This is a genomic window from Clostridium sp., assembly GCF_050717515.1.
Lineage (GTDB): Bacteria > Bacillota > Clostridia > Clostridiales > Clostridiaceae > Clostridium_AD.
In genome coordinates, this window is sequence record NZ_JBOITL010000036.1 from 288,221 (window position 1) to 342,604 (window position 54,384).

Genomic DNA, 54,384 nt, shown 5'->3' on the forward strand with positions numbered 1-54,384 from the left:
TGCTTAGCGTATCTAGGGTTTGCATCTGTTACTACAAACTGAAATTGTGCAACATTTTCCCCATTTATTTTAGTTGTTACTAAATTCTTATTCTCTACACTATCTCTATGTATATCTATAATTAAATCAAAATCTTCATATTCCTTTAAATACTTATTTAAAGTAACTCTAGATTTTTTGTAGGCATTATTATAATCTCCTTTATCATGCACAGTCTTATCATGTATAATTGCAATCCCATATTTTTTTTCGAGTTCTTCAGATATTATATCTCCTACAGCACATACACTTCTTGTTGGATCCAAACTATTGGTAGTTTTAAATGTTTCCTTGTCTGAGGTGCGGTATGCTTCACAGGTATGAGTATGATATATAAGCACTCGTGGTTTGGCTTTATTTAGAGTTTGTTTCAACTTAGGATTATAGAGGTCTGCAATCACATTAGGCGCTTCAACTTTATCTTCAGATTTGCTTACCTGCTTATCATCTAAATTAAAGGGTTTAAGAATAAATGCTTTTATTTTGTCTACACCATTGCTCTCATCAGCTACACTTATATCAGTACTACCTTCATTGTTATCCAAATATGCAATTTCTTTTGTTATTATTGATATAGGATTCGAAATGTCTATTCCTAAAAATGATAAAACTGTTATTTTCATGATATTTTCATCCTTGGTTGATTGATTTTCTTTGTTTGAGCACCTAATTACGGATAATACATTCTTAATAACATTAACATAAAAATGATTTTTATATTTTCCTTCATTGTTTGCCTTAACACTTTTAGGTAAAATCATGCCTAATAAAAAAATAATGAGTAATGTGAAGATACTTAAACCCATTCTCGCTTTACTATCTTTTTTAACAGCGTGTTTTGAAAAAGTCATTTTTATATTTGGTATATTATCCTTATCTTTAAGCTTTATGCCTTTATAACTCATCTTTCTCCCCCCGTTTATAAAATATATATGAGGAAAGATACGAAGTTATTACTAGTAATAGATAACAATATTATTATTGAAATGATATGCACAAGTAAATAATAGATAGGACCAATTTTCAGGTAAATCAATTACTTATACTTGAAATTAATGTTATAATCAGTATATAAATATACTATAATATAGCTCTAAGTTGTAAAATATTTCAAAATTAAGAGTAAGAACATGAAGAAAAATAATAGTTTGAGCTAGCTTGTGATGGAATTGGCGTGTGATTAAGGGGGAGTTATTGTGATTAGAAAAATTAATACAATGTATTTTAGTGCTACAGATACAACTAAAAAAGTGGTATGTAGTATAGGAAAGAAGATTCTCCAAAATATTAATAAAGAAATATCTATAAATAATATTGATTTTACATTACCTGAAGCTCGAAAAAAAATAGTATCATTTACGAAGCAGGATGTCCTTATTATAGGAATCCCTGTCTATGCAGGAAGAGTTCCTAATATATTATTAAAATATTTAAACTCTATTACCGGTAATGGTGCATTAGCAATTCCCGTAGTTGTATATGGAAACAGAAATTATGATGATGCATTAATAGAACTGAAAGATATACTTGAACTAAATGGTTTTAAAGTTATTGGCGGGGGTGCATTTATAGGAGAACATGCATTTTCTAAAACTCTTGCTAAAAACAGACCTGATGAAGAAGATATGGATATTGCATGCGACTTTGCAAATCAATTATATACAAAAATAATAACTCAAGATAAATTTCAAACTGTAGGTATAAATGGAAACAAGCATTATAGAAAACACTATGTTCCTACAAACAAAGATGGTATTGCTGTTGATATTAGAAAGGTTACTCCAAAAACAAATAGCAATTGTAATGATTGTAAACTTTGTGTAACTATATGTCCTATGGGTTCCATTGATTTTCAAGATGTATCTAAATTAAATGGAATTTGTATTAAATGTGGAGCTTGTATTAAAAAATGCCCAATGAATGCAAAGTATTATGATGATGAAGATTATTTGAGACATAAGCATGAATTAGAAGTTAATTTTACTTATCGAAAAGAACCAGAATTATTTCTATAGAAAAGTATGCATGAACTACCACTACCCTAAATGGATAGTTGAGCTCATGTCCAAGTTTATAAATATCATTAAAAAATTTTCATACACTTATTGATTGAATTTATAGTATAAAGTACATCTTCCTTACTATTGCTGTGACTAAAACTAAATCTTACTGTTCCACTGGGGAATGTTCCCAAAGTCTTATGAGCAGAAGGTGCACAGTGAAGACCACATCTTGTCATAATACCGTAATCTTTACTTAAATGATGAGACATAATTCCATTATCTAAATCGCTGTGAGTTAAATCCAATGAAACTACAGCAGTCCTTTCTTTAATTGTAGGTATACCTATTAATTTAACTTTAGGTATGTTTTTTAATTCTTTTATAAATAACTCTGTAAGGTACAGTTCTTTTTCTCTTATAGTATCTATGCCTGTATCTAGTAAATATTTTAGTGAAGCATTTAATCCAAAAATTCCTGGTATATTAGGTGTGCCTGCTTCAAACTTATCAGGCATATATATAGGCTGAATTTCTTCTTCTGAAAGACTTCCTGTACCCCCTTCTATTAAAGGTTCAATTAAAGTTGCTAATTTATCAGTTGTTATAAATCCACCTACTCCTTGAGGTCCAAGTAATCCTTTATGACCAGTAAAAGCAATTATATCTGCACACAATAAATTAAAGTTAAGATCCATAAATCCAGCTCCTTGAGCACTGTCTATTATGAAATACAGATTATGTTTTTTACATATTTGTCCTACTTTATATAATGGAAGCACCGTACCACATACATTAGAAGCTGCAGTCATAATAATTGCTTTAGTGGTAGGTTTTATACTCTCAGCAATATCTAAAACATCAAGTTCTCCTAAATTATTGCATTGAACTCTTGAGAATTCTACACCATTTTTTAAAATAGAATTTAAAGGTCTCATAACTGCATTATGTTCCATGGAAGAAACAATAACATGATCCCCTGTTTTAAATAATCCTTTTATTATTGTATTAAGGCTCTCTGTAATATTTTTGTTAAAAATAACATTTTCTGGTTTATCAAAGCTAAATAACTTACAAATAAGCTCACGTGTTTCAAAAACGATTTTCTCTGCAGAATAAGAACTGCTATATGCCCCCCTATTTACATTGCATCCTATATTTGTTATGTAATCACATATGCTTTCAGCCACACCAGGTGCTTTCGGAAAAGCAGTGGCAGCATTATCCAGATAAATTTGTTTCATAAAGTATCCACCTTCCCAACTTTATATATTAAAATGTATTAGTTTTATATTGTTTCATTATATCAAATTTTATTGCAAACATATGCCTTATAGAAAAAATCTATAGATACTAAGATATATATAGCAAATGCCAATTTAACATTAGCAGTGTAATTTGCTATTATAATAGTTGATGTGAAAAATTTATCTAAGGGGGAAATTAAATGAAAGAAAAACGCGGTATTATTTTTACAGGAGCGATAGTGGGAATTTTGTCAGTATTGCTTGTTTATTTTGGAAATCCCATGAATATGGGATTATGTATTGCTTGTTTTATAAGAGACACAGCAGGTGGGCTGGGACTGCACAGAGCAGGAGTAGTTCAGTATATTAGACCTGAGATAATAGGAATAGTTTTTGGTGCTTTCATAATGGCATTAATTAGTAAAGAATTTAATACAAGGGGAGGTTCTTCACCTTTTATTAGATTCATACTTGGATTTATAGTTATGATAGGTGCGTTAATGTTCCTAGGCTGTCCTTTAAGAATGATTTTAAGATTAGGTGGCGGAGACTTAAATGCAGTAGTAGGACTAGCAGGCTTTGCTGCAGGAATTGGAGCTGGAATATTATTCTTAAATAAAGGCTTTAGTTTAAAAAGAAACTATAAATTGAATAAGGTTGAAGGTTATTTATTCCCAGCAATAAATGTGGCACTACTCGCTTTAGTGATTGCTGCACCCGCTTTTATATTTTTTAGTAAGCAAGGTCCAGGAAAAGCTCATGCTGCCATATGGATTTCTTTATTAGTAGGGCTTGTTGTTGGTATACTTTCACAAAAAACAAGACTTTGTATGGTAGGTGGAATAAGAGACTTAATATTATTCAAAGATAGCTATTTGATCTCAGGATTTATTGCAATTTTTGTATTTGCTACAATTGGTAATTTGATTTTTGGATTTTATAATTTTGGCTTTGCAAATCAGCCTGTGGCTTATGTAGATGGTTTGTGGAATTTCCTTGGAATGGCACTCGTTGGATGGGCTTCTATACTCTTGGGAGGATGTCCATTAAGACAATTAATATTATCATCAGAGGGAAATATAGATTCCGTTATGGCTGTAATAGGAATGCTTGTAGGCGCAGCTTTTGTGCACAATTTCGGATTAGCATCAAGTGCAAAAGGCCCTACTTACAATGGTAAAGTTGCAGTATTAATAGGATTTGCACTAGTTTTTCTAATATCTTATGTAAACATTGAAAAAAGTTTAAAAGTGAAAATGAAGGGAGATGTAAAGATTGGTACAAATTAATGCAATAGGAATGTCTTGTCCTCAACCAGTATTAATGGCTAAAAAAGCACTAGAACAAAATCCGCAAGGAATAGAAGTTTTAGTGGATAATAATACAGCTAAACAGAACGTATCAAGATTTGGAAAAAACAAGGGATATAAAATAGAAGTTAAAGAAAGTGGAGAGAATTTTCTAGTAACCATTAAAAAATAAGGATGTGTTTAATATGGAATATACAGCAGTATTTTTTACACATTCAGGTGCAATAAAATATGATAAATATTTAAAAAGCATAAGTGTGTGTTCAGAGCTTATGCCTATTCCAAGAAAATTATCTTCTAATTGTGGTGTAGGAATAAAATTTAATTATATCCGGAATATTAATGAAATTATATCTGAAGACATTGAAAAGCTTTTTTCTTTAGAAAATAAAGAATATAAGCTTATATACACTTGTGAATAAATAAGCACACTCGATTTTTCAGTTAACTTATAAAGAAGGAAACCTTATAATACTGGTTTCCTTCTTTATTTGTATATAACTCATACTCAGCAAATTAGTTATGAAACTAAATACTTTTCCTTCTAAATAACTTAGTACCCATAAAAAACATAATATAAGTACCCACCGCTACAATTATTATAGATGCTCCAGAGGCAATATGAATCTTATAGGATATAAAAAGTCCTAATAGTGAAAATGACACACCAAATAAAATAGAAAGTCCCATAATTTTCTTTAAGTTATATGTAAATATTTTAGAAATAGCAGGTGGAACTGTTAAAAGTGCAATTATAAGTATTATACCCACTACCCTTATAAGCACAACAACACTAAATGCTATAAGTAAGAATACTATATACTCCATTAATTTAACATTAATACCAACTACCTTAGAAAATTCTTCGTCAAACAGATAGGCTTTTATATTATTAAAAAATGCTATTACTATAAAAATAACAACAGAATCCAAACCAGCCATTATATAAAGATCTACTTTAGATACTGTAAGTATATCTCCAAATAAATATGATGAAATATCTGGAGGATATCCAGGAGTAAGAGAAATAAATATAATGCCAAGTGCCATGCCTAATGACCAAAACATGCCTATAATAGTATCCGTATTTACTTTTGATCTTCTCTTTATCTCAACTATTCCAAAAGAAGATACTACAGAAAATATTAGAGCACCTATTATAGGTTCTATCTTCAAAAAATACCCCATACCAACTCCACCAAATGCGGCATGTGCAATACCACCACTCATCATTACAAGCTTTTTTTCAACTATTATTGTTCCAATAATGCCACATATTATACTTGCAAGTACTGCTCCAATAATGGCATGTTGCAAAAATGTATACTTTAAAATAGCATCTATCATTTAATTTTCCTCCTGATGGTTTCTAAAGACTCTATGAGGTATATCACCATGGGATATAACATCTACCGGACATCCATAAACCCTATCCATTATATCTTTATTAAGCTCAGGTTCTCCATGATAAAATAGCTTTTGATTTAAACAAGCTATTTTATCTATATAGGAAAAAACAAAACCAGTATCATGAGTTACTACTAATATAGTCATATTTTTATTAAGATCCTTAAGCAATGAGTAAATACTAGTTTTTGATTGTACATCAAGACTTGCAGTTGGTTCATCTAAAAGTAAAAGTTTAGGTTCCGTACAAAGCGCCCTTGCAATTAATACCCTTTGCATCTGCCCACCAGAAAGCTGTCCTATCTGCCTATTCTTAAGTTCATATATTTCTAACATATTCATTATATTTTCAGCAAATTCCATATCTTCTTTAGAATACTTATGAAAAAAATTCATGCCATATTTTAACCTTCCCATAAGCACCACATCAATTACATCTATAGGAAAATTTTTTTCGAATTTTGTAAATTGAGGTACGTATCCTATGGAATTTTTTTTATTCTGTGGATCTCTACCATACACTTTTATCTCTCCTAAGGTTGGTTTAATTAACCCTAAAATTGCTTTTAATAGCGTTGATTTACCTCCTCCATTTGGACCTAAAATTGCAATAAATTCTTTATCTTTAATAGTAATATTTATATCTTTTAGTGCATTTAAATTTTCATAATCTATACTTAAATTCTTTATCTCAACTGCATTCATTCTAATCCCTCTCTATTGCTTCTTTAAAAGTTTTAGCCATTTTTTCTAGGTTGTTTATATAATCTGAAGATAGTGGTTCTACCATTTCAGCCTTTCCATCAATTTCTAAAGCAAAAGTTTTAGATTGTTTACTATCTATTTCTGCTTGATAAAATATAGCTTTTATCCCTTCTTTTTTTGCAAAATCTATAGTTTTTTGCAAGTCCTCTATAGTTGCTTCTTTTCCTTCCTGTTCAAGCGATACCATCTCAAGTCCATACTCATCTGCAAAATATCCAAAAGCTGGATGGTAGCATATAAATGCCTTTTTCTTAAGTGACAGCAACGAATCTTTTGTATCAATATCAAGTTTATCAAGTTTATTTATATAATCCTTGCCATTTGTTTCATAAAAATTTTTATTAGAAGAATCTTTTAATGAAAGCTCTTTTACTATTTCTTCCACCATAACTTTTGCTCTTTTAGGTGAAAGCCATATATGAGGGTCTCTCTCTCCAGACGCAAATTTTCTATCGGGATAAACTTTTGAAACTACATCTGCCATATTTACTATTTTTATATCTTTATTAAAATCTTTTATTTTAGGCAGTATACTTGCTTTTTCAGTAGGAACACCTATAGTAAAATATACAGAAGCACTACTAAGTTTTTCCATTATGTCTGGATTAGGCGCAAAATTTTCCGGACTTTTTCCTGGTGGTATCATTGTAACAATATCAACCTTATCCCCACCCACTGCTTTTACAAAAGTTTCCTGTGGTACTATAGATACAGCAACACTAATTTTCTGTTTTGTATTTGTATCACTGGTTTCTTTAGAAGCTCCACATGCAGAAAAAAATAAAGCAGAAAAAATAAAAGAAAATAATAACATTTTTTTACTTGTCTTCAACATTTAAATAACCTCCCACGTCTTGTAAATGCAAATTGTTTGCATTTACATTTACATTTACCTTAATTATACTCCTTCATTAAAATTAATCAATAGCCAAAGTATATTTTTCTATTTGCTATAACTCTTATATTATTTCAATAATATTTCCAGTATTGTTATATAGAAATTCATTCCGAAATTCATGTTTAATTTTTTCTATAGCATATTTCCCAGTACAATGAGACATTCCTAGAATATGAATATTTTTCTCTTTAAAATAATTCATTGTAGTCTTTAATCTTTGCTCATTTGCTTCAACTAAATGAGTTCCGCCAACGACACCATATATTTGTAGACCTGTCCGCTCTATAATAGTTTCTAAAATGTTAACTATCCCTACATGAGAACATCCCACCATAACCATCAGCCCTTTTTCATGCTTCACTACTAATGCTATTTCATCCGAAAAATTATCTACTGCATAGTCTTCATCTTGTTTTATTCTAAATATTTTATTTAGCTGTTCAAAATCATTATTTCTTTTAAAATCAGAAAACATCATTACATTTTCAGTAATATAAAATATATCTTCTTTAATATATTTTACAACCATATTATTTTGATGAATATATTCTTTATCAAAAGAATTACCAATATATTTATAATTATCTTTTTCCACAAATTTATATTTACTGTTAAAAAAACTTTTCCCTACTATTAACTTGTATGAGTTATAATTTTTATCAACAAATTTTCTAAATCCTCCAGTATGGTCATAATGTCCATGACTTAACACAACATAATCCAATTTACTTAAATCAATCTTTAATTTTTCAGCATTTTCAATAAAATTCCCACTTTGACCAGTATCAAACAATATTTTCATTCCATCAGTTTCAATATAAAGAGACAACCCATGTTCACTAAGCAAAATATTATTATCATCAGGATTATTTTCAATAAGAGTTGTTATTTTTAAATTCATCTTAATCACCAGCTATCCTTTCTATTTTTGTTGTCCCACCACATGTTCCATTATCTATAAAATGAAATCCATGTTTAACCTCCAAATTTCATATTTCTACCATGTCTATGTCTATGACAAACACAAACATCACATTTTTCTTCATCTCCAAAATCACTACAAAGCTTGTAGTCACCACCTTCTATTACCAATACCTTACCATTTACCAAACTATCTGCAAATTTTCTACGAGCATCATCATAAATTCTTTGCACCGTTGAACGTGCAACTCCCATGGCCTCTGCAGTTTCTGCTTGATTTAATCCACTCAAATCCATAAGTCTTATAGTTTCATATTCCTCTACTGTCATTATTATTTGTTCACATTCATTTTCCGATATACCTATGGGTCCAAATTTATTAACTCCTGGCAAATTACAAACTCTTCTCCATTTTCTTGGTCTTGCCATTACTTATCTCACCTTCCTCTCTTATAATTTATATGATTTATAATACTATCGCCATAATTCTCCTTTATATATATTTGAAAAATCAACAAGCCCATTATAACACTTCATAAAATTTAAGTTGATTAATAATATCAAAAACCTTAAAAAATTCTATACGCTTGTTTGATAATTTATTTATTCTTCCAAGTTGACAATATATACATAAATAATTACATGTTTTAAATTTAATTTTTTTTTTACATATTATCTATTAATTAAAGATTTTTTTAACATACTTATTAGCATACACTGTTTTTACTATATTTTACTCTTATATATAACAAATAAAGGGTAAACTACCACCCCTTATTTGAGTTGTAATATGCCCCTTTCTTATCATCCTGAGAAGTATTCAATTGATTATTTATTATTTATTAAATTGAGTCTATTTTCAAGATTAACTTTTTCTTGTGCAAGTAACTCTTTTGGATTCCTGGGATTAATTGAATTATTAAAACCATTCATTCCTAAACCCATTCCACAACCACCTTTACGACCTAATCCTCTAGTTGCACTTTTACTATTAGTTACATTACAAACTCCCATTCCTCTTCCTGTATTTGATCCCATTCCCATTGGACCCGTACCATCTCTTCTAGCCATGAAAACATCTCCTTTTTTTTGTTTTGGGCATTTGCCCCTTACAATTATTATTATACTCTATTTTGGGCATATGTCAATAACTAGTTTTCACTAAATTTATTTTCTGTTTTACATTCCACAACATCATATTCATGAAATGCAACCTCCATTTCAGGATATTCTTCAACTATATCTAATAATATGTTTTTTTGTGTAATCATTGGTTCACCTCCATTTACACTAAGTAAATAAGGAATAATAACTTCAGCACAATGTCATTCATATTCATTTTATGTTTACTATAACTCCTAATATAGATATAAAAGGGACACTCTGAAGGAGATAACAATTCTCAATTGTTATCTCCTCACTAAAGTTTTCTTTTTATTGTAGTATGTGACCCTCACTTATAAAAGTAGGGGACTCTCTTCTCAAATACCATTATTTACCATAATAACTGGTATACTTGATATACCAAATCGCTTTAAATCTATAGGATTTTTATCTACATTTACTTTAGCAAATTTTATTTTTCCAAAATACTACTTATCTAATTTATATTTTTTTGTTATAAAACTATCTTTGCTCTTCTACAAATTGTATTGCTCCCATAGGACAATAGCTTATACATTTACCACATTTAATACACTTATCTTCTATAATAGTCGGCGCACCAAATCCCACTTGCTTTATAGCCTCTACTGGACATACTCCTATTGATGGACATGGATGATTTTGTGGACATCTATTTTTAATTATTTTAATTTTCATAACCCTCACCTCTTTTTGTTATATACCCCCTTAGGGTATATAGCTTATGTTAACATATTAAAAACTTATCTGTCAATATTTTTTTATATTCATATATCAAAATAAAGGGTTTAAAAACAACAAACTAATATATGTTTCAATAAAAAAACACTTTTCTAAATAATAGTATTTTTAGCAGTCTTAGAAACAACCTTTTGAATTACACACATCTGTAGAAGCGCGATTCCATCCATTACAATAAACCACATGGACTAACTTCTTAGGCTTTTCCAGAGGGTTTCCCTCTTCATCGTAGAAAGTTACCTCTCTACTCTAAGAGCTTAAATTCCGCCAATTCCTGACGTACAGGTACATTAGTATTTATCTATATTTAAAGTAATGTTACTTATTATGCGCTAATTGTTTCCTTATATATTCTTAAGCCTTCGACTAATATGTTAACCGCAGCGTTTTTATCTCTATCATGAACTGTTTTGCATTTAGGACATATCCATTTGCGTATATTAACATCTTTTATACTTAGTTCTTGATGGTGGCACACATTACATAACTGACTACTTGGAAAGAATGTGTCAACCGCTATAACATTTTTATCATTAAATATACTTTTATAAGTAAGTATTGTTCTAAACTTCGACCAACACACATCTGCTATAGACTTTGAAAATTTATGATTTTTAATCATATCACTAACATTTAAGTTTTCTATACAAATGATGTCATATTTATTTACTAGCTTAGTAGTTAATTTGTGTATGAAATCTTCTCTACAATTAGCTATCTTTCTATGAATTTTAGCTACTTTAACTCTCTGTTTAAGAAATTTCTGACTTCGTGTTTTATTAGTATTTATATCTTGCATAAATTTTTTCTTACTTAACCTTCGTTGTTCTTTAAGAAGTTTTTTTTCATACTTGCTATAATATTTAGGATTATCTGTTTTATTACCATCAGATGTAGTCAGAAAATGTTTTATGCCTACATCTAGTCCTACAAATTCATTAGTCTTAATTGCCATTTCAATTTCAACCTCTGTGCAACATAAACTTAAGTAGTATTTATCATCTACATTATTACTTACCGTAGCACTCAATATTCTACCTTGAAATTGCCTACTGTAAGCTATTTTAACATTACTAAGTTTTGGTAGTTGTATTTTACAGTTCTGTTTTTTATACTTATTGCTAGATGTAAATTCAATTTCCTTTTCTTTTACACGAATATTGCCCCCCGCAGTAGTTATTGTAAAATTCATTTCACATGATTTATAATTATCTTTCCATGATTTAAATTTAGGATGTTTATCATGGTCATAAAATGTTAATATTTTACCTGTTCGAGCTGCATGTTCTATAGTTTTCTTAGACCACTTAAAATTAGATTCTAAGTACCTTAAGTAAGCCGTACTCAAATCTTTTAATGTATTTTGAAGAATTGACTTTTCAGCATCTTTAAGCCATATATTCTCATTTTTTAATTTAGTAAGAAGTGCTGACATTTTGTTATAGTTTAAAATACCTTCTTTAGCTTCAAGTCTATCCATATTAAGTTTCAAGAAATAATTCCAAACAAATCGTTTTGCAGTAAAATTAATTTGTAATTGTTCAATTTGAATTTTACTTGGATAAATTCTATACTTATAAGCTTTGATAATCATTGCAGCACCTCCTTTTATTAAATAATCTGTATATCTATTATAACCAACTATTCATAAAAACATTATTTAAAACAAAATAATATTATCTTTTAGTTGCCACTAAAAAGAACCGCTAACTCACGACTGAAGGTCACGAGTGTGCGCGGTCCAATTATCAATAAATAAAATACCATTTAGATGATCAATTTCATGACAAAATGCTCGTGCAAGTAATCCTGTAGCTTGAATTTCTACATTTTTACCAATTTCATTTATAGCCTTAACCTTTACCTTATATGGGCGCTTAACCTCTCCAATTATTCCCGGAATACTCAAGCACCCTTCTGTATCTTGTTGTTCCCCTTCTATTGCTATTATTTCTGGGTTTACAAGTTTGATAAGTCCCTCACCTATATCAACAACAATTATTCTTTTAAGTATTTCTACCTGTGGTGCAGCAAGTCCTACACCCCTTTCTTTATACATTGTTTCAGCCATATCATCCATCAACTGTAATATCCTTTTATCTATCTTATCAACATACTTTGATTTTTTTCTTAACACATTATCTTTTTTATAATTAGTAATATATCTTAAAGCAATAACACATTCCCATTCTCTCATGCTTTATCTCCTCTGGAATTTGATCAGTCATTTCATTTGCTGGTGTACCCTTTCGTTTAGAATAAATATAAGTAAATGCAGAATCAAATTGTACTTCCTTAACTAAACTTATAGTTTCCAGTAAATCTTCTTCACTCTCTCCAGGAAAGCCAATTATAATGTCTGTAGTAATAGCAACATTTGGTATTTTAATTCTTATTTCATTTATTAGATCAGTATATTGTTTTCTATCATATTTACGATTCATTTTTTTTAAAAGTCTGTTAGATCCAGATTGAACAGCAAGATGTACATGCTCACAAACATTTTCACATCCTGCAATAGCATCAATCACTTTACTTGAAAGGTCCTTAGGATGAGATGTCAAAAATCGAATCCTCTCAATATTTGGAATAATATTTACCTTTTGTAAAAGATCAGCAAAATCGACTTTAGGCTCTAAATCTTTCCCATAAGAATTTACATTTTGACCAAGCAAAATTATTTCCTTATATCCCTTTTTCACTAAATCTTTAATTTCATTTTCAATATCAATTGGTTTTCTACTTCTTTCTCTGCCTCTTACATAGGGGACAATACAATACGTACAAAAATTATTGCAGCCATACATTATTGTGACATAAGCTTTAATACTATTATTTCTATCAACTGGAATACCTTCAATTATATCTTCTTCTTTACTTGCAATTTCAATAATTGATTTATCTTCCAGGCGAGCCCTATGTAAATATTCAATAAATTTGTGAGAATTATGAGTTCCAAAAATTATATCAACAAACGGATATTTTCTAAGTATTGTTTCTGCCATACCTTCTTGTTGCATCATACATCCACAAACTGAAATAATTAAAGAAGGATTGATTTTTTTAAGTCGTTTCAATTCTCCCAAATTTCCGTAGACTTTAAACTCTGCATTTTCTCGTACACAGCAAGTGTTAAATATAATAACATCAGCTGATTCTTTTATGCTTGTTTTAATATACCCAAGCTGCATTAACATACCTGATAGTTTTTCAGAGTCTTCTTCATTCATTTGGCAACCCCAAGTTTCTATATAATACTCTAATATATTATTAATCATAGTTGCATATTCTCCTTTATGTAGATTTACTCGAAATCTATTCCACATACTCTCTTAAAGCATTATAGGTATACTCTATTATTTCATTACAAGACACACCTTTTTTCTTTAACTCTAAACATTCGAATGTTCCATATTTTTCTTTTACCTTATTCATTATTCCCTTTGTATATTTTCTTGATTCATTCTTAATTGTTGCTTCTTCTCTTCCTTTTAATGCTCCTAGTGCTATAAGCGCCCCTGTAATTGCTCCACAAGTACTTCCTACCATCATACCAGATCCAAAAGGACTAGCAATAAAAATCGGAATATCAAAACCATTTTCTTCATTAAATGCCTTTACTACAGATTCTGCACAATTATATCCTTGCTTATGATATTCTAAAACATCCGTCATTAACATCTACCTCTTATTCTTTATTTTTCCCTAAATATTTATATGTTTTTATCAATTTTTTGTAAAACTTTTTATATTGCCCCTCCAAATTTTTTATTATAGTTGCATATTGGCATTTGCCATTTTTATATTACTTCTTTTTTTGATTATTGTCAAATGCCAACTATAGTTATAAAAAAAAATAGGTAACATCCTCCCTTTTTAATACTGCAAGGAGCTACCCATTATTTTATATACCCTCATTAACAAGTTTTTTAGTATAAGCTTCAACAGGATTAGAAAAAATTTGTGATGTTAACCCTTTTTCTATAATTTTTCCTTTATGCATCACATACGTTTGATCTGCAATCTTTAAGGCTATATTAAGATCATGAGTTATATATATCATTGCAAAGCCTCTTTCATTCTGAAATCCTTTTAAAAGCCTTAATATATTTGCTTGTGTTGAAGGATCTAACATTGAATTTATTTCATCAGCAATTAAAAGTTTTGGCTCCATTATAAGACTCCTAGCTAATGCCAATCTCTGTCTTTGGCCCCCACTTAGCATATAACATTTGTATTTTAAAAAGTTCTCATCATAGGGTAATTTCACTTCTTTTAATACTTCAATTACTTTTCTCTTTCTTTCTTCTTTATCATCTTCTTTTAGTATATCTAAAGGTTCTTTTACTATATCTTCTACTGTAAACTGTTCATTTGTAGCTGAAAAAGGATCTTGAAATACTATTTGTATTCCATGTTTATGACAAGTTGCACTATTTCCTAAAACCTTTTTTTCCTGAAAAATGATTTCGCCAAAATCCGGACTAATTATACCTGATAAAATTTCAGCAAAAGTACTTTTACCAGAGCCCGACTCTCCAACTAATGCAATAACTTCACCATGACGAATTTTAATTTCACAATTATCACAGGCAGTAACCCTTCTTCCATTAGAACTATAAACTTTATTAATGTTGCTTCCATGCAAAAGAGTTACAATACCTCCCCTATTGCATGCTACCTTTCTATTTAACGCTACCCATTCTAATTTAGGAACTTTAGTCTTACATATTTCTATACTTTGATTACACCTTCCATAAAAACTACACCCATCATTAATATTATTATTTTTTTCACCTGCTATTCCCCACATGTCCTTATATATATTTATACTTGGAGAAGAATTAATAAGTCCTCTTGTATAACTATTCATTGGGTTATTTATTACTTCTTTAGTTAATCCCTCTTCAACTATATATCCTGAATACATAACTGCTACTCTCGAAGTAAGTTTTAAAATTGTTTCTATTTCATGAGATATAATGATTAATGTAAATCTTTTTAATTTTTGCATTTTTTTTATAAGATTTATAATTTCATTTTTAGAAACTGCATCTAAAGCAGTGGTAGGTTCATCAGCAATTAAAACCTCTGGATCGCAGGATAGTGCCATTGCTATAAGTACTCTTTGTCTCATTCCTCCAGATAATTGATGTGGATAACACTTTCCGATTTCTTCATCTAGTCCTACCATTTTTAAAAGTTCCATTACTTTTTTATTACTTTCTTGTTTGCTTATTTTAATATGCTTTTCTATACACTCAAAAATTTGTTCATGAATATTTAAAACGGGATTTAAAACCTCTAAACAATTCTGAAATACAATTGCTATTTTACTCCATCTGATTTTATTTAACTCTTTCTTGTTTACTAATTGTAAGTCTATATCTTTATAATAAATTTCTCCATCCACTTTTGTAGGTTTCTTTAAAAGGCCCATTATTGCCATGGCTAAAGATGTTTTTCCACTTCCAGACTCTCCGATTATTCCTAAACTATCACCTTTATTCAAAGTTAAATTTATATCCTTAGCTGCTACAAAATCAGTATTTTGTGCTTTATAAGTAATTTTAACATCTTTAAGTTCTAAGCTTTTTTCTTGCATACTCCACCTCTATAATTTCATATCTATTATTTTCTCTAAGTCTCTACTAATAAATGCAATTGAAACAATAAGCATGATAATAGCAGTAAGAGGACTCATTATCCACCATTTCCAGTAATTTGTATAATAAATCCCCTTAAATCCAATTGCATGATTTAAAATTAATCCCCAGCTTTTTGTAACAGGATCTCCTAGCCCTAAAAAGGCCATACTTGCTTCCGCTACAATTGCCTTACTTACAAGTTTTATAACGCTTACCATCATAATTGGCATAATAGATGGTAAAAAATGTTTCCATGTTAAATGTATAAAATTTGCTCCATAACTTTTAGCTATTAATATGTATTTTTCTTGTTTTATAGAAAGTACTTTTGACCTTACAACTCTTGCTGGAGTAGTCCATGAAAACAATACTAATATCAAAACAATATTCTTAATACTTGGGCCCCAAAACGCTCCTAAAACAATCATCATAGGCAAATTGGGTATTACGATAATCATGTCAATTATCCTCATAATTATTTTATCTACTAACCCTCCAAAATAACCAGAAAATATTCCTATTATACTTCCTCCAACGCCAGCTAAAAATGCGGATGCAAAACCTATGGTAATGCTAATTTTAGACCCATAGCATATCTGTGCCCATATATCTATGCCTATATCATCCGTGCCTAACCAATGGGCTTTATTAGGTGGTTCAAAAGCTTTTCCCGAAGGTATATTATGTGGCCTAATACTTATAATATTTGAGAACATGCCCATAAGTATCATTATGATAATTATCACTATAGATATTTTTCCTATTATACTAAACTTATTAATTTTTTTCATAAGCTTATTCATATTGCTTCACCCTAGGATCCATTTTTTTATATACTATATCAGCAAAAAAGTTCATAGTAAGCACGCTTACTGCAATAAATAAAAATATGCCTTGAATTAAAGGATAATCTCTTACCATTATAGCTTCTCTCATTAAAAATCCTATACCTGGATAATGGAATACATTTTCAACTAATACAGCACCTCCAAACATAGTGCCCAAACTTAGAAAAAATCTTGTGACAATAGGTAATATTGCATTTTTCAGCGCATGCCTAAATAATATCCAAGCCTCACTTAATCCTTTTGCTTTTGCTGTCCTTATATAATCCTTATATAATCCTTAGACAATACTGAAATCATACTATTTCTAGATAATAAATAAAACCCTCCAACCGTTGAAAGTACAAGAGTTAACACCGGTAAAAAAGCATGATATACTATATCTTTAATTTGTGAAAAATAACTATCGTAAGTTGCAAAAACAGTGACTGCTCCAGAAAGGGGAAATAAATTTAATTTTGCAGCTAAAATAAATAAACACAATACTCCAATTAAAAAAGCTGGTATCTCTGAAAACACTATCATAATAAAATATAATACTTTATCAATATATCCATTATTGTACCATGCAGATAGTCCTCCTAAAAAAACACCTATTAAGCAGCTAAAAATAATAGATATAAGCACAATTGGAATAGTCCACACTGCCCGACTTATAATTAATTTCAATACATCTTCATTAAAATATATACTATATCCAATATTTCCATTAAGCATACTCACTATATAATCTTTATATTGCTCTGGCATTGAATTATTTAAACCGTAATATTCTTTATATTTTTCTATTTGTTCCTCGCTATAATTCACAGTTACATTCCCTTCTTCTGAAGATAAAAACGTAAATGGATCCCCAGGCATTAACCTAGGGATAATAAAATTAAGTGTAATTATGCAACAAAAAGTAATTAAATACTCTATAAACTTTTTACAAACTTTCTTTTTCATCTTACTTAACTTCTAGATAAGATAATTTATTATGAGTTAATTCATGATGATTAAACATATATCTCCATCCATCATACTTTTCTGGTTTATACACAGTGTACTCAGTGGTATTATAAATTGGTATCTGAGGTACTTCTTCTGCAATTTCCTTTTGCATCTGGAATATTATATCTTTTCTATTAGCTTCATTCATTTCAACAAGTTGTTTTTGACTTAATTCATTTATCTTTTCATTATTATATCCAGGTAGGGATGAAGAATTTTTAGCTTTTTTATCACTTGAATAGATTGTTCTAAGAATATCCGCATCATTTCCCCACCCACCATGACCATTAAGTACCATCTCATAATCTTTGCTTTTTACTGATGCATCTCTGGTTTTCATATCTACACTTTTAACGATTAAATTTATTCCTACTTTTTCAAGGTTAATTTTAATAAGCTCTGCAATTCTTAGCTCAGGTTTTGAATTTGATACTAATAAAGTAAAATTGTGTTTTTTATTATTTAATAATTTTTTTGCTTTATCTAAATTAAAATCATAGTGCTTTACATCATTGTTATACCATAAATGATCTTCTGGCAAATATCCTGCACTAGCTGCTTTAGCTGCGCCCCTAGCAACTTTTTCTATAAGTTCTTGTTTATCAATAGCATAACAAATGGCTTGTCTTAATTCTTTTGTTTTAAATTCCGGTTTTTTCTCCATATTAAATATAAGTCTATAACCCCAAAAAGCTGGATTTTGTTTTACTACAAATTTCTTATTATTTTCATATTTAGGCAAAATATCTGGAGTAATATTTGTAATATCTATTTCACCCTTATCAAAAGCCAATACTGCATCGCTTACTGGTATAAACTGTAATACATCCACTTTTGGTTTTGGTCCCCAATAGTCTTTAAATGCACTAAACTTATACGCTCCTTGCTCTTTTATATATTGATCTAATTTATATGGACCACATCCTATTAAAGCTTCAGGTTTATTAAATTTTTTGGGATCTTCAACTTTTTCCCAAATATGCTTTGGAATAATTCTTATGTCCGCCATTCTATCTAATGTTGTAGCATTTGGTTTTTCCATAGTTATCTTTATTTTATTTTTATCTAATACTTCAGCTTTTTTCACAAAACTTTTTCCTTTAACATTTAAACTATCAGAAACCGGAGAATGTTTTGCAAAATACTCCAAAGAAAACTTTACATCTTCCGCAGTTAATTCTTTACCATCATGCCATTTCACATTATTTTTTAGCATAAAAGTATATTCTTTACCATCAGGTGACACTTCCCATTTTTCTGCTATCCAAGGAATAAGTCCCTTATCTCCTCTTTCTAAAAGGCTATCAAATATTAATCTCATTTTATATGCTCCAGGCCCTCTAGAATAGTGACTGTAAGGAGTAAGATTTCCCCAATCTCCACCCTCAAGTTTTAATACAGTTGTCTTTGTTTCTTTTGATTTTTCTTCGCTTTTTACTTCATTAACTTTTTCAGTTCCACATCCTTGTAATATTAAAGTACATATTAAAAATAAACTTAAAAGCAAGTTTTTACTTTTTTTCATTTCTTACTCCTTTCTATTTCTTCCAATATATCCATGCAATTTTTGCTTCCATAATATCTTTTATCATTCCATCTTCTGCTATGTTAGTTAAATATTTTTTAGTTTTACCTAATACATCATTAAATTCTTCTTTATTCGTTTGAATTTGATGAGTGTAAAGCTCTATGGCTTTTTCTAAAGTGTAAACTTTTTCTATTTTTACATCTTGATAACAAATTTCCGGATAATAACCTAAACTCCAAAGTATATTAAAAGCATAATATATATTCTTTCCCCATCTAGAAGAAGACTTTTCATTGTAAATTTCTTCGGATAAACTATCCATTATTTTATCTTTCCTTTTAGCAAAACTACTCATAAAACAATATCCTTTGCTAGCTTCTATCATTTTCATAAGAGCATCCTTACTATTTATCCCTGGACACATTGATGCAAATACCAAATCAAATTTTTTACTCCAACCCTTCTCTTGGATATTAGCCATTTCCCAAGGGCACAATTGGAAATCTATATTTTTAATATTTTGTTGTTCCGCATTGCCTTTAGCATACCTAATCATCTCAGGTGAAATATCAAGGGCTGTAACTTTTTCCACTAGTTTTGAGAATTGCACACTATATTTTCCTGGTCCACATCCTATATCTAAAATTTCTGAATCTTTATTAAAGTCAATTTTAGATATTAAAAAATTCATTGCATTATTAGTATTTTTTATGTTTTCTTTTTTAAAAACTCCCTTATTAAACTCCTCAGCTCGTGAGTCCCAGAAAATTTGCTGACTATGTAAATCTTTTAATTCTAAAGCTTGCCACTGTTTTTCATAATATTCCATATTCATAATTTAAATATTCTCCTTTTAAAGTATTTCAACATAAAGATGTCCCTTTATTAACTTTAGACATCAGTTAATAAAGAGACTTATTTTTTCTACAAATAATAATCACCTCCTTTATATTCCGTAAAGTTAAGTGTAATAATAACATAGGCAGGTCTTCTGACTTCAGCATCATAATTTTATTAACCTTCCAGATAAAATCCGTGGTAATATAATAAAACTCCTCTGTTACAGCGGCGGTACCGTGTAGGATTTTCACCTACTTCCCTTTTCACTAATTTTTAAATTAGCACCTATACTAAAACATTCATTTTTATTGGCTTATGCTACAAATCATATACGCAATACTATATTTTGTCAATATATTTTGTATTTTTTACTATTTTTTTCCCAACTCCTCCCTTCTCAATAATAATACGATTAATTGCAATAAACGTAATAAGTGCGAAGAAATTTGACATTAATATTATAATATATTATAATATTGGCATACGCTAATATTATAATAAAATTTAAAAATGATAGTATATCTGAAATTATTTTCTAATTTTTGAGTACACCTCCACAATTGTAACCTATGTCTCAAAAAATATTAAGAATAATAACAAGTGAATATATAAAACAGATTATTATACCTGTTACTTTAAAATTAACTAATGGAGGAAATAAAATATGAAAACAATATTAACTTTAGTAAGGCATGGCGAAACAGAATGGAATGCTTTAGGAAAATTTCAAGGTTGTAAAGATATCAATCTATCAAAGGAAGGCATCCTACAAGCTAATTATCTAAAAAAAAGATTTAAAAATAAATTTGGTTATATCTATACAAGTCCTCTAAAAAGAGCAATGCAAACAGCAGCAATCATATCTGAAAGCAGTAAAATCAAACCTATAACCCAATTAGAATTAAGAGAAATAAACTTTGGGGATTGGGAAGGCCTTACCATAAAAGAAATTGAAACTAATTTTCCGGAAAAATTTATTGAATGGAGAAATGATGAACTTAATGCACCTATGTGCGGTGGCGATTTAAGTCTTAAACTAGCAAGTATCCGCGCTAAAGAAGCTATCTTAGAAATTGTAAAAAAACATCAAGGAGAGGATATTGTCATAGTAGCTCATGGTGGAATTATTAAAGCTGGTCTAATAGGTATTTTTGATTGGAAAATGACCATGTATCATAAAATGATTTTAGGGAATACGGCTATTAGTAAAATAGCATTTAATCATAGCTTTAATCCTACATTACTTACATTAAATGATACAAGTCATCTTCCTACCAATTATGATATAAAATCTTATGTTTAGAATAGCATGTAGAAACCTTAATTATAATTAAAAATGGGAACTCAATATAGAGTTTCCCATTTTTAATATCATATTATTTATTGGTGATGATGTTCACCATGATGATTGCAAACTACATCTTTATCTTCTAAGGTTCCATTAATATATTCCTCAATAACTTTTTTATATTCCCCTGATGCGCCTTTTATTACTTTAAGGCCATTCTGTTGTAAGCCGCTGATTGCACCTCCACCAATTCCTCCAGTAATAACTACTGTAGCTCCCTTGGCTGAAAGTAAGTCTGCGAGACCTTTATGCTGATGTGCAAATTCCACTGAAGATATCTCTTCAATACTTACAATTTTTTTGTCTTCTACAGTTGCAATTACAAAACTTTCACTCATTCCAAAATGTTGATTTACCATATTGCCCTTATTAGGTAGTGCTATTTTCATGTTTTTTTCCTCCATTTTTATATTTGATATGTATATTTTTTATTTCTTTATATTATTAATAATTTTACTTATAATATTTTCAACTATTTCTGTTAATTCTGCATTTAGTTTGTATTCACCTTTGTTAGAAATATTAACAATTTCTCTACACATTGGAATTTCACCAAGTAAATCTAATTGATTTTTATTTAAAAATTCCTCTATATTAGCTGATTCAAAGATTCGTATTTTATCATTGCATTCTGGACAAATAATATAACTCATGTTCTCTATTAAACCTATTATGTCTATATTAAGCTTGCGAGCCATATTTACTGCTTTTCCAACGATCATTGACACTAAATCCTGTGGCGTAGAAACCATTACTATGCCTGTAATCGGTATTGATTGCATTACAGTTAATGCAACATCTCCTGTGCCAGGAGGCATATCTATAATTAAATAATCAAGCTCTCCCCATATAACGTCAGTCCAAAATTGCTTAACAACTCCAGAAACTGCCGGTCCTCTCCAAATAACTGGATCCTCTTCATTTTCCACAAGAAAATTCATTGAAATAACATCAATACCCTCTGTAGTTCTAACGGGTACAATGCCAGATTCTTTCATTACAGGTTTCACATCTTTAATACCTAAGAGCCTCGGTATACTTGGACCTGTAATATCTGAATCCATAAGACCCACCTTATAGCCTTTTTTATTAAGTTCATGTGCAATAAGGGCAGATATTGTTGATTTACCTACTCCACCTTTACCACTCATGACTCCGATAATATTTTTAACTTTATTTAATGGGTTATTTTCTATGTTACAGGTGTCTTTATTATCACACCCACCATTTGATGGACAACTTTCGCAATCAGCCATAACTATCACCTCATATTTTTATTTGTCCTATGCCCTTTATATTTTATTTTTAGCATAGGCTATTAAAATATTACCCCTTATTAAGATATATGTCAAACATTGTTTTTTACATTGTAATATCTTTAATCAAAAAAAACCTGAGAATTTATTCTTAGGGTTTTAGATTCTTAAGTGCAATTTATTCATTACACCATTTTTTGCAAAACTTAGCTTTTTTGCCGCAAACAACATTGTCCGAACCACAATCAGGGCAAATATGTTTGTCCTGTTCAACATTTATTTCATATGTGTTGGCGCAATTAGAACATTTGAATTTACAAAATGTTGTTCTGTAGTTACCGCCACTTATTCTTATAGCCTTTCCTTCTGTTAGCGCAATAGCTATTTTTTTTCTTGCACTATCTATAATATTTTGAAAAGTTTGTCTTGATACTTGCATTCTTTCTCCACACTCTTCTTGATTTAGCTCTTCAATATCTTTAAGCCTCATTGCCTCAAGTTCTTCTACTTTTAAAACTATTTCCTCGATCTCACATTTAGGCTTACCCCAAGGAACAAAATATGTGTCATCCGGGAAAAACTCTACTCTTCTAAATTTTATTGGTCTTGGCATTTTAATTCCTCCTGCATTTACTACATATTCCTATAAACATATTACCATATATTTTTTAATATTTTTATATAACTAGATTTTTTTGATTTATATAGTCATAATTTAAATTTAAAACATATATATCAATTATACTATCACATTTATCACATTTAAACTTAATATGCGGAGACTTTCCACAAAATTTTATTGTTACTCGTTTTACATATTATTTAATTATTCACTAAATTTAGTGCCATTTCAAAAGCAGCTTACAATACCTACCATAATCATTGATGGATGATAATACACCCATAGTTGATAAAACTGATATACTTACAGTTGTTGAAGCTCTTTTAAGTTAGACAAATCATGTATTGTTGCAACTCTTTTTATTGTTCTATACATATATATTGCTCTATTTTAATCTATAAGTAATAAATCCCTTATAATCAATATGACTTATATTAATATCTTGATTTAGCCTTTCAATAATATTATCAATTTCTTCACATTTCCTTGAATTTAAAAAACTTTTAATTTCAAACTGATTCATTGGATGTCTTTTGATAATGCTTAAAATAGCTCCATAATCATCTTTGATTCCACTAGAAAATCCAACTGAGACTAAATTTTCTATAGATATACCACCCAACATTTCTATAGCCATATTCATGTTTTCACTGCTAACCGTTTTAACATATTCTTCAGCCGGTGGTCTTGCAGGGGTATTAATATATAATCTATGGTATTTTACTTCTTTAATCAATAATTTTAATTTTCTAAGTGAATCACTAGCATCATTAATTCCATCTATAAGCATTATTTCAAGCCATAATTGTCCCTTATAAATCTTTGAAAATTCAATAAGTCCATTATAGCATTCCATAAAGTTTAGTTTAGGATAAGGTCTATTTATTCTTTTAAAAGTATCTTCATCATAAGCATCTAAGGATGGAAGTACAATATCAGCTCCACCTAATTCATCCCGAACTCTTTTATCATATAATAATGCTCCATTTGTAATAACAGCTACAGGTTTAGACGTAAGTTCCTTGATTTTACCTATTAATTCACCAATTTTGGAATAGAGCGTTGGTTCTTCTCCCTCTCCCACTATTGTAACTACATAAAATTCAGATCCACTCTTTAAATAAGTTTTAAATTCTTCAATAATGTCAGAAATCGAAAAAAATTCTAAACGTTTGTTTGACAATTTATTTGTTCTTCCAAGTTGACAATATATACATGAATAATTACATGTTTTCTTTGGAATAGGACTGATCCCTAAAGATTCTCCCATTCTTCTTGAAGGTACTGGGCCATATACAAACTTTGAATCATTCATAATCTTTCCTCCATTTACCTGATTTAAATTACTTTAGTAGCTTCTAATATTTTTTCAGCCTTTTTGTTATTTCTATAGTATTGAAGTACTATGGCATATTCAACTCTTTTGCTATGTATATTTCCCATTAAATTAATTCCTTCTTTCATTAACTTTTTAATTTAACAATAAATAAGAGGTAGACTACTACCCCTTATTTACTTTTTCTTTGCACATATGACCTTTATAATTATTATTATACTTCGTTTTGGGTATATGAGCATTTTAAAATACAATGCTCATATAGAATTTTCTATCCCTATTGTATATATTCCTGACAAATAGAACCTGTTGATTTTAATTCGCCACTTAGATATTTTTGTACTGCATCATCACTTAATCCCTGTGCACCAACTACTACCTCAATACCATTTTCATTAAATAAGTTTTGTGCTGTTTCTCCCATGCCACCTGCAATAATAATATTTACATTTAACTCCTTCAAAAATACTGGAAGATACCCAGGTTTATGTCCTGGATTTGAAGTAAAACTCTTACTTGTTGAATTACCTTCCTCTACTTCATATATTGTAAATCCATCACAATACCCAAAATGTCCACTTACATTATTTTCTTCACTTGCAACTGCAATTCTCATTTATAATTCCTCCTCATATTTTAAATTAATCAATTTCATACAATCTTTTAAAGTTTAAATGAGTCTTTTATAATACTCCACATATCTTCAATGGCTTTTTCAGCTATACTCTCTTTATAACATGTAATAGGTTTTAACTCATTTATTGATTTCATAACAACATCATCATATGGAATTTTACCTACTACTTTTAAACCTTTATCATGAGAAAAATCTTCTATTTCTTTAGCTACTTTTTCATTTATATCATATTTATTTATACAAACCATCGTATTAACACCAAAATGTTCACATAATTCTACTACTCTCTTTAAATCTCCAAGACCTGATTTTGTAGGTTCTGTAACAGCAAGTACCGCATCACTTCCTGTTACCGATGCTATAACAGGACACCCAATACCTGGTGAACCATCTAATATAGTTAATTTATTGTTATCACTAAATCTTTTACCATTTTTCCTAAGAAGCGTTACTAGAAGTCCTGAACCATCACTACCTATATCCATTTCTGCTCTTGAAATTATACCTTTATCTAATTTAGTAATAAATGTTTCTGCTGTTTTTTCTGCTTTTAATTTTATAGCATTGTGTGGACATACTAATGTACAAGTACCACATCCTTCGCAAGCAAATAGGTTTATTTTACAATTTTTTATAGCTTCGAATTTACACACAGTCTCACATTTACCACAATTAGTACAAAGAGACTCATCTATTACAGCTTTTTTCCCACCTATAAAATCATTTTTTTCAATATCATGTCCTTTATAAAACATATAAAGATTAGGTGCATCTACATCACAATCAATTCTTGTTACATCTTTAGCAAGTTCAGCTAGTGCTGTTGCAATTGTAGTTTTACCCGTTCCACCTTTACCACTTAAAATAACTAGTTCCAAGATAACACATCCTTTACTTGCTTTGAAAGTTCATTAAATAGTGCTTTATGATGTGGATCATCATATAATATTTCTCCCTTAGAATAAATTACTGCTGTATTTTTACTATAAGGGATAGTTCCTAATAACTTTATTTTTTCTTCTCTGCAATATCTTTTTATTATATTATCTTTTTCGTCATCTTTATTTATAACTATACCAAAAGGTATATTATACATTTTTACAACTCCTACAGCCATTTTCAAATCATGAAGCCCAAATTCTGAAGGTTCTGTAACAAGTATTGCTGCATTAGCAAATCTTAGTGCATTTACTACACTACAAGATGTACCTGGAGGACAATCAATTAAATTAACTCCCCCTGATATATTTTTAAGTAATTGTCTAATAACAGGGACTGCCATAGGTTCTTTTACATTTAAAATCCCTCTACTACAATTTATGTTTCTTACTTTTCCACTTTCGATTTTACCTGTTTGTCTTTTTTCGTAAGTTATAGCATTATGTTTACATGCAATTTTACAAGCACCACATCCATGACATAACTTTTCAAAAAGTAAAATTTCATCTTTCACTTTTGCAAGAGCGTTAAATTGGCATACCTCCACACAACCTCCGCAAGAAACACAATTAGCTTTATTTATAATTGGGTATTCTACCATAACTTTTTCCATTTTATCTATTTCAGGTTTTAAAAACAAAAATCCATTTGGCTCTTCAACATCACAATCTATATAATTCGCCTCTAATGCAAGAGCCAGATTAGTAGAAACAGTGGTTTTACCTGTTCCTCCTTTTCCACTAAGAACTGCTATATTCATTTCCATTTTATTTACCTCCACCATGATGTGCAGGACCAGAGATTTGTATTTCTTCTAGTTCGCCTTTATTATATTTCTCAAGTACTGAGCTTATAACAATACTTTCACACTTATATGATTTAATTTCTGCTTTTTCAATAAGTTCGAAAGCATTGGGACCAAGATTACCTGTAATAACAACATCTATATTTTCGTCAATTATTTGATTTGATGCAAGAATTCCTGCTCCACCACCAGCATTTTGTCCCTTATTTTCTATAACCTTAACTTCTCCACTTTCAGTATCATGAATTTGAAAATATTCACATCTTCCAAATCTAGTATTTAATAAATCTTCAGTAGTTTTCCCTGTTGCTGAAATCACTATTCTCATTATTTTACCTCCAATGTTTTTATTATGTTCTTTTTATACAATTTATAAATCAATTTCTTATTCTTTAAACATCCATCAATACATATACATGTATTGTATTTTTCCATAAAATCCGCATGTGTATATTGGCATTTGCCACTTTCATCTTTTATAATACTCTTAAAATTAGTTATTGTCAAATGCCAATATAATTTTACTATATTATATTTAGCATAACCTTATTTTTTATAACCTTTATTGCCTTAAAAAATATAACATAAGTACATTGCTCAAATAAAACAACAGACTGTACACTTATTTACATAAAATAAGTGTACAGTCTGTTGAATAATAAAACATATGAAATTATAATTATTTATACAATTTCTTTTTAAAAACCTTTCTTTTATAAAATATTAATCATAATTTTTCATTGTTTTTTCTGTGTCTTCGAATAATTCTGGAGCAATGTCACTCATATTCATTTCCTTCCAGAAAGACATTTTTTCATGATCAGAAAAGTATTTCATAGGAATTGGATGTGTTCCAACTACAACTGATACCTTATAATGAGTTTCAATAAACTCTTTGAATTTTAAAATATATGGACATGGCGGATATCCAACTACAAGTCCTGTAGCTAAATGAATTACTTCAGCTCCATTTTTAATCATTTCGTCTGGAACATATTCTATATTCCCACCTGGGCATCCACCGCAATATGAATATCCAACTACTTCAACTTGTTCCTCTGCAGGATATATGGAAAATCCTCCTATCCGTTCTCTTAAAGCTCTAAAACATTTTCCCCCACCACAGTTTTGGTAACGACCACAAATAATGATTCCTATTTTTTTCATAATGGTACCCCCATAAATTGTACTCTTATATAAAAACTCTAATAACCAATATAATTTTAAATTTTGTTTAATTCTACATATAAGCACTCATGAAAAACCATATTAAGCTCATTATTTTTACCCTTATTTAAAACTTGTGGATCATAAGAACCTGGTTGAAACCATACATTTTCTATTTTACATTCAAGAATATCGTCTAAAGCCTTTAAAGATAATGTGGGATTCACTATAACATTTACCGCATCTACCTTCTCTGGTAATTCCTTTAATGAATGATAAATTTTAACTCCATTTATTTCGTCATATTTAGGATTTATACCGTATACTGTATAGCCTTTTTCTTTAAGTTGCATTAATATTTTATATCCAAACTTACTTTCATTTGGTGATGCTCCAATTAACGCCCATTTCTTCATTTTAACCATTTCATCTCTTAATATTTTTATATCTTTCATATATAATCCCTCCTATATTTTATGCTTTAAACCCAAGGTTCTAGGGTTCATAAAATGCTCCATCACCTTATCACTATACATATAGTAGCCACCATAATATAAAAATTACATATACCATTAGTTCATTTTTGTATCTATATTAACACTTGACAATTTTATATTACTACCATACACAGTTATTGTCAAATGCTAATTTAACCAGTATCTACATTTTCATATTCTTTTTTCAATAAAACTATACTATAGTATTATTCAATTTTTCTATTATTTCATTAACGTTAAGTTTATATTTTTCTACTACACATTCTATTGATTCAAATAAGTTATTACACAGTAAGCATTCTCCTGCAACAACATCATATTCATGAAAGACAACCTCCGTTTCAGGATATTTTTCAACTATATCTAATAGTATGGTTTTTGGTGTAATCATTTGTTTTCCTCCATTTAAAATTCTAATACACTTTTAAATTTCTTTCATTAAATATTTTGTTAGTCAATTTTACATACTATGCAGCTGAAAGATTCCTCATAACTGTTTCATAAATTTTTCTTCGAACTTATACAATCTATATAACTATTTTATTTTTATTAAAGCATCTAGTGCTGCAGCATTTATTGGATATGCAATAGGTGAAGCTGTAAGTAGTGGATGAGTTGCAACTTGAAAAGTGTTAAGTTCATTTGCTGTTAAGCTTTTCTGTATTGCTAAACTTAATATATTAATCATTTCACCAACACTCTCTCCTCCAGATATTTGTGCTCCTATAAGTACTCCAGAAGTTTTTACAAATATTAATGCTAAATCTATTTTACTTGTTCCCGGAAGTGAACCTGGGTGCTTGTCCATAGTTGCAAACTTTCCTACAGTTACTTCAAACCCTTCGTCTTTTGCTCTTCTTTCTGTAAGTCCAGCAGCCGCAAAAGATTTACTAAATATTTTTGTTGAAAACGCACTAATTGTTCCTTTATTTTCTCTAACATATCTTAATCCATATAGATTAGAAGCTGCAACTTTTGCTTCCATAGCAGCAGTTGATGCTAGAAGTATTGGGACACTTTTATTAGTAAAGAAACATCTCTTTTCAGCACAATCTCCTACTGCAAACACATCTTTTTCGCTTGTCCTCATATATTCATCTACTAATACTGCACCTTTTTCATTTACTTTAATACCTGCTTCTTTTGCAATATTTGAATTAGGAACTACACCCATACCTAAAATAACTGCATCTGCTTTTATTTTTTCTCCATTTTCAAGTTCAACTTCTTCAACTTTTTCAGTTCCTAATATGCTTTTTACTTTAATTCCTGTTTTTAAATTAATACCATTTTCTTTCATTTCTTCTTCAGCAATTCCACAAATTTTATTATCAAAAGCCTGCCATAAACATTTTTCAGCTATTTCAATAATAGTTACATTTTTACCATCTTTTTTTAATTGCTCAGCAAATTCTACTCCAATAAATCCTCCACCTATTACTACTATATCCTGCATTTTCTCTAATTTAGTTAAAAAATCATTTAAATACTCTTCATCTTTTAAAGCTGTAAACACATTATCCAAATCATACCCCTTAATAAATTTAGGTACAATTGGGAATGAACCTGTTGCAATTACGAGTTTATCATAAACTATCTGTTCATTGTTTGCTAAAGTTGCCATTTTATGTTCCTTATCAATTTTTATAACTTCTTCTATTATAAGTTCCACACCTGCATTTATAAGCATTGCATCTGGTATTCTATTTTTGCTTGCATCTTTTAATGTCCCAAATATGTAAGGTATTCCACAAGGAACCATAACTGTTTTACTCTTTCTTACAAGTACCACTTTTTTATTTTCATATACCTTTTTTGCTGTTGTAGCAGTAAGTATTCCACCTGCACTGCCTCCAATTACTAATAAATCTGTTTTAATCATTTTTATTCCTCCAGTTTTTTTATTGTATTTTTTTCTATCTAACAAATAATTACTTTAAGACGCTCATTTATGCTTTAAGATCCAAGCTTAATTAGATATGTTGTTTCAAATAAAAACATATACCTATACCGCCTTTAGGTATATTATAGCATATGCTAATAACATGTCAATAGGAAATTCTATAGTCCTCTTCGTCATAACTATAGAAACGAAGAGTTTTTACAGACATACATAACTGATTGGAATAAACTAAAAAGAGCACTGAGACTCATATAGTCTCAGTGCTTTCATAATGTTATTGGCACTTATAAAAAATGTTAAGTTGCCTACCTAATTGCCAAACTAGCTATTATATCTTTAACTTATTTAATATGATTAATCGTTACAATGTCCTTCATGTTCATGTTCCGTGCAAACACTCCCTGTTGATTTTAACTCACCACTTATATATTTTTGTACTATGTCATCACTAAATCCTTGTGCACCAACTACTACCTCAATACCCTTTTCATTAAATAAGTTTTGTGCTGTTTCTCCCATACCACCTGCTATAATAAGGTTTACATTTAATTCCTTTAAAAATACTGGAAGGTATCCAGGTTTATGTCCTGGATTTGGAGTAAAATTCTTATTCAATGATTTACCTTCTTCTACCTCATAAATTGTAAAACCCTCACAATGTCCAAAATGTCCACTTACTTGCTTTCCATCACTTGCTACTGCTATTTTCATTTATAATTCCTCCTTATATTTTAATTTAATAAATTTGTATACCCTTAATGACGTTCCGGACCAGACATTTTAAGCTGTTCTAGTTCACCATTATCATATTTTAAAAGAACTGAACTTATAACTATATTTCCACACTTATATGCTTTAATTCCCGATTTTTCGATAATTTCAAAAGCATTAGGTCCAAGGTCTCCTGTGATTATAACATCTACATTTTCATCAACTAACTGATTAGATGCAGCAATCCCCGCTCCACCACTAGAAGTTTTGCCTTTGTTTTCTACAATTTTAATATCTCCACTAATCGTATCATGAATTTGAAAATATTCACACCTTCCAAAAAATGACTCTAGTAAATCTTCAGTAGTTTTTCCTGTTGATGATATTGCTATTTTCATTACTTTCCCTCCAAATCTTTTATTATATTTTTTACTATAGGATTAAAGATCAATTCAAGACTTTCATTTATACTTACATTTACATTTTCAGCTAAATTGCTTATGCTATTTAACATAGGAATATCTGCTAAAAGTTTCAAGTCCATTTCCTTTAAAAATTTATCCGTACCTTCACCATTAAAAAGTTTTATTTTCTTATCACAATCAGGACATGTTATATAACTCATATTTTCAATAACACCTAAAACATTAATATTCATCTTTCTGGCCATATTTACAGCCTTTGAAACTATCATAGAAACAAGATCTTGTGGTATAGATACCATGACTATACCATTTATTGGAATGGTTTGCATTACTGTTAATGCAATATCACTTGTTCCTGGAGGCATATCAATTACTAAGTAATCAAGATCTTCCCAAAGAACATCTGTCCAAAACTGCTTAACAATATTTGAGAGCATAGGGCCTCTCCAAATTACAGGATCATCTTCTTTTTCTGTTAAAAAATTTAATGACATAACTTTTATACCATCGCAAGTTTCAATAGGTAGCATTACTTGTTCATTGTTACTAACTCTTTTACCATTTAAACCAAGAAGTCTCGGAACACTTGGTCCTGTTATATCAGCATCTAATACTCCCACACTATAGCCAAGTTGTTTTAAATGTTTTGCGATAAGAACAGAAATTGAAGATTTACCAACTCCACCTTTACCGCTCATAACTCCAATAATTTTTTTCACATTGTTTAAAGGATTATTTTCAATCATACAAGTTTCCTTATCCTTTGAACATCCATCATTTGATGGACAGGTATTACACTCTGACATAAAATCATCTCCTATGTATATTAAGCATTTGCCACTTACAAATATTATATTACTCCTATTATTTGTTATTGTCAAACGCCAAAAACTATATTTGTTATATTTTAATTTAACAAGCACTTAATACTATCTAATATTTTCCTAGTATTTTATTTATTTCTATAATACTGCAACGCAATTGCATATTCCATTCTTTTTCTTTGCATATTACAACCAATTTCATAAGGTATTAATGTATCTCCGGTAAAATTATAATTATTAGCTTGACATCCTCCACTACAATAAAATCTTGCCCAGCATTTTTTACATTCTGGTTTATTATATAGATTAGATCTTCTAAAATTAGTTGGTATCTCTTTATTTTTAATACCCTCATACACATTTCCCATGTAGAAAACTTTATTACCTACAAATTGATGACAAGGATATATATCGCCTTCTGGAGTTACAGCAATATATTCAAACCCAGCTCCACAGCCGGATATCCTTTTATAAATACATGCTCCTCCATTAATATCAATATTAAAATGATAAAAAATAACATCATCATGCTTTAATAATTCATTGAAAATTTTATGATATTGGTCATATATTTGTTCTAAATACTCTTTTTTTATAGCCAGAGGATTATCTGCCGGTAACACTACTGGTTCAATTGAGATTTCTTTAAATCCAAGATCTATAAAGTGCTTTATATCTTTATAAAAATCTAAGTTCTGCGATGTAAATGTTCCTCTTATGTAATATTGTTTTTTAGATTTAGCTCTTTTTTCAACCATGCTCTTTATTTTAGGAAGAATATCATCATAAGTTCCTCCACCATTAATTTTTATTCTTATATTGTCTTCTACCTCTTTTCTACCATCAATACTCAAAACAACATTTACCATGTTTTCTTCCAAGTAATCCATAATATCAGGGGTTAATAGTGTGGCATTTGTAGTAATTGTAAATCTGAAGTTTTTATTGTATTGTTTTTCCAAACTTCTTGCATAGTCAACTGTTTTTTTAACAACATCCATATTTAAAAGAGGTTCCCCTCCAAAAAAATCCACTTCAATATTCACTCTTGAACCTGAATTTTCAATTAAAAAATCAATACTTTTTTTAGCAACATCAAAACTCATTAATATTTTTTGCTTATCATAGCCTTCTCCATCAGCAAAACAATATTTACATCTTAAATTACAATCATGTGCAATATTAAGACATACAGCTTTTATTAAATTAGGTTCTTTTTGAAATTTCTTAGCAATAGGCTCATATACATCCTGAGAATATAATTGTTCTTTTTTTATAAGTTCTTCTATGTCGTCATAACATTCATTTAAAATATTTTCATCATATTTTCCTCTGTATTTATTTAGAACAGTGCTTCTATTTTCAATGCCGTTTTCATCAACTATGTCATAAATAATATTATCTACCACATGAATAGCTCCAGAACTTACATCTAAAATAAAATAATCATCGTTACATTTAAATTTATGTATATCATTCATTAAATTATTGTCCTTTCTTATTGCTTTTTAACCTTCAAAATATTCAATTGATTTTTAAATAAGATCAATTTTAGAATAGTCAATGTGCCCTTTAACGTCAACTATTTCTCTATCAGTGTGCACATATTCAATTTTACCTACAAACATTTCATGTGAGCCAGTAACTATAGAATCCACTACCTTACATTCTATATTTATAGGACAATCTGCTAATAACGGAGCATTTACCTTTATTCCTTCTTCAACTGCAATATTAAGTTTTGAAAATTTATCCTCATCCCTACCACTATGACTACCTAAATAGTCAAACATTTCTTTTTGTTCTTTTGTGACAAGATTCACAACAAAACACCCAGTTTCCTTCACAATGTTATAAGAATATCTTGAAGGTACAATACCTACCATAATCATTGGTGGATCATAACTACAATTACAACAGTAAGCTACTACTAACGCATTATTTTTGCCATCAGTGCCCCTGCAAGATACTATCACTTTAGCCATTGGTTGAAGACATGATTTCATATTTCCTTGAACTTTACTCATAATAATTCCTCCCTACATTTACTACATACTCCTATGAACATAATATTTGAATCATATATTTCCAAATTATTTTCTATTTCGATTTTTTTATTTAATTTTAGATAATCAACATTTAAATTTTGACTATCAACATCAATTATACTATTACATTTATAGCATTTAAAATGAATATGCAGAGGCTTTCCACTAAATATTTTCATTTCATAATAGCTTATACGATTAATACTTATTTCTTTTACTATCCCTAGCTCATTAAATGCCCTTAAAGCTCTATAAATCGTAGCAAGACCTATATTCTTTTCTTTTATTTTTTCATATATTTCTTTTGCATTTAAATGAGTTTTATTATTCAAAATAGTTCTTAATATTAATTGCTTTTGCGTTGTAAATTCATAACCATTTCTTTTTAAAATCTTTTTAAAAGGTATTAAATCATCATTCATAAAATCATCCTTTACAATTGTTAATTACAATCCCCTTCATGATCATGTTCTGAGCAAGTATTTTTTGAAGACTTTAGTTCTCCTTTAAGATATTCTTGTATTGCATCATCATATAAACCATGAGCTCCAACAATAACATCTATTCCATTTTCTTCAAATAACTGTTGAGCAGCATCACCCATTCCACCTGCTATAATAAGATCTACATTTAATTCTTTTAAAAACACAGGTAAATATCCAGGCTTATGACCTGGGTTTTCAACTAATTCTTTTTTTAATACCTTAGCTTCATTTACATCATAAATTATAAATCCTTCACAATGTCCAAAATGTCCACTTACATTCTTACCTTGACTTGCAATTGCTATTTTCATATTAGTTTCCTCCTTAAAATTTACCACTAATAACACATATTACTTTTTAATATTTACATTTTTAATTCCATAAATTTTTTCATATTAATCCACATATCTTCAATAGCTTTTTCAGCTATACTCTCTTTATAATAAGTTATAGGTTTTAATTCATTTATGGATTTCATAACAATATCATCATATGGAATTTTACCTACTAATTTTATACCTTTATCATTAACAAAGTCTTCTATTTCTGCAGCTACTTCTTCATTTATATCATATTTATTTATGCAAACCATGGTAAATACAGAAAAATGTTCGCATAATGTTACTACTCTCATTAAATCTCCCAGACCTGATTTTGTAGGTTCTGTAACAACTAATACAGCATTACTACCTGTTATTGAAGCTATAACAGGACATCCAATACCAGGTGAACCATCTATTATAGTTATCTTATCATTATCATTGAATTTTTCACTATTTTTTCTTAATTGCATTACTAATTTTCCAGAGCCATCACTTCCTATTTCCATTTCTGCCCTTGAAATTATGCCTTTATCCAATTCAGTAATGAATGTATCTGCTGTTTTTTCATTTGTTAGCTTTATTGCATTTTGTGGACATACTAAGCTACAAGCACCACAACCTTCACAATCAAATGGATTTATCTTAAAATTCTTTATAGCATTAAATCTACATACATTCACACATTTACCACATTTAATACAAAGAGACTTCTCTATAACAGCTTTTTTACCACCAATAAATCCATTCTTTTCTATATCTTTTCCTTTATAAAACATATAAAGATTTGGTGCATCTACATCACAATCTACTCTTATTACATCTTTAGCAAGTTCAGCTAGTGCTGTTGCAATGGTAGTTTTACCAGTTCCACCTTTCCCACTTAAAACCACTAATTCCAAAGTAACACCTCCTTTGAAATTTTATCAAATATTGTTTTATGGTGTAAATCATCGTATAGTATTTCCCCCTTAGAATAAAGAATTGCAGTCTCTTTACTATAAGGTATAATGCCTATTATTTTTATTTCTTCTTTTCTGCAATATTTTTTTACTATATTATCTTTTTCATCATCTTTATTTATAATTATTCCAAAGGGTATCTTATACATTTTCACAAGTTCTACAGCCATTTTCAAATCATGAAGTCCAAACTCTGAAGGTTCTGTAACAAGTATTGCTGCATTAGCATATTTTAGTGCATTTACTACATTACAAGAGGTTCCAGGTGGGCAATCAATTAAATTAATATAGCCTGATAAATTTTTGAGAAGTTTTCTAATAACAGGTACTGCCATAGGTTCACCTACATTTAAAATTCCTCTACTACAATCTATGTTTCTTATTTTACCACTTTCAATTTTTCCAGTTTCTCTTTTCTTATAAGTTATAGCATCATATTTACATGCAATTTCACAAGTTCTACATCCATGACATAATTTTTCAAACAACATAATATCATTCTTTACTTTTGCAAGAGCATTAAATTGACATGCATTTACACAAGCTCCACAAGCAGTACATTTGTTATCATTTATAAATGGATATTCCACCATAACTTTTTCTATTTTATCTATTTCAGGCTTTAAAAATAAGAAACCATTTGGTTCTTCTACATCGCAATCTATATAATTTGACTTTAGTGCAAGGGCAAGATTAGTCGAAACAGTAGTTTTACCTGTTCCTCCTTTTCCACTAAGTACTGCTATATTCGTCATATACTCATCTCCACTCTAACTCTACTAATTCGCTCCATGATATGCAGGACCAGACATTTTTATTTCTTCAAGTTCATCTTTATTATATTTTTCAAGCACTAAACTTATGGCTATTGTTCCACACTTATATGCTTTAATTCCTGCTTTTTCAACAAGTTCAAATGCATTAGGTCCAAGATTTCCTGTGATAATTACATCTACTTTTTCTTCAATTAATTGATTAGATGCCACAATACCTGCTCCACCGCTACAACTTTGTCCTTTATTTTCTAAAATTAAAACTTCTCCATTTTCGGTATCATAAATTTGGAAATAATTACATCTTCCAAATCTCATATCCAGTAAACTTTCATTAGTTTTTCCTGTTGCTGAAATTACTATTTTCACTATTATCCCTCCAAATTTTTTTAGTTGATTTGATGCTTTAAAATTAAAATTTAATTTATTACTCTCATTTACACTTTCTTGCATATATAGATATTGGCATTTGCTAATTTCATACTACTCTTATTTTTCGTTATTGTCAAACGCCAATAATAAAAAAATTACCAGCCCCTCGAATATTCATCTAAGCAATCTAAACAAAGTTTTTTACCATTGCTTATTCTAATTTTATGTTCTGGAACACCTTCTCTGCAATTTTCACAAATAATCGTAGCAAATAACCTTGCAGACTTAGGCACTTCAAAATGTGGTTTTTCTATACTAAAAACTTCATTAGCCGGTGCTTCTAAGATGTATTTTTGCCTTTCTTCCCTACTCATTTCAAGTTCAGATTTCTTTAAAATCAACCTTATACAATTTCCACTCTTCCTGTCAAAAAAAGAAAATGCCATTTTACCCGTACCTCTATATATAAGGTTACCCTTGCCTAATGTACACCCAGTAATAACTTGTACTGCATCTACTCCACAAGCATCATTTTCTGTTACACATACTAATTCTTCATCTGATGAAAATTTCAATTTCATTTCACTCGTTGCTATTTCACAGGCTCTAAATCCTATAGCAAGCCCTGGACATTGATGTCCATGGAATTCCACACATTTATTCCACAATTCTCTATTCATTATTTGTTCCTCCTTTTCATAATACAAAATAGACTAACATACTGATTTATTATTTATTTCACTGTGCCTTAAATAAAGTACTGCACCTAATACTCCGCCCGCTATATTTCTTGCTTTATCAGAAATAGTATAACAATTCATTTTTTCTGACAACCTTGGGTCAATATCTGCAATTTTAAATCCTTTAGTTACAGTGCTTCCATCTCGCAAAATACCTCTTAATAATCCTGGTATTGTTGCTTTAATTGGAACATCACCTACATATGCAATAACTTCATCCTTTTTAACTATAGCCCCAATATCAACAATATTCTTCATTATTCCAGCGCAAGTCGAATGGATTACTCTTTCTTTAGAATATCCTGATATAACCCCTGGAATCCCTGTGTTTCTAATAGCTTGTCCTTTAAAAATCAACCTGCCTAAACTATGTCCTCTTTTAGTTTCTATTACAATATCTACATCTTTACCTGCTATAAAACCAGGTCCAAGTGCTATGGTAATATCCGCCATATCCTTTGTTGTCCCCATATTTTTTTTTGCAATAATTGCATCAACTACAATTTTTGGTTTTATACTTTTAATATATTTACCTTCTGTATCTATAATTACAGGTATTTTATTATTACTCCACGCATTTTCTATTTCATTTAAAGAACATACATGAACACTGGTAAGTCCTTCTATTTCTATTTCTCCATCATATACTGCTTCACTAAAAGATACACTTCGTCTTATAGAAGTAGGTTTTGGAATTTCTAAAACTAATACCCTAAATCCACTTCTATGTAATTTATGAATTGTACCAGTGGCTAGATCTCCACCTCCACGTACAATAACGATTTCATTAAACATAATCATTACCCTCTTCTAATTTTATAATATATTCATAATTTTCATTAGTATTAATATCAAATAATACCCATTGCACATTCAAAAAATAACTAGTCAGTATACTAGTTATTTTTTTAACATTTCTAATTTAAATAATGTCACCGTTAACTTATTTATTTTAGTTAACAATGCCATTATCATCTACTAGACTATCCATCCAAGGTTCCAATCCCTGCTTAACCCTATAATTATTGATTGCTGCATGTATGACTTCTTCTGCTAAAACTGAACAATGCATTTTAATTGTTGGAAGTCCATCTAATGAATCTGCAACGGTTTTATTAGTAATTTTCCAAGCTTCTTCAAGCGTTTTTCCCTTAACAATCTCAGTTGCCATGCTACTCGATGCTACAGCCGATCCACATCCAAAAATCAAAAATTTAGCATCTACTATTATATTATTTTCTACCTTAATAAATATTTTCATTATATCTCCACACTGCGCATTTCCAACTTCACCTATTCCATCAGCGTCTTTAATTTCCCCCACATTTCTTGGGTTCATAAAATGTTCCATTACCTTATCGCTATACATATAATATCCCCAATCCCGTAAATTTTTTATATAATACAAGTTCATTTCCTGTATCTATATTGGCATTTGACAATTTTATACTACTACCATTTATAATTATTGTCAAATGCTAATTATGTAATATATAAATATGTAACATATAAACATATAATATGTATGCTATGCACTTTGTATAAACTTGTTAAAATACTTCCTCCAAAGGACATAGGATACCGCACCAACAATAAGTTTGTTTTTTACCATTAAAAGATAAAATGTAGAAACATTATGTTTATCCTTTTTAAACCCTAATTATTGGTTACGGTTGAATAGATAAAGTTGACTATGAAATGAAGTTTGATTAAAATGAAACAGGAAGGAATGATTTAAATGAGCAAAGGAATTATATATTCAATATCGCTTAGTCTAGAGCGAGGACAGCTAAAAAAAGAAGTACCCGAAGCTAATATCATAGAAAACTACGGTATAGAAAATGATGGGCACGCAGGTGATTGGGTTCGCCAAATAACTTGTCTTAATTGGTCTAGTATTCAAAAAGTTAATACAGAACATAACTTAAATATTGGACCCGGAGATTTTGCAGAAAATATTCTAATTGATGGGCTAGATTTATCTAGTTTAATAGTTGGAAGCAAAATTAGATTAGCAACAGATGTTATTTTAGAGATAACCCAGCTAGGTAAAGAGGATCATCCTAGCATAGTTAGCAGAACCTTTGGTATAAGTCTTTTACCTAGCAAAGGTTTGTTTTGTAAAGTAATTAAAGGTGGCAAAATAAAAAAGGGAGATTCTGTAAAAATAATATAATTCTAAAAATAAAGACAGTAAATTTTTTAATCTAAATTTACTGTCTTTATTTTACACTACATTCAATAATATGTACTAATTTATATTATTGAACACTATACATTCCTTTGCTTTCCATATACTTAAATATAGCTTCTCCGTGCTTTTGCTCTTCCTTTTGTATGTGATTTAATACATCCCTGACTCCAGTATCCCTAAATTCAAAAATAGTAGTATCGTATGCTCCTGAAACAAATTTTTCTGTCATTAATAAATCTGTACACATGTCCTTATCAGATAAACTAGTTCCAACTGATTGTATACTATTCACATCTTGAGTTGAATTTTGATTTTGCTGCTGATTCATTTGAGGAATGCTACCACTTAATAATTGATTAATGCTATCTAAATGACTTCTTTCCATTTGTTCGTTAGCCTTGCATATTTGTTTTAATTGAGTGTCTTTAGCTTGACTACCATAATTCATATATTTCTCAATACAAATCTGCTCATGATTTTTTTGATCCTCAAGTAACATTCTTTCCTTTTGTGATAAAGTTATATCCATAATATACACCTCCTATCTTATTGTGTGTAACCTTTGCTTTTTTATACTAAAAAAATAACCCATATTCATTAGCCAAACAAGAGTTATCATCAGAAACTCACTAAGATATTATGTATAATTTAAAATTCATTTTGAAAATATCATTTTAAGAGATATTAAAAGCATTAATATACCAAAGCTTTTTTTCAAGACCTCGGTAGGAAGATTTTGAGCTAGCTTAGATCCAAACACCGACCCAATTACTAGAAAAATCACTATTAAAACACCAGCTTTAACATTAACCTGACCTTTTTTGTAATATTCAATAAAAGCAAATATACCAACTGGTGGTAATAATATTGCAAGGGAAGTTCCCTGTGCTTTTAGCTGGCTAAAACCACATAAAAACACTAATGCAGGGACAATTATAACTCCTCCACCTATACCAAACATTCCACTTAATATTCCTGCAATGATTCCTATTATAATAAACAATATAGTATTTGTCATTGACTTTCCTCCCACATGTTAAAGCTCTATTTTTCTATACTTAGATAAAATTAAAAATACCACCCAGATTACAATTCCGAATAAACTTACTAGCTGCGCAATTCTTAAAGGCCCAAACATTAAACTATCAGTTCTCAGACCCTCTATAAAAAATCTACCAATTGAATATAGCCCAACATAAGTAAAGAATACAATTCCAACTTTTTTAGTTCTTGTTAAAATAATCATTAGTATTATAAACACAGTGAAATTCCATAGTGATTCATATAAAAAAGTAGGATGATAATAAATTCCATCTATATGCATACCTTTTTGTATAAAGTATGGAAAATTCTTTATAAAATCATAAGATACAGGACCACCATGGGCTTCTGAATTAAAAAAGTTTCCCCATCTTCCAATAGCTTGAGCTATAATAATTGCGGGTGCCACAACATCTGTCATTTTAAAAAAACTCATCTTCTTACGCTTTGCAATTATAAATGCAGTTACTAGGGCAAACAGAATCCCCCCATGAATTGCAAGTCCGCCTCCTCTAATATTAAATATATCTATTAAATTATCTTTATAATCTTTGAACTCAAAAGCTACATAATACAGCCTTGCGCCTATAATACCAATTGGTAGAGAAATAAGCACTACATCTAGAAGAGAGTCATAATTAACATCTCTACACTTGCAGGTATATTTTGCTAATATTATAGCTAATGCCAATCCCATTCCTATAAATATCCCATACCACATTACACCAAATCCAAATACATAAAACGCTACTGGGTTCATACCATCACTCCTAACCTTATTATCACTTAAATACTTTTCAAATAAACTTCCATTGCCATAGATGCAGCCCCTAGGGCAATAACATCTTCTTGAAACTTGCCTCCTTTGCTGAATATAACTCTATTATCCATAAGATTTATGCTGCGAAAGATTTCAATAGATTTTTCATAGTAATGTTCAAAATTCATTATCAATGGTCCACTTAGAATCACAAGTTCAGGATCTAGTAATCTCACAAGATTTGAAAGACCAATACCTAAAATCTCAGCACCTTGATTTACTACTTCTATTGCAATGTCATTGTTCTGCAATTCTACTTTCAACTTTTCACTGTAATTAATTTCACTTATTAACCTGTTATTATCTTTTGTTTTTGTATTTATTTTTTTAAGGATTGAATCTATGGAGGAATAGCTTTCAATACAGCCAGAATTACCACAACTACATACTTCCCCATTATGCTCTACAATCATATGTCCAAAAGCATCTTCTCTATCGTTCATTGATCTAATAATAATGCCATCTCTTATTATTGCTGACCTAATTCCAATGCCGCAGTGAATATATGCAACACTTTTTAAGTCTTTTCCCTTACCATACAAATATTCACCTAAAACAGCAGTATTAGCCCCATTATCTATAAAACAAGGAATTTCAAGTCTTTCTTCAATCATTGCTTTTATAGGTACATTAACCCAGTTGCTATTAAAAAAGCCTTTAGGATTTAATATAATTCCTTTTTCTCTGTCTATCGGTCCCACAGTACCTATACCAGTTCCCAGAATTTCATTCTTTTTAATGTTTAAATCAGATACCATTTGTTCTATTATAAGAATGATTTTTTCAAGCGTTTTTTCAGGAGAATAGCTTTCATCCATAAGAAATTCTTCTTTTTTTAAAATACACAACTTCATATTAGTTAATATTAATTTTACATAAGTTCTTGATAAGTCTATCCCTATAAAATAAAATCCTGTTTGGGATACATCATACTCTACTGCTTTTCTTCCTCCAGTAGATTCTGACTCTCCATATTCCACTATTATCTTTTTATGTTCAAGAGTTTTCATAACTCTATTTAGTGTGGTTAATTTTATATTTGCAACAATTTGTAAGTGTTTTTTTGTTATGGGTCCCCTTTTTTGAATTATATTTAGGATTTCTAAATCTCGACAAGATAATTCCTCTAGAATTTTAATCATATACAACTCCACTTCCCTAATTAGATTCTCAAGTAAAGTATATATACTTTTAACCATTTTGGCAATAAGTAATCTAAAATAAATATATTTAAAAATAGGAAGCCCAATACTGAGTTTCCCGTTTATAATTTCCTAGGTGAGTATGACTCTATTTGTCCATTACCTGTCTTTTTGATGTATCACCTGTATCAACTTTATTTGGAAGGGTCTACCCGTCCAGTACGAAATAGCCACATATAGGATTTTGTTATTGTGGCTCTGCCTGATTCATTAAGTACCTGAAAGGTTGTCTCATCAGCATGAAGTATATCCTGCTTTAACAAGTGTTCATGCATTCTATGATATAAAATTTGCAATCAGTAACGAAACCGTTCCTCATACCATTTAAGCTTTGTAGCGAGTTCATCATTGATGCCGCTAACATAGCACACTTATTTTCAAGATTTTATATTTTATATTCATTTGTATTATCTATTATATTGTTGTTTTTATTATTATTTATCATAGTATAATTATAGCATATATTGCTAAGAAACCGCATTATTGTTGCTTTTTCTTAGATGATTATTCGCTCTTTTACTGGTTTATGTGCTTTACCTATTTTTAATAGGCATATTACTTACATTCTTTATGATGAACTTAGGAAAAGGTATACAATATTCATATTTAATATAAATAAAATTAAAAGTTATGCAAAAGTTAATACTGTGGTGTTGATAAACTAAAAGTATTTTCTAATTTAACCAAAATTAGTATATACAAATATAAAACTATGTTATAATTCTGATAACAGTGAGTGGTATTTATAAAATGAAAATTGTATAAACTTTAAATTTTTCTGTTTATTAGTGTTTTCTATAATATTAGGATTTTTTATGTCCAAGAATTCTTGGAAAACTTATAAAAAGAAGTATGATAATTTATCCAATAATAAAGGTTAATGCTTGTTGTAGTCAAAATGTAGTTAAGTTCCACGTATCAAATAGGCTAGCATACGTAAAAAGGATATTTCGTACGTTGTATTGTCTCATTAAAAATTTACCTAACAATTTATATTCAATTTTCTAAATATTTGAAATAACTATTAATTTTTTTGTATAATAGTATATTATGAGCCATATTTCATTAATTAAATAGGAGGCAATAGAAGTATGTTAAGGTGTCCTAACTGTAATAATAAAATACCATTTTGGAAAACATGGAATCCACTAAATTTTAGTGGAATTAAATGCTCAACATGTAAAAAAATAATTATTGTGGATAATAAAAAAAACAGTTCTTGGATAGGAGGAATCGGAGGTGGAGTCGGATCATTAGTTTTAATTAATTTAGTTAAATCTAATTTTCGTTTAAGTGCTATAATTATAACGATATTATGGTTTTTAAGTATAGTTTTTGTATCAGATTTGTTTACAAAATTAAAGATTAAAGATTAAAGATTAAAGATTAAAGATTAATAATGGTACTATTTAATTAATAAATATGTATTTTCAGAAAATTCTTTGATAACCTAAATCCAGTAGTAGAGGTATGAAGATAGTCCATGTTCCACGAGAAAAATGTCCAGTGTTTCCAATGTATAGGCTTCATGGCGTATTACATGACCTTGAGCGGTGCGTAATTTAAGAAAAGATCTTATCTCAGGCGCAAATACGCTATGGAAGTTAAAGTATTTTTTTCTCATATAACCTCCTCCTCTCCACAGATATACTTGTAGAACATTCCAGAAAGGGGCGGTCCATGCTTTCTGCCGTCTATCTGTACTCCCGCAGTCGTAAAAGTTCTTGACACTATGAGATATATTTCGCTGCGTTTGCAGATTTTGAAGAGAGGTTATGCTGAATATACTTATTATAGGCATTCATAAAACTGCCAAAACAAGAATGGTCAATACTGTTAAGTTATGGGCAGAGCTGAAGCATGATTTATTTTAAAATTATTGACTTCATCAACTTACTAGCTGCGAAATATTTTAATAGCTTTTTCATCGAAAAAAGAAGCATGGAAACAATCATCCATACTTCTTAAAATGTTAAATAAATAGATTTACATTTGAGTCTTCAGCTTGACCTAAGTAATAGCCAACTCCGCCAATTTTTACTCCATCAATAAGTTCTTCTTGCGTAATTCCCATAACATCCATGGACATTGAACAAGCAACTACTTCAACACCACTATCCATTGCTGATTTTATTAAGTCTTCAAGAGAACTTATATTTTTATTTTTCATCACTGATCTAATCATTTTAGCTCCAAGACCCATCATGTTCATTTGGGAAAGTTTAAGCTTTTTACTTCCCCTTGGCATCATAAATCCAAACATTGAATCCACTATTCCTTTTTTTACAGATACTTTTTCAGGTTTCCTTAAGATATTAAGTCCCCAGAAAGTGAATAATATCGTAACTTTACTGCCCATTGCAACTGCTCCATTTGCAATAATAAAGGCAGCAATGGCTTTATCTAAATCACCACTAAAAACTACCATGGTTTTATTATTTTTTTCAACTGTATCTGAGGAAAAGGATTTATTTACTTTTGTGAGATTGTTATTTTTTTTTTTATGAAAGCATAAACCATACCTTTTTCTTTTCTTAAGTCTAACAATTCATTGTTTGTTTTATTACACCAAGATTTAATATCCTCATAAAAACCAGGATCAGAAGCTGTAACTTTTAATATTTGACCATCATTTAATTCGTCAATACTAGCTTTTACTTGAATTAATGGTCCTGGGCAACATAAACCACAAGCATCCAGGATTTTATCGTAATTAGAAGTATCGTTATCTACTCCGTCTTTTATAACTTGAGTATCAGGATCTAAAATCTGTCTTTTTGGTGTATCACCTGTATCAACTTTATTTGGGTTAAAATTTGAAATTGAGACTGATTTATATCCTCCAGTTAAGTTTTTAACCTTAAAATCCTTTTGAGCTAAAATTCTTGCAGCTACATATCCACGAAGTCCTACCTGACAATATTCAAGAATTTCCTTGCTTTTATCAAGTTCACCAATTCTTTCTCTCAAACTATCTACAGGAATGTTTATAGCACCTTCCATATGCCCATTACTAAATTCCATTTCAGTACGAACATCGAGTATTGTGGCATTCTTTTTATCATAGGCCATAAACTCATCTGTGGTTAATACATCCATTCTTCCAGCTAATACATTTTCAGCTACAAAACCTGCCATATTTATTGGATCCTTAGCAGAGGAGAAAGGTGGTGCATAGGAAAGTTCAAGTTCTGTTAAATCAGTTACTGTTCCACCCAGGCGTATAACTGTAGCAAGTACATCTATTCTCTTGTCAACTCCATCATAACCCACAGCTTGAGCTCCAAGAATTTTACCATCATCATTAAAAATAAGCTTTAAAGTCATTGAAAGAGCACCAGGATAGTAAGATGCATGTGATACAGGATGAACAAATATAACTTTATGCGGAATGTTAAGTCTAGTTAGTGTTCTTTCATTATTACCTGTACTTGCAGCTGTTAAGCCAAATACCTTAATAATTGAAGTTCCTTGGGTTCCCTTATAAGTAGTATTTAAACCAGCAATATTATCAGCTGCGATTCTACCTTGTTTATTTGCAGGACCAGCTAGTGGTATTGCAGTATTTGTTTTGTTTATAAAATCTACAACTTCAATAGCATCTCCTACTGCAAATATACCCTGTGCACTAGTTTCCATTTTATCATTTACTAAAATATGACCCCTAGCCCCTGTTTTAATACCAGCTTCTTTTGCAAATCCAGTATCAGGAATTACTCCTATAGCCAATATAACCATATCAGCGCTTAGTTTCTTGCCGCTATTTAAAATTATTTCCACACTGTCTTCATTATCTTTAAAAGCTTTTACTCCATCACTTAAAATTATTTCCACACCATTATCTGAAATTTCCTTTTCAACTGTTAAAACCATATCTGTATCAAAAGGAGCCATTATGTGAGGAGCTGCTTCTACTATAGTGACACTCAGTCCTCTTTCTTTTAAGTTTTCAGCCATTTCCACGCCAACATAGCCTCCGCCAATAACTACAGCAGTATTAATGCCTTTTTTATCCACATATGCTTTTATATTATCAGTATCTGGTATATTTCTTAAAGTGAATATTCGTTTACTGTTAATACCTTCTATATTAGGTTTTATTGCTTTTGCTCCAGGTGATAACACTAAATAATCATAACTTTCTTCATAAGTACCGCGAGTCTTACTATTAACTGTTACAGTTTTTTTGGAAGTGTCAATTTCTACTACATCACTGTTGTTTCTTACATCTATATTAAATCTTGCTTTCATACTCTCAGGTGTTTGTACTAAAAGTTTATCTCTATCTTTAATTACTCCACCAATATAATAAGGCAGACCACAATTTGCAAAAGAAATGTATTCATCTCTTTCAAACATAATTATTTCTGCATTTTCATCTAGTCGTCTAAGTCTGGCTGCTGTTGAAGCTCCACCAGCTACTCCACCTACAATTAATACTTTTTTCATAACAAATATTCCTCCTTTTACTTTTTAAATCTATTTATTAACTCAATATTAAAATTGAATTTATTAACTTTATTATTCTTTCGTCTTTGATTTTATAGTTAACTTCAAGGCCATGCCTTTTGCCCTCTATTACACCAGCATATCTTAATTTCTGTAGATGCTGAGATACAGTAGATTGAGGAATCTCAAGACAAGTCTGCATATGGGAAACATTACACTCACCTTGCTCTAATATACCTTTTACTATGCATAACCTAATAGGGTGTGCCAATACTTTTAGGATATCAGCAATTTCATTGTATTTTGTATAATCTGTATCCATAGCTCTTCCTCTTTCCTAAATTTCCATATGGGTATTATCTAGTTACATTGTATCTCCAAGAAGATAATCCTCTACTTAGATGGTAAATGTTTTTAAAATCATTATTTTCCAAAGTATCCACTGCTCTTGGGCTTCTTCCACCAGATGCACAATAAACAAGCACTGGCTTATTTTTATATTCATGGAGTTCAGCAAGTTTCATAGGAAGAACTTGAACTGGAAAAAGCTTTGCTCCTGGAATGTGACCATCATCATATTCTTCTTTACTTCTTACATCTAGAATAATAAATTCACTATCCTCGTTTATAAGTTTATAAGCTTCTTCTGCACTGACATTTTTAACATTTGAATTAAACATAATTTTTACCTCCTTGGAAAATATAATTTGTAGTTTTAATATATTTTTATATTTATTGTTATATTAATATATTACGATATAACAATATAATAACACATATAAAATAAAAAGCAATAGAAATATCAGTTTTTATTTTATATTTATTTTTAACCACTTAATTACAAAAAATACACGAAAGTTATTCGTGTATTGTAATTATCCCATGGGGTAATGCCTTTATTATTCTATTGGCAATTGCCAAATGTGTTATAGGACCTGGCATATTATCCCTTCATTCTAATTTTTTCAAACTAATAAGCGATACTGTTGAACACTTTGATTTTCCACTTGCACTACTTCTTTAAATGAATAGACTTCCCTATTACTATGCATCTAGCGTTAGGATCATGTCCAATATCATCAGTTTTAACAACTGGAATATCTCTATTTCTAAGGACCTCTAGAACCAATTCTCTAACATCTGGAACAAAACCATTTTCCTGCATATTAGTGAAGCTCCCCAAAATAATCCCCTTAATCTTATCAAAAGCTCCTATATGATCTAATTGATAAAGTAATGAACCTATTAGATTAGGTGCTCCTCCCAAGCTTTCTAGCAACAATATTTTATCTTCAAAATCGGGCATATACTTTGTCCCTGCTAATTTTAAGAGGGCTGTTATATTTCCACCTATAACTATACCGCTCATTTCATTTCCTTGAATCCACTCTACATTAATTTTATAAATATCTTCTTTTCCATTTAATAATGTTTCTTGAAACCTGCTTATTTGCTCTTCTGAACATTCACCAATTAACTCAGTTATTGTGTAGTGATAAGTTTCTATCCTAGCACATTTATATAGTGCATTTAGTAATACTGATAAGCCGCTCATTCCGAAATAAGGCTTATTATTCTTTTTAATAACTTCATAGTCAAGATACCCTAAAGTTTGATTAGCAGAATCCCCCCCTGAAACATCAAAAATCGCTTTAATATTATCATCCTTAAATAATTTCATTAGTTCCTCCGCCCTCTCTTTTCCTGTTCCTGCAAAAGGACCTTTTGTCCTGTAAATTGTTTTTGCATATTGAACCTTTAGACCCAAGGCATTCAATGTTTTTTCGATTTCCTCTATATATTCACTATTTTCATTTCCTATTCCATCACAACATGAAATTATTCCTACTGTATCACCTTTGCATAATATACTCATAATCACATCTCCCCTGCTGAATTGTTTAAATAAGTAAAAATAAAGTATATATAGAAAGCGCACCTCTCATCTTAAGTTCCTACCCTACATTTCCTCCCAAATAAATCGCCATTGTTTATAACATAGTCGCCCATTTATCATGTTTTTATCGTTTTTACCATATATTGAAAATAGAATTATAATATTCTACAAAGACAGATGATATATTTAAATAATATTAAGCTTTTTCATCTCTCCATTGATTTAACAACTTTTTCATTTTTCTTCTGCTATCAATAACGAAAAACGGTTTATCGGGATATTTTTTATGTAAATTCTTTATGGTCCGTTTACGTGTTTTAGAGAAACACCATAACCCTTTACAAAAACGTAAAAATTCCTTATTCAATTTTTCTTCGAGAAATTGAGGTGTATCCGAACGCTTTTTACCATTTCTTAAAAAAACACTAAACAAACATACAAAACGGTTTATATCAAGAAATATAACTATGTCCGCCACTTTAAATCGCAACTCCATTGTGTCCGTATGATTTCCATCGATTATCCATTTTTCCTTTGATGTAAGCTCCATTTGTTTCTTTATCCATTCTTTTTGGGGTGGTTTTTCCCAATTAGGACGCCAAAACTCAACATCAAGATGAACGAGTGGCAAACCCGTGATAACAGACAATTCTTTAGAAAAAAAACTTTTTCCGCTACCATTATTACCAACAATAATAATGCGATTATATCCAAAAATATTCACTACTATCACTTCCTAAAATATAAATAATCTGTAGTTCGCAGTTTTCTACAGCTGTGACGTAACTTATGAAAAATGTGACTCATTGTGACCATAGATTATCCTCATTTCGTCAGGTTCTATTTATAGACCACCAAATATATATGATAGAACACTTGAATTTCTAAGCATAAGCACTATGAGTAATGTCAATATAAAAATTCGTAACCATTGTTTTTTATTCATTGGTAAAATTAGAAATAATATAATAGCAGAAAAAATATCAAATCCCAATGTCATTGTAAACATATAAAAAAAAGGATAACCTTGTGAAACTAACAAGCCAATGGGCATTGAGGCGCATAACGCTGCAATCCATCCATTTCCTCTGCTAAACCATACTATATAGGCTGCTATTGGCGTTGCTAAAGATATTGCACCCCAACGGATAAAGTAATAAGTGGGGAAAAAGCCAAATAACCTCATTGAATAAAAATAATACACCAACAACATTCCACTAAAAAATGCAAAAACCTTTATTGCTCCAATTCCCGGATTATTGCTCCAAGCAGCAATTATTGTAGCCAACAGAACCCAAATACCTAACCCGGTAGTTATGTTGCTGACAGTAGACCAAATGCTTCCCGTTAGGCTGTTTGAAGGAATCGTATCACTATATTTGGCTATAAAACCAAGAAGCATTCCAAAAGCAAAGATTAATAGCACTTTTAAAATTTTCTGTTTTATTGTTAATAAAATGGATTGTTCTTCTCTTATTTTGTTCAAAGTTTCTTTTATAGACAAATATAATGCCCCCCTTGCTTATCATTACATAAATAATCCTATTTTTTGCATTAATACAAGAAATTTTTGCAATAGATCTACTTTGGGTTATATTTATCAGTATATTCTTCTTTTGCTTTTTCTGTATATTTCAAAATGAAATCAGATTTAGCATCTGTATATCCATCTCGGTTATGCTCATATTTCTCTATTAGACTTAATTTAAGTTTACCATATTCGTTAGCAACTTCTTCATGGTCCATAAGGTAGTCTCTAAAATATAATTCATTCCAGTTATCATAGTAGTGAACATGCAAATGATATACTTTTTCTGCAAAGCCTTCTTTTGTATATCCTTTATTAAATGCCATGTGCATACATGGTTTTTTTTGCGATGACATTAATATCCAACCATCATGTAGTAGGGTATTTGTTAATTGTTCAAGATTACTTTCATTATCTATTTCCAATAAAATATCGACTGTTGGCTTAGAAATCAACCCTTCAATGGCACTACTTCCTATATGATTAATACGTATAATATTTTTTTTATCAACACAATCTAAAAGTCTTTGTTTTTCAATTTCATACCAATTTGTATAATCTGTATTATGTTCTTTTAAAATGATAGGGAATAGCTCCCACAATTCTTCTAGCGTCATTTCTGATAATTCTTTTCCCATATATATATACCTCCACTTAATAAAAGTCACGGTAGCCACACTGGTTACCCAGTGCACCCCGTACAAATCCCGTCCTGCGGAACTACCGCATCGGGCTCTTCAAATATATTCACTTCTGTAATCAACTAAAACAGGTGTTTTTCAAGCTATCAAGCATAATTTCATCCATTAGGTTATCTGTTAAAATGTAGAATATTGGATTTGTAAATATACTCCTATTATTAGGTATATCTAAATTTCTTGTAAGTAGATAAACATTATCATCTACACTTATCGTAGCTCTTGCCATGGAGTTTTCTTGGTTTATATATATCTGGAGTTTATTCTCTAAATCATAATTTCCGTAAAGCAGTGATGAACTTGGGAAAATATCACAAAACTCAATTCCCGCTCTGTAAGTTTTTATTTCATTATTAGAATCTTTAAAGGTAATAAAATTCTTTATCATATCGTTTCCAATATTAAAGAAATTTTTATGCGCTAAAAGCATGTCCTTCATAAATTCACCTGTATTATTTGTAATTTCAGAAGTATGACATAATACAGGAACTCCTGGTAGCATTAAATAATATTCATTAATTTTTAAGCCTTTATATTGTTCATTTTTAGTTATATTCAAGGAGGTTTTAATACCCTGCCACTCATTTCCACATGTATCCGTTATTTTAACAAAGCTTGTTATAACTTTTTCATTTAATAAACTTTTAGATTCAACATACCAATTTCTAGGTACAGTTTGCATTCCACCAAACCACGGATTATACCATGTTCGCATTTCTGAATTTGGAAAGTTACTATGGAGATATTCCTCGTTTTTATAGGTTAATGAATATATTCCACTTGTAAAATCCGGAGAGGATTTAATGGTCATCAGCCCATTGTTTATTGAATAAATATTAAATCCTTTATATTTTTTTATCTCTGTTTTGAAGTCTACATCTTTAATTCTAAATAAAGCAACATTCTTTTCAAAAAACAATAAACCTAAATCTACTTTAACAGAAATAATATCGGAATCATATTTCTCCGACATTGATGTAGATGCCTCCATAGCTAATGTCCTATCTTCAAAGCTTTTTTCTATGCCACGCACCGACCCGTTCTTTGAATCAACCTTTAGTGTACCTTTAACCGGAATTTCGTTATATTTTCTTAGTTCTATTGAAAATTTTTCTTTAATAAAAGGATTTCCCTTATTTATAAACACCCCACAATCATTGGCTGTATATAAATTAAGAGCTCTTTTATTTTTTATATCATCACCCTCAGCATTGAATGTTGACCCCTCCTGAAATTTGCTTAATGCAAAGCTTCTCAAAGCTTGCCAAGTTTCAAAAGTTGATAAAGCTACATAAATGGATTTAGTTGTTTTTTTACTGTGTCCATTAATTATACCAATATTCTCTTGAATGCACATGTAAGGCCACTCTCCGAAATAGATATTCTTACCTTTATCCCACCAAAAGCTGCGTGTACTATCATCATCCCCTGAAAAAATCCAATTTTCACTTAGAAATTTCATAAAACACTTTGTATTTCTTTCCAAACATAAGAGTTTCATCGTTTATTATTACAGATACTAAGTAGTCATCTGTGTGAACCTCCCATCACTGAAGTGACGGGCTTCTATCATTACTAATAAAGTTTCCCACATCATTGTCCTCGTAACCTACTAACTCCATGGGCGTTATACTTCGGATAAGTTCCTACCCTACATTTCCTCTATATAAATTTTTATAATCTATTATATAGCTACTTCGAAACCTAATTCTTTTATTCCTTGTTTTAGAATATTTTTTGATGCGTTTTCATCCCTATCATGAATGTTTTTACATTCCTCACAAGTCCACTCTCTTATTGATAGCAATTTAACCTTCTTATTTACTGCTCCACACTCAGAGCAAATCTGAGAACTAGCGAACCAGGGACTTATTTTATGATATGTTCTCCCGTACCAATTTGCTTTATATTCTAGTTGTCTTGTAAACTCTGGCCATGATACATCTTGAATACTTTTTGCCAAATTATGATTTTTTATCATATTAGAAACTTGTAAGTCTTCTGAAATTATTACTTGGTTATCGTTAATAATTTGCCATGACAACTTATTTGAGAAATCA

The 54,384-nt window shown here is 29.9% G+C and carries 63 protein-coding genes, 2 pseudogenes and 1 riboswitch (1 of these 66 running past the window's edge); of the genes and pseudogenes, 7 read left to right on the forward strand and 58 right to left on the reverse strand.

From position 1 onward, the window contains the following. Positions 1-944, reverse strand: the 5' portion of a protein-coding gene (locus ACREV6_RS20955) for a stage II sporulation protein P (protein WP_431579985.1). 232 nt of this gene lie to the left of the window's left edge; the window shows 944 of its 1,176 coding nt (coding positions 1-944); it begins with the start codon at positions 942-944; the stop codon falls past the left edge of the window. Positions 945-1,232: 288 nt separating this feature from the next. On the opposite strand from ACREV6_RS20955, the gene ACREV6_RS20960 reads away from it, so the two are divergent. Then, entirely contained in the window at positions 1,233-2,054 is an 822-nt protein-coding gene (locus ACREV6_RS20960) for an EFR1 family ferrodoxin (RefSeq protein WP_431580050.1), read from the forward strand. Between the two features lie 68 nt (positions 2,055-2,122). Here ACREV6_RS20960 and ACREV6_RS20965 read toward each other — a convergent pair whose 3' ends face one another. Beyond that, entirely contained in the window at positions 2,123-3,283 is a 1,161-nt protein-coding gene (locus tag ACREV6_RS20965) for an aminotransferase class V-fold PLP-dependent enzyme (RefSeq protein WP_431579986.1), read from the reverse strand. Between the two features lie 203 nt (positions 3,284-3,486). Between ACREV6_RS20965 and yedE the strand changes: the two genes are divergently transcribed. The 3 genes from yedE to ACREV6_RS20980 are packed head-to-tail and all read left to right on the forward strand — an operon-like array spanning position 3,487 to position 5,018. Beyond that, positions 3,487-4,575, forward strand: a complete 1,089-nt coding sequence (gene yedE, locus ACREV6_RS20970; protein WP_431579987.1) for a YedE family putative selenium transporter — start codon at positions 3,487-3,489, stop codon at positions 4,573-4,575. Continuing rightward, a complete protein-coding gene (locus tag ACREV6_RS20975; protein ID WP_431579988.1) occupies positions 4,562-4,768 on the forward strand; it encodes a sulfurtransferase TusA family protein in 207 nt (68 codons plus the stop codon). Before yedE ends, ACREV6_RS20975 begins: the two co-directional genes overlap by 14 nt. Positions 4,769-4,781: 13 nt before the next feature. After that, positions 4,782-5,018 carry a putative Se/S carrier protein gene (locus ACREV6_RS20980; protein ID WP_431579989.1) on the forward strand — a complete coding sequence of 79 codons (237 nt, stop codon included), beginning with the start codon at positions 4,782-4,784 and terminating at the stop codon, positions 5,016-5,018. Between the two features lie 106 nt (positions 5,019-5,124). On the opposite strand, the gene ACREV6_RS20985 is transcribed toward ACREV6_RS20980, so the two are convergent. The 17 genes from ACREV6_RS20985 to ACREV6_RS21065 all read right to left on the reverse strand — a co-directional run bounded on the left by ACREV6_RS20985 (position 5,125) and on the right by ACREV6_RS21065 (position 20,320). After that, a complete protein-coding gene (locus ACREV6_RS20985) occupies positions 5,125-5,943 on the reverse strand; it encodes a metal ABC transporter permease (protein WP_431579990.1) in 819 nt (272 codons plus the stop codon). After that, positions 5,944-6,708 (reverse strand): metal ABC transporter ATP-binding protein, encoded by a 765-nt coding sequence (locus ACREV6_RS20990; RefSeq protein ID WP_431579991.1) that lies wholly within the window; start codon positions 6,706-6,708, stop codon positions 5,944-5,946. A gap of 1 nt (position 6,709) precedes the next feature. After that, entirely contained in the window at positions 6,710-7,603 is an 894-nt protein-coding gene (locus tag ACREV6_RS20995; protein ID WP_431579992.1) for a metal ABC transporter solute-binding protein, Zn/Mn family, read from the reverse strand. Positions 7,604-7,727: 124 nt separating this feature from the next. After that, positions 7,728-8,567: an MBL fold metallo-hydrolase gene (locus ACREV6_RS21000; protein ID WP_431579993.1), complete on the reverse strand. Its 840-nt coding sequence runs from the start codon at positions 8,565-8,567 to the stop codon at positions 7,728-7,730. Between the two features lie 74 nt (positions 8,568-8,641). Further along, the gene (locus tag ACREV6_RS21005; protein ID WP_431579994.1) at positions 8,642-9,016 is read right to left on the reverse strand and encodes a DUF134 domain-containing protein; all 375 of its coding nucleotides are present in this window, start codon (positions 9,014-9,016) and stop codon (positions 8,642-8,644) included. 399 nt (positions 9,017-9,415) lie between these two features. After that, positions 9,416-9,658: a DUF5320 domain-containing protein gene (locus ACREV6_RS21010; protein WP_431579995.1), complete on the reverse strand. Its 243-nt coding sequence runs from the start codon at positions 9,656-9,658 to the stop codon at positions 9,416-9,418. A 555-nt stretch (positions 9,659-10,213) separates the two neighbouring features. Continuing rightward, positions 10,214-10,408: a 4Fe-4S binding protein gene (locus ACREV6_RS21015; protein ID WP_431579996.1), complete on the reverse strand. Its 195-nt coding sequence runs from the start codon at positions 10,406-10,408 to the stop codon at positions 10,214-10,216. A 388-nt stretch (positions 10,409-10,796) separates the two neighbouring features. Beyond that, positions 10,797-12,065 carry an RNA-guided endonuclease TnpB family protein gene (locus ACREV6_RS21020; RefSeq protein ID WP_431579997.1) on the reverse strand — a complete coding sequence of 423 codons (1,269 nt, stop codon included), beginning with the start codon at positions 12,063-12,065 and terminating at the stop codon, positions 10,797-10,799. Between the two features lie 117 nt (positions 12,066-12,182). Then, positions 12,183-12,647, reverse strand: a complete 465-nt coding sequence (gene def / locus ACREV6_RS21025; protein ID WP_431580051.1) for a peptide deformylase — start codon at positions 12,645-12,647, stop codon at positions 12,183-12,185. Next, positions 12,625-13,749, reverse strand: a complete 1,125-nt coding sequence (miaB, locus tag ACREV6_RS21030) for a tRNA (N6-isopentenyl adenosine(37)-C2)-methylthiotransferase MiaB (RefSeq protein ID WP_431579998.1) — start codon at positions 13,747-13,749, stop codon at positions 12,625-12,627. The genes def and miaB overlap by 23 nt, the downstream gene beginning before the upstream one ends. 37 nt (positions 13,750-13,786) lie before the next feature. Then, entirely contained in the window at positions 13,787-14,146 is a 360-nt protein-coding gene (locus tag ACREV6_RS21035; RefSeq protein ID WP_431579999.1) for a C-GCAxxG-C-C family (seleno)protein, read from the reverse strand. Positions 14,147-14,375: 229 nt separating this feature from the next. Continuing rightward, positions 14,376-16,076, reverse strand: a complete 1,701-nt coding sequence (locus ACREV6_RS21040; RefSeq protein ID WP_431580000.1) for an ABC transporter ATP-binding protein — start codon at positions 16,074-16,076, stop codon at positions 14,376-14,378. Positions 16,077-16,085: 9 nt separating this feature from the next. Further along, positions 16,086-16,922 carry an ABC transporter permease gene (locus tag ACREV6_RS21045; protein WP_431580001.1) on the reverse strand — a complete coding sequence of 279 codons (837 nt, stop codon included), beginning with the start codon at positions 16,920-16,922 and terminating at the stop codon, positions 16,086-16,088. Further along, the gene (locus ACREV6_RS21050; protein WP_431580052.1) at positions 16,915-17,226 is read right to left on the reverse strand and encodes an ABC transporter permease; all 312 of its coding nucleotides are present in this window, start codon (positions 17,224-17,226) and stop codon (positions 16,915-16,917) included. Before ACREV6_RS21050 ends, ACREV6_RS21045 begins: the two co-directional genes overlap by 8 nt. Beyond that, positions 17,223-17,912 carry an ABC transporter permease gene (locus ACREV6_RS21055; RefSeq protein ID WP_431580002.1) on the reverse strand — a complete coding sequence of 230 codons (690 nt, stop codon included), beginning with the start codon at positions 17,910-17,912 and terminating at the stop codon, positions 17,223-17,225. The genes ACREV6_RS21050 and ACREV6_RS21055 overlap by 4 nt, the downstream gene beginning before the upstream one ends. A gap of 1 nt (position 17,913) precedes the next feature. Then, positions 17,914-19,482: an ABC transporter substrate-binding protein gene (locus ACREV6_RS21060; RefSeq protein ID WP_431580003.1), complete on the reverse strand. Its 1,569-nt coding sequence runs from the start codon at positions 19,480-19,482 to the stop codon at positions 17,914-17,916. Between the two features lie 13 nt (positions 19,483-19,495). Then, complete coding sequence (locus ACREV6_RS21065) at positions 19,496-20,320, reverse strand: class I SAM-dependent methyltransferase (protein ID WP_431580004.1); 825 nt, start codon at positions 20,318-20,320, stop codon at positions 19,496-19,498. 129 nt (positions 20,321-20,449) lie between these two features. Continuing rightward, positions 20,450-20,629: riboswitch (cobalamin riboswitch) on the reverse strand. A gap of 360 nt (positions 20,630-20,989) precedes the next feature. Here ACREV6_RS21065 and ACREV6_RS21070 point away from each other — a divergent pair. After that, positions 20,990-21,628, forward strand: coding sequence for a histidine phosphatase family protein (locus ACREV6_RS21070; protein ID WP_431580005.1), 639 nt, complete (start codon positions 20,990-20,992; stop codon positions 21,626-21,628). A gap of 77 nt (positions 21,629-21,705) precedes the next feature. Here ACREV6_RS21070 and ACREV6_RS21075 read toward each other — a convergent pair whose 3' ends face one another. From ACREV6_RS21075 to nifU, 25 genes are all read right to left on the reverse strand, one after another. Next, positions 21,706-22,062: a NifB/NifX family molybdenum-iron cluster-binding protein gene (locus ACREV6_RS21075; protein WP_431580006.1), complete on the reverse strand. Its 357-nt coding sequence runs from the start codon at positions 22,060-22,062 to the stop codon at positions 21,706-21,708. A 39-nt stretch (positions 22,063-22,101) separates the two neighbouring features. Further along, a complete protein-coding gene (locus ACREV6_RS21080) occupies positions 22,102-22,929 on the reverse strand; it encodes an Mrp/NBP35 family ATP-binding protein (protein ID WP_431580007.1) in 828 nt (275 codons plus the stop codon). 178 nt (positions 22,930-23,107) lie between these two features. Beyond that, complete coding sequence (locus ACREV6_RS21085) at positions 23,108-23,542, reverse strand: DUF134 domain-containing protein (protein ID WP_431580008.1); 435 nt, start codon at positions 23,540-23,542, stop codon at positions 23,108-23,110. 394 nt (positions 23,543-23,936) lie between these two features. Beyond that, positions 23,937-24,866 carry a radical SAM protein gene (locus tag ACREV6_RS21090; protein ID WP_431580009.1) on the reverse strand — a complete coding sequence of 310 codons (930 nt, stop codon included), beginning with the start codon at positions 24,864-24,866 and terminating at the stop codon, positions 23,937-23,939. 298 nt (positions 24,867-25,164) lie between these two features. Beyond that, entirely contained in the window at positions 25,165-25,503 is a 339-nt protein-coding gene (locus tag ACREV6_RS21095; RefSeq protein WP_431580010.1) for a NifB/NifX family molybdenum-iron cluster-binding protein, read from the reverse strand. Between the two features lie 47 nt (positions 25,504-25,550). Next, positions 25,551-26,402 (reverse strand): ATP-binding protein, encoded by an 852-nt coding sequence (locus ACREV6_RS21100; protein ID WP_431580011.1) that lies wholly within the window; start codon positions 26,400-26,402, stop codon positions 25,551-25,553. Continuing rightward, the gene (locus ACREV6_RS21105; protein WP_431580053.1) at positions 26,393-27,223 is read right to left on the reverse strand and encodes an ATP-binding protein; all 831 of its coding nucleotides are present in this window, start codon (positions 27,221-27,223) and stop codon (positions 26,393-26,395) included. The genes ACREV6_RS21100 and ACREV6_RS21105 overlap by 10 nt, the downstream gene beginning before the upstream one ends. Before the next feature lie 7 nt (positions 27,224-27,230). Then, a complete protein-coding gene (locus ACREV6_RS21110; protein WP_431580012.1) occupies positions 27,231-27,596 on the reverse strand; it encodes a NifB/NifX family molybdenum-iron cluster-binding protein in 366 nt (121 codons plus the stop codon). 395 nt (positions 27,597-27,991) lie between these two features. Beyond that, positions 27,992-28,435 carry a CGGC domain-containing protein gene (locus ACREV6_RS21115; protein ID WP_431580013.1) on the reverse strand — a complete coding sequence of 148 codons (444 nt, stop codon included), beginning with the start codon at positions 28,433-28,435 and terminating at the stop codon, positions 27,992-27,994. 56 nt (positions 28,436-28,491) lie between these two features. Continuing rightward, complete coding sequence (locus tag ACREV6_RS21120) at positions 28,492-28,890, reverse strand: CoA-binding protein (protein ID WP_431580014.1); 399 nt, start codon at positions 28,888-28,890, stop codon at positions 28,492-28,494. A 235-nt stretch (positions 28,891-29,125) separates the two neighbouring features. Then, positions 29,126-29,323 carry a hypothetical protein gene (locus tag ACREV6_RS21125; protein WP_431580015.1) on the reverse strand — a complete coding sequence of 66 codons (198 nt, stop codon included), beginning with the start codon at positions 29,321-29,323 and terminating at the stop codon, positions 29,126-29,128. 144 nt (positions 29,324-29,467) lie between these two features. After that, entirely contained in the window at positions 29,468-30,814 is a 1,347-nt protein-coding gene (locus ACREV6_RS21130; protein WP_431580016.1) for an FAD-dependent oxidoreductase, read from the reverse strand. A gap of 375 nt (positions 30,815-31,189) precedes the next feature. Further along, a complete protein-coding gene (locus ACREV6_RS21135; RefSeq protein ID WP_431580017.1) occupies positions 31,190-31,546 on the reverse strand; it encodes a NifB/NifX family molybdenum-iron cluster-binding protein in 357 nt (118 codons plus the stop codon). 44 nt (positions 31,547-31,590) lie between these two features. Beyond that, positions 31,591-31,944 carry a NifB/NifX family molybdenum-iron cluster-binding protein gene (locus ACREV6_RS21140; RefSeq protein ID WP_431580018.1) on the reverse strand — a complete coding sequence of 118 codons (354 nt, stop codon included), beginning with the start codon at positions 31,942-31,944 and terminating at the stop codon, positions 31,591-31,593. Then, complete coding sequence (locus ACREV6_RS21145) at positions 31,944-32,777, reverse strand: Mrp/NBP35 family ATP-binding protein (protein ID WP_431580019.1); 834 nt, start codon at positions 32,775-32,777, stop codon at positions 31,944-31,946. The genes ACREV6_RS21140 and ACREV6_RS21145 overlap by 1 nt, the downstream gene beginning before the upstream one ends. Positions 32,778-32,923: 146 nt before the next feature. Further along, a complete protein-coding gene (gene scfB / locus ACREV6_RS21150) occupies positions 32,924-34,276 on the reverse strand; it encodes a thioether cross-link-forming SCIFF peptide maturase (protein ID WP_431580020.1) in 1,353 nt (450 codons plus the stop codon). A 54-nt stretch (positions 34,277-34,330) separates the two neighbouring features. Next, positions 34,331-34,822, reverse strand: a complete 492-nt coding sequence (locus tag ACREV6_RS21155; protein ID WP_431580021.1) for a flavin reductase family protein — start codon at positions 34,820-34,822, stop codon at positions 34,331-34,333. Further along, positions 34,819-35,265, reverse strand: a complete 447-nt coding sequence (locus ACREV6_RS21160) for a Fur family transcriptional regulator (protein WP_431580022.1) — start codon at positions 35,263-35,265, stop codon at positions 34,819-34,821. The genes ACREV6_RS21155 and ACREV6_RS21160 overlap by 4 nt, the downstream gene beginning before the upstream one ends. A gap of 20 nt (positions 35,266-35,285) precedes the next feature. After that, positions 35,286-35,639, reverse strand: a complete 354-nt coding sequence (locus ACREV6_RS21165; protein WP_431580023.1) for a NifB/NifX family molybdenum-iron cluster-binding protein — start codon at positions 35,637-35,639, stop codon at positions 35,286-35,288. A gap of 53 nt (positions 35,640-35,692) precedes the next feature. Continuing rightward, complete coding sequence (locus ACREV6_RS21170; protein ID WP_431580024.1) at positions 35,693-36,550, reverse strand: ATP-binding protein; 858 nt, start codon at positions 36,548-36,550, stop codon at positions 35,693-35,695. Next, positions 36,541-37,365, reverse strand: coding sequence for a P-loop NTPase (locus ACREV6_RS21175; protein ID WP_431580025.1), 825 nt, complete (start codon positions 37,363-37,365; stop codon positions 36,541-36,543). The genes ACREV6_RS21170 and ACREV6_RS21175 overlap by 10 nt, the downstream gene beginning before the upstream one ends. Positions 37,366-37,389: 24 nt before the next feature. Next, positions 37,390-37,752, reverse strand: coding sequence for a NifB/NifX family molybdenum-iron cluster-binding protein (locus ACREV6_RS21180; RefSeq protein WP_431580026.1), 363 nt, complete (start codon positions 37,750-37,752; stop codon positions 37,390-37,392). Between the two features lie 158 nt (positions 37,753-37,910). After that, a complete protein-coding gene (locus ACREV6_RS21185; RefSeq protein WP_431580027.1) occupies positions 37,911-38,435 on the reverse strand; it encodes an FmdE family protein in 525 nt (174 codons plus the stop codon). A 33-nt stretch (positions 38,436-38,468) separates the two neighbouring features. Then, complete coding sequence (gene yqeB, locus ACREV6_RS21190; protein WP_431580028.1) at positions 38,469-39,290, reverse strand: selenium-dependent molybdenum cofactor biosynthesis protein YqeB; 822 nt, start codon at positions 39,288-39,290, stop codon at positions 38,469-38,471. 157 nt (positions 39,291-39,447) lie between these two features. Further along, positions 39,448-39,864 (reverse strand): Fe-S cluster assembly scaffold protein NifU, encoded by a 417-nt coding sequence (gene nifU / locus ACREV6_RS21195; RefSeq protein WP_431580029.1) that lies wholly within the window; start codon positions 39,862-39,864, stop codon positions 39,448-39,450. Between the two features lie 369 nt (positions 39,865-40,233). On the opposite strand from nifU, the gene ACREV6_RS21200 reads away from it, so the two are divergent. After that, positions 40,234-40,671 carry an MOSC domain-containing protein gene (locus tag ACREV6_RS21200; RefSeq protein WP_431580030.1) on the forward strand — a complete coding sequence of 146 codons (438 nt, stop codon included), beginning with the start codon at positions 40,234-40,236 and terminating at the stop codon, positions 40,669-40,671. A gap of 85 nt (positions 40,672-40,756) precedes the next feature. Here ACREV6_RS21200 and ACREV6_RS21205 read toward each other — a convergent pair whose 3' ends face one another. From ACREV6_RS21205 to ACREV6_RS21225, 5 genes and pseudogenes are all read right to left on the reverse strand, one after another. Beyond that, on the reverse strand, positions 40,757-41,218 hold the full coding sequence (locus ACREV6_RS21205; RefSeq protein WP_431580031.1) for a spore coat protein: 462 nt from the start codon (positions 41,216-41,218) through the stop codon (positions 40,757-40,759). Between the two features lie 126 nt (positions 41,219-41,344). Then, complete coding sequence (locus tag ACREV6_RS21210; RefSeq protein WP_431580032.1) at positions 41,345-41,707, reverse strand: sulfite exporter TauE/SafE family protein; 363 nt, start codon at positions 41,705-41,707, stop codon at positions 41,345-41,347. 18 nt (positions 41,708-41,725) lie between these two features. Next, complete coding sequence (gene lgt / locus ACREV6_RS21215) at positions 41,726-42,490, reverse strand: prolipoprotein diacylglyceryl transferase (protein ID WP_431580033.1); 765 nt, start codon at positions 42,488-42,490, stop codon at positions 41,726-41,728. Between the two features lie 26 nt (positions 42,491-42,516). Then, a complete protein-coding gene (locus ACREV6_RS21220) occupies positions 42,517-43,692 on the reverse strand; it encodes an ROK family protein (protein WP_431580034.1) in 1,176 nt (391 codons plus the stop codon). A 203-nt stretch (positions 43,693-43,895) separates the two neighbouring features. Next, positions 43,896-44,048 (reverse strand): annotated as a pseudogene (locus ACREV6_RS21225) (IS66 family transposase); the annotation flags it as partial. A 795-nt stretch (positions 44,049-44,843) separates the two neighbouring features. Between ACREV6_RS21225 and ACREV6_RS21230 the strand changes: the two are divergent. After that, the gene (locus ACREV6_RS21230) at positions 44,844-45,128 is read left to right on the forward strand and encodes a hypothetical protein (RefSeq protein WP_431580035.1); all 285 of its coding nucleotides are present in this window, start codon (positions 44,844-44,846) and stop codon (positions 45,126-45,128) included. A 596-nt stretch (positions 45,129-45,724) separates the two neighbouring features. Here the strand turns inward: ACREV6_RS21230 and ACREV6_RS21235 are convergent. The 9 genes and pseudogenes from ACREV6_RS21235 to ACREV6_RS21275 all read right to left on the reverse strand — a co-directional run. Next, a pseudogene (locus ACREV6_RS21235) lies at positions 45,725-48,201 on the reverse strand (CoA-disulfide reductase). A gap of 37 nt (positions 48,202-48,238) precedes the next feature. Then, positions 48,239-48,523, reverse strand: coding sequence for an ArsR/SmtB family transcription factor (locus tag ACREV6_RS21240; RefSeq protein WP_431580036.1), 285 nt, complete (start codon positions 48,521-48,523; stop codon positions 48,239-48,241). 34 nt (positions 48,524-48,557) lie between these two features. Next, positions 48,558-48,881 (reverse strand): rhodanese-like domain-containing protein, encoded by a 324-nt coding sequence (locus ACREV6_RS21245; RefSeq protein ID WP_431580037.1) that lies wholly within the window; start codon positions 48,879-48,881, stop codon positions 48,558-48,560. A gap of 332 nt (positions 48,882-49,213) precedes the next feature. After that, positions 49,214-50,077, reverse strand: a complete 864-nt coding sequence (locus tag ACREV6_RS21250; RefSeq protein WP_431580038.1) for a S66 peptidase family protein — start codon at positions 50,075-50,077, stop codon at positions 49,214-49,216. A gap of 217 nt (positions 50,078-50,294) precedes the next feature. After that, positions 50,295-50,822 (reverse strand): P-loop NTPase family protein, encoded by a 528-nt coding sequence (locus tag ACREV6_RS21255; protein WP_431580039.1) that lies wholly within the window; start codon positions 50,820-50,822, stop codon positions 50,295-50,297. 120 nt (positions 50,823-50,942) lie between these two features. Continuing rightward, positions 50,943-51,602 (reverse strand): hypothetical protein, encoded by a 660-nt coding sequence (locus tag ACREV6_RS21260; RefSeq protein ID WP_431580040.1) that lies wholly within the window; start codon positions 51,600-51,602, stop codon positions 50,943-50,945. A 77-nt stretch (positions 51,603-51,679) separates the two neighbouring features. After that, on the reverse strand, positions 51,680-52,264 hold the full coding sequence (locus ACREV6_RS21265) for a GrpB family protein (protein ID WP_431580041.1): 585 nt from the start codon (positions 52,262-52,264) through the stop codon (positions 51,680-51,682). A 121-nt stretch (positions 52,265-52,385) separates the two neighbouring features. Continuing rightward, positions 52,386-53,786, reverse strand: coding sequence for a hypothetical protein (locus tag ACREV6_RS21270; RefSeq protein ID WP_431580042.1), 1,401 nt, complete (start codon positions 53,784-53,786; stop codon positions 52,386-52,388). Positions 53,787-54,008: 222 nt separating this feature from the next. Continuing rightward, positions 54,009-54,384, reverse strand: a 376-nt coding sequence (locus ACREV6_RS21275; RefSeq protein WP_431580043.1) for an RNA-guided endonuclease TnpB family protein, incomplete at its 5' end; no start/stop codon positions are given.

What these genes read in the sequence shown, in the direction of transcription:
- ACREV6_RS20965 (WP_431579986.1), bottom strand. Translation starts at nt 3,283, where the DNA reads ATGAAACAAATTTATCTGGATAATGCTGCCACTGCTTTTCCGAAAGCA.
- ACREV6_RS21080 (WP_431580007.1), bottom strand. Translation starts at nt 22,929, where the DNA reads ATGGCTGATTGCGAAAGTTGTCCATCAAATGGTGGGTGTGATAATAAA.
- ACREV6_RS21010 (WP_431579995.1), bottom strand. Translation starts at nt 9,658, where the DNA reads ATGGCTAGAAGAGATGGTACGGGTCCAATGGGAATGGGATCAAATACA.
- yqeB (WP_431580028.1), bottom strand. Translation starts at nt 39,290, where the DNA reads ATGTTTAATGAAATCGTTATTGTACGTGGAGGTGGAGATCTAGCCACT.
- nifU (WP_431580029.1), bottom strand. Translation starts at nt 39,864, where the DNA reads ATGTATAGCGATAAGGTAATGGAACATTTTATGAACCCAAGAAATGTG.
- ACREV6_RS21005 (WP_431579994.1), bottom strand. Translation starts at nt 9,016, where the DNA reads ATGGCAAGACCAAGAAAATGGAGAAGAGTTTGTAATTTGCCAGGAGTT.
- ACREV6_RS21090 (WP_431580009.1), bottom strand. Translation starts at nt 24,866, where the DNA reads ATGAATGATTCAAAGTTTGTATATGGCCCAGTACCTTCAAGAAGAATG.
- ACREV6_RS21120 (WP_431580014.1), bottom strand. Translation starts at nt 28,890, where the DNA reads ATGAAAGATATAAAAATATTAAGAGATGAAATGGTTAAAATGAAGAAA.
- ACREV6_RS21185 (WP_431580027.1), bottom strand. Translation starts at nt 38,435, where the DNA reads ATGAATAGAGAATTGTGGAATAAATGTGTGGAATTCCATGGACATCAA.
- ACREV6_RS21060 (WP_431580003.1), bottom strand. Translation starts at nt 19,482, where the DNA reads ATGAAAAAAAGTAAAAACTTGCTTTTAAGTTTATTTTTAATATGTACT.
- ACREV6_RS21075 (WP_431580006.1), bottom strand. Translation starts at nt 22,062, where the DNA reads ATGAAAATAGCACTACCTAATAAGGGCAATATGGTAAATCAACATTTT.
- ACREV6_RS21110 (WP_431580012.1), bottom strand. Translation starts at nt 27,596, where the DNA reads ATGAGAATAGTGATTTCAGCAACAGGGAAAACTACTGAAGATTTATTA.
- ACREV6_RS21020 (WP_431579997.1), bottom strand. Translation starts at nt 12,065, where the DNA reads ATGATTATCAAAGCTTATAAGTATAGAATTTATCCAAGTAAAATTCAA.
- ACREV6_RS21175 (WP_431580025.1), bottom strand. Translation starts at nt 37,365, where the DNA reads ATGACGAATATAGCAGTACTTAGTGGAAAAGGAGGAACAGGTAAAACT.
- ACREV6_RS21220 (WP_431580034.1), bottom strand. Translation starts at nt 43,692, where the DNA reads ATGATTAAAATTCTAGAGGAATTATCTTGTCGAGATTTAGAAATCCTA.
- ACREV6_RS21130 (WP_431580016.1), bottom strand. Translation starts at nt 30,814, where the DNA reads ATGATTAAAACAGATTTATTAGTAATTGGAGGCAGTGCAGGTGGAATA.
- ACREV6_RS21085 (WP_431580008.1), bottom strand. Translation starts at nt 23,542, where the DNA reads ATGCCAAGACCAATAAAATTTAGAAGAGTAGAGTTTTTCCCGGATGAC.
- ACREV6_RS21160 (WP_431580022.1), bottom strand. Translation starts at nt 35,265, where the DNA reads ATGAATGATGATTTAATACCTTTTAAAAAGATTTTAAAAAGAAATGGT.
- ACREV6_RS21270 (WP_431580042.1), bottom strand. Translation starts at nt 53,786, where the DNA reads ATGAAATTTCTAAGTGAAAATTGGATTTTTTCAGGGGATGATGATAGT.
- ACREV6_RS21055 (WP_431580002.1), bottom strand. Translation starts at nt 17,912, where the DNA reads ATGAAAAAGAAAGTTTGTAAAAAGTTTATAGAGTATTTAATTACTTTT.
- ACREV6_RS21040 (WP_431580000.1), bottom strand. Translation starts at nt 16,076, where the DNA reads ATGCAAGAAAAAAGCTTAGAACTTAAAGATGTTAAAATTACTTATAAA.
- ACREV6_RS21115 (WP_431580013.1), bottom strand. Translation starts at nt 28,435, where the DNA reads ATGAAAAAAATAGGAATCATTATTTGTGGTCGTTACCAAAACTGTGGT.
- ACREV6_RS21230 (WP_431580035.1), top strand. Translation starts at nt 44,844, where the DNA reads ATGTTAAGGTGTCCTAACTGTAATAATAAAATACCATTTTGGAAAACA.
- ACREV6_RS21015 (WP_431579996.1), bottom strand. Translation starts at nt 10,408, where the DNA reads ATGAAAATTAAAATAATTAAAAATAGATGTCCACAAAATCATCCATGT.
- ACREV6_RS21205 (WP_431580031.1), bottom strand. Translation starts at nt 41,218, where the DNA reads ATGGATATAACTTTATCACAAAAGGAAAGAATGTTACTTGAGGATCAA.
- ACREV6_RS21135 (WP_431580017.1), bottom strand. Translation starts at nt 31,546, where the DNA reads ATGAAAATAGCAGTAGCAAGTGATGGAAAGCAAGTAAGTGGACATTTT.
- ACREV6_RS21245 (WP_431580037.1), bottom strand. Translation starts at nt 48,881, where the DNA reads ATGTTTAATTCAAATGTTAAAAATGTCAGTGCAGAAGAAGCTTATAAA.
- ACREV6_RS21000 (WP_431579993.1), bottom strand. Translation starts at nt 8,567, where the DNA reads ATGAATTTAAAAATAACAACTCTTATTGAAAATAATCCTGATGATAAT.
- ACREV6_RS21070 (WP_431580005.1), top strand. Translation starts at nt 20,990, where the DNA reads ATGAAAACAATATTAACTTTAGTAAGGCATGGCGAAACAGAATGGAAT.
- miaB (WP_431579998.1), bottom strand. Translation starts at nt 13,749, where the DNA reads ATGATTAATAATATATTAGAGTATTATATAGAAACTTGGGGTTGCCAA.
- ACREV6_RS20985 (WP_431579990.1), bottom strand. Translation starts at nt 5,943, where the DNA reads ATGATAGATGCTATTTTAAAGTATACATTTTTGCAACATGCCATTATT.
- ACREV6_RS21165 (WP_431580023.1), bottom strand. Translation starts at nt 35,639, where the DNA reads ATGAAAATAGCAATTGCAAGTCAAGGTAAGAATGTAAGTGGACATTTT.
- ACREV6_RS20980 (WP_431579989.1), top strand. Translation starts at nt 4,782, where the DNA reads ATGGAATATACAGCAGTATTTTTTACACATTCAGGTGCAATAAAATAT.
- scfB (WP_431580020.1), bottom strand. Translation starts at nt 34,276, where the DNA reads ATGAATGATATACATAAATTTAAATGTAACGATGATTATTTTATTTTA.
- ACREV6_RS21155 (WP_431580021.1), bottom strand. Translation starts at nt 34,822, where the DNA reads ATGAGTAAAGTTCAAGGAAATATGAAATCATGTCTTCAACCAATGGCT.
- ACREV6_RS21140 (WP_431580018.1), bottom strand. Translation starts at nt 31,944, where the DNA reads ATGAAAATAGCAATATCATCAACAGGAAAAACTACTGAAGATTTACTA.
- ACREV6_RS21145 (WP_431580019.1), bottom strand. Translation starts at nt 32,777, where the DNA reads ATGTCAGAGTGTAATACCTGTCCATCAAATGATGGATGTTCAAAGGAT.
- ACREV6_RS21095 (WP_431580010.1), bottom strand. Translation starts at nt 25,503, where the DNA reads ATGAGAATTGCAGTTGCAAGTGAAGAAAATAATGTAAGTGGACATTTT.
- ACREV6_RS21065 (WP_431580004.1), bottom strand. Translation starts at nt 20,320, where the DNA reads ATGAATATGGAATATTATGAAAAACAGTGGCAAGCTTTAGAATTAAAA.
- ACREV6_RS21250 (WP_431580038.1), bottom strand. Translation starts at nt 50,077, where the DNA reads ATGAGTATATTATGCAAAGGTGATACAGTAGGAATAATTTCATGTTGT.
- lgt (WP_431580033.1), bottom strand. Translation starts at nt 42,490, where the DNA reads ATGAACCCAGTAGCGTTTTATGTATTTGGATTTGGTGTAATGTGGTAT.
- ACREV6_RS20990 (WP_431579991.1), bottom strand. Translation starts at nt 6,708, where the DNA reads ATGAATGCAGTTGAGATAAAGAATTTAAGTATAGATTATGAAAATTTA.
- ACREV6_RS21200 (WP_431580030.1), top strand. Translation starts at nt 40,234, where the DNA reads ATGAGCAAAGGAATTATATATTCAATATCGCTTAGTCTAGAGCGAGGA.
- ACREV6_RS21125 (WP_431580015.1), bottom strand. Translation starts at nt 29,323, where the DNA reads ATGATTACACCAAAAACCATACTATTAGATATAGTTGAAAAATATCCT.
- ACREV6_RS21105 (WP_431580053.1), bottom strand. Translation starts at nt 27,223, where the DNA reads ATGAATATAGCAGTTCTTAGTGGAAAAGGAGGAACAGGTAAAACCACT.
- ACREV6_RS21265 (WP_431580041.1), bottom strand. Translation starts at nt 52,264, where the DNA reads ATGGGAAAAGAATTATCAGAAATGACGCTAGAAGAATTGTGGGAGCTA.
- ACREV6_RS21240 (WP_431580036.1), bottom strand. Translation starts at nt 48,523, where the DNA reads ATGGATACAGATTATACAAAATACAATGAAATTGCTGATATCCTAAAA.
- ACREV6_RS21035 (WP_431579999.1), bottom strand. Translation starts at nt 14,146, where the DNA reads ATGACGGATGTTTTAGAATATCATAAGCAAGGATATAATTGTGCAGAA.
- ACREV6_RS21045 (WP_431580001.1), bottom strand. Translation starts at nt 16,922, where the DNA reads ATGAATAAGCTTATGAAAAAAATTAATAAGTTTAGTATAATAGGAAAA.
- yedE (WP_431579987.1), top strand. Translation starts at nt 3,487, where the DNA reads ATGAAAGAAAAACGCGGTATTATTTTTACAGGAGCGATAGTGGGAATT.
- ACREV6_RS21210 (WP_431580032.1), bottom strand. Translation starts at nt 41,707, where the DNA reads ATGACAAATACTATATTGTTTATTATAATAGGAATCATTGCAGGAATA.
- ACREV6_RS20995 (WP_431579992.1), bottom strand. Translation starts at nt 7,603, where the DNA reads ATGTTGAAGACAAGTAAAAAAATGTTATTATTTTCTTTTATTTTTTCT.